Source organism: Blautia sp. AF19-10LB, assembly GCF_003461245.1.
GTDB classification, from domain to species: domain Bacteria; phylum Bacillota; class Clostridia; order Lachnospirales; family Lachnospiraceae; genus Blautia_A; species Blautia_A intestinihominis.
In genome coordinates this window covers 57,672-115,342 of sequence record NZ_QTWS01000003.1, presented here as the reverse complement: position 1 = coordinate 115,342, position 57,671 = coordinate 57,672, and the positions used below count along the sequence as shown (strand labels likewise).

Annotated in this window: 51 protein-coding genes and 2 riboswitches (2 of these 53 cut by a window edge); of the genes, 43 read left to right on the top strand and 8 right to left on the bottom strand. The window is 45.2% G+C overall.

The genetic code is table 11. The features are described from left to right. Nucleotides 1-775, top strand: the 3' portion of a protein-coding gene (gene secA / locus DWX28_RS03365; RefSeq protein WP_118251843.1) for a preprotein translocase subunit SecA. It extends 1,802 nt beyond the left edge of the window; only the last 775 of its 2,577 coding nucleotides appear in the window; its start codon lies off the left edge, out of view; it ends in the stop codon at nucleotides 773-775. A 99-nt stretch (nucleotides 776-874) separates the two neighbouring features. Here the strand turns inward: secA and DWX28_RS03360 are convergent, their stop codons facing one another. Beyond that, nucleotides 875-2,107 (bottom strand): dicarboxylate/amino acid:cation symporter, encoded by a 1,233-nt coding sequence (locus DWX28_RS03360; protein WP_022214054.1) that lies wholly within the window; start codon nucleotides 2,105-2,107, stop codon nucleotides 875-877. 179 nt (nucleotides 2,108-2,286) lie between these two features. After that, a complete protein-coding gene (locus DWX28_RS03355) occupies nucleotides 2,287-2,826 on the bottom strand; it encodes a nitroreductase family protein (protein WP_022214053.1) in 540 nt (179 codons plus the stop codon). Nucleotides 2,827-3,059: 233 nt separating this feature from the next. Between DWX28_RS03355 and DWX28_RS03350 the strand changes: the two genes are divergently transcribed. The 7 genes from DWX28_RS03350 to rhaD all read left to right on the top strand — a co-directional run bounded on the left by DWX28_RS03350 (nucleotide 3,060) and on the right by rhaD (nucleotide 10,628). Beyond that, a complete protein-coding gene (locus tag DWX28_RS03350; RefSeq protein WP_022214052.1) occupies nucleotides 3,060-4,076 on the top strand; it encodes a LacI family DNA-binding transcriptional regulator in 1,017 nt (338 codons plus the stop codon). A gap of 272 nt (nucleotides 4,077-4,348) precedes the next feature. After that, on the top strand, nucleotides 4,349-5,623 hold the full coding sequence (locus DWX28_RS03345) for an ABC transporter substrate-binding protein (protein WP_022214051.1): 1,275 nt from the start codon (nucleotides 4,349-4,351) through the stop codon (nucleotides 5,621-5,623). Nucleotides 5,624-5,643: 20 nt separating this feature from the next. Beyond that, the gene (locus DWX28_RS03340; protein ID WP_199611789.1) at nucleotides 5,644-6,552 is read left to right on the top strand and encodes a carbohydrate ABC transporter permease; all 909 of its coding nucleotides are present in this window, start codon (nucleotides 5,644-5,646) and stop codon (nucleotides 6,550-6,552) included. A gap of 12 nt (nucleotides 6,553-6,564) precedes the next feature. Then, nucleotides 6,565-7,401 (top strand): carbohydrate ABC transporter permease, encoded by an 837-nt coding sequence (locus tag DWX28_RS03335; RefSeq protein WP_022214049.1) that lies wholly within the window; start codon nucleotides 6,565-6,567, stop codon nucleotides 7,399-7,401. A 56-nt stretch (nucleotides 7,402-7,457) separates the two neighbouring features. Next, nucleotides 7,458-8,354 (top strand): aldo/keto reductase, encoded by an 897-nt coding sequence (locus tag DWX28_RS03330; RefSeq protein WP_022214048.1) that lies wholly within the window; start codon nucleotides 7,458-7,460, stop codon nucleotides 8,352-8,354. A 41-nt stretch (nucleotides 8,355-8,395) separates the two neighbouring features. Further along, on the top strand, nucleotides 8,396-9,478 hold the full coding sequence (locus DWX28_RS03325) for a Gfo/Idh/MocA family protein (protein WP_022214047.1): 1,083 nt from the start codon (nucleotides 8,396-8,398) through the stop codon (nucleotides 9,476-9,478). A gap of 316 nt (nucleotides 9,479-9,794) precedes the next feature. Next, entirely contained in the window at nucleotides 9,795-10,628 is an 834-nt protein-coding gene (gene rhaD, locus DWX28_RS03320; RefSeq protein WP_022214046.1) for a rhamnulose-1-phosphate aldolase, read from the top strand. On the opposite strand, the gene DWX28_RS03315 is transcribed toward rhaD, so the two are convergent. Beyond that, nucleotides 10,629-11,456, bottom strand: coding sequence for a helix-turn-helix domain-containing protein (locus DWX28_RS03315; RefSeq protein WP_022214045.1), 828 nt, complete (start codon nucleotides 11,454-11,456; stop codon nucleotides 10,629-10,631). Nucleotides 11,457-11,557: 101 nt separating this feature from the next. Between DWX28_RS03315 and DWX28_RS03310 the strand changes: the two genes are divergently transcribed. The 3 genes from DWX28_RS03310 (at nucleotide 11,558) to DWX28_RS03300 (ending at nucleotide 14,294) form a co-directional block, all read left to right on the top strand. Further along, nucleotides 11,558-12,361 carry a transglutaminase domain-containing protein gene (locus DWX28_RS03310; RefSeq protein ID WP_118251842.1) on the top strand — a complete coding sequence of 268 codons (804 nt, stop codon included), beginning with the start codon at nucleotides 11,558-11,560 and terminating at the stop codon, nucleotides 12,359-12,361. A gap of 178 nt (nucleotides 12,362-12,539) precedes the next feature. Further along, nucleotides 12,540-13,388 carry a diaminopimelate epimerase gene (gene dapF / locus DWX28_RS03305; RefSeq protein WP_022214043.1) on the top strand — a complete coding sequence of 283 codons (849 nt, stop codon included), beginning with the start codon at nucleotides 12,540-12,542 and terminating at the stop codon, nucleotides 13,386-13,388. Between the two features lie 105 nt (nucleotides 13,389-13,493). Then, nucleotides 13,494-14,294, top strand: coding sequence for an MBL fold metallo-hydrolase (locus DWX28_RS03300; RefSeq protein ID WP_118251878.1), 801 nt, complete (start codon nucleotides 13,494-13,496; stop codon nucleotides 14,292-14,294). A 138-nt stretch (nucleotides 14,295-14,432) separates the two neighbouring features. Here DWX28_RS03300 and DWX28_RS03295 read toward each other — a convergent pair whose 3' ends face one another. Next, a complete protein-coding gene (locus DWX28_RS03295) occupies nucleotides 14,433-14,708 on the bottom strand; it encodes a type II toxin-antitoxin system RelB/DinJ family antitoxin (protein ID WP_022214041.1) in 276 nt (91 codons plus the stop codon). 195 nt (nucleotides 14,709-14,903) lie between these two features. On the opposite strand from DWX28_RS03295, the gene prfB reads away from it, so the two are divergent. From prfB to DWX28_RS03265, 6 genes are all read left to right on the top strand, one after another. Further along, nucleotides 14,904-16,029 (top strand): peptide chain release factor 2 gene (gene prfB, locus DWX28_RS03290; RefSeq protein ID WP_118251841.1). Its coding sequence is split into 2 segments (ribosomal slippage): nucleotides 14,904-14,978 and nucleotides 14,980-16,029, totalling 1,125 coding nucleotides; the frame shifts between segments, so codons are not numbered across the junction. A gap of 168 nt (nucleotides 16,030-16,197) precedes the next feature. Continuing rightward, nucleotides 16,198-16,650, top strand: coding sequence for an ACT domain-containing protein (locus DWX28_RS03285; protein ID WP_022214039.1), 453 nt, complete (start codon nucleotides 16,198-16,200; stop codon nucleotides 16,648-16,650). Nucleotides 16,651-16,682: 32 nt separating this feature from the next. Further along, nucleotides 16,683-17,897 (top strand): homoserine dehydrogenase, encoded by a 1,215-nt coding sequence (locus tag DWX28_RS03280; RefSeq protein WP_118251840.1) that lies wholly within the window; start codon nucleotides 16,683-16,685, stop codon nucleotides 17,895-17,897. 22 nt (nucleotides 17,898-17,919) lie between these two features. Then, on the top strand, nucleotides 17,920-19,128 hold the full coding sequence (locus DWX28_RS03275; protein WP_022214037.1) for an aspartate kinase: 1,209 nt from the start codon (nucleotides 17,920-17,922) through the stop codon (nucleotides 19,126-19,128). Nucleotides 19,129-19,205: 77 nt separating this feature from the next. Further along, a complete protein-coding gene (locus tag DWX28_RS03270) occupies nucleotides 19,206-19,994 on the top strand; it encodes a DUF975 family protein (RefSeq protein ID WP_022214036.1) in 789 nt (262 codons plus the stop codon). 45 nt (nucleotides 19,995-20,039) lie between these two features. Next, complete coding sequence (locus DWX28_RS03265) at nucleotides 20,040-22,193, top strand: Tex family protein (RefSeq protein ID WP_022214035.1); 2,154 nt, start codon at nucleotides 20,040-20,042, stop codon at nucleotides 22,191-22,193. Nucleotides 22,194-22,374: 181 nt separating this feature from the next. Here DWX28_RS03265 and DWX28_RS03260 read toward each other — a convergent pair whose 3' ends face one another. The 3 genes from DWX28_RS03260 to DWX28_RS03250 form a co-directional block, all read right to left on the bottom strand. Beyond that, complete coding sequence (locus tag DWX28_RS03260) at nucleotides 22,375-23,169, bottom strand: ABC transporter ATP-binding protein (RefSeq protein WP_118251839.1); 795 nt, start codon at nucleotides 23,167-23,169, stop codon at nucleotides 22,375-22,377. After that, a complete protein-coding gene (locus DWX28_RS03255; protein ID WP_118251838.1) occupies nucleotides 23,169-24,089 on the bottom strand; it encodes an ABC transporter permease in 921 nt (306 codons plus the stop codon). Before DWX28_RS03255 ends, DWX28_RS03260 begins: the two co-directional genes overlap by 1 nt. Before the next feature lie 93 nt (nucleotides 24,090-24,182). Continuing rightward, a complete protein-coding gene (locus tag DWX28_RS03250; RefSeq protein ID WP_022214032.1) occupies nucleotides 24,183-25,247 on the bottom strand; it encodes an ABC transporter substrate-binding protein in 1,065 nt (354 codons plus the stop codon). A 361-nt stretch (nucleotides 25,248-25,608) separates the two neighbouring features. Here DWX28_RS03250 and DWX28_RS03245 point away from each other — a divergent pair, with 361 nt between their 5' ends. The 14 genes from DWX28_RS03245 (at nucleotide 25,609) to DWX28_RS03180 (ending at nucleotide 40,773) form a co-directional block, all read left to right on the top strand. Continuing rightward, nucleotides 25,609-26,766, top strand: a complete 1,158-nt coding sequence (locus DWX28_RS03245) for a BMP family ABC transporter substrate-binding protein (protein ID WP_417192302.1) — start codon at nucleotides 25,609-25,611, stop codon at nucleotides 26,764-26,766. A 78-nt stretch (nucleotides 26,767-26,844) separates the two neighbouring features. Then, complete coding sequence (locus DWX28_RS03240; protein ID WP_022214030.1) at nucleotides 26,845-28,383, top strand: ABC transporter ATP-binding protein; 1,539 nt, start codon at nucleotides 26,845-26,847, stop codon at nucleotides 28,381-28,383. Beyond that, nucleotides 28,376-29,455: an ABC transporter permease gene (locus DWX28_RS03235; RefSeq protein ID WP_118251837.1), complete on the top strand. Its 1,080-nt coding sequence runs from the start codon at nucleotides 28,376-28,378 to the stop codon at nucleotides 29,453-29,455. Before DWX28_RS03240 ends, DWX28_RS03235 begins: the two co-directional genes overlap by 8 nt. 12 nt (nucleotides 29,456-29,467) lie before the next feature. Then, complete coding sequence (locus DWX28_RS03230) at nucleotides 29,468-30,448, top strand: ABC transporter permease (protein ID WP_022214028.1); 981 nt, start codon at nucleotides 29,468-29,470, stop codon at nucleotides 30,446-30,448. 127 nt (nucleotides 30,449-30,575) lie between these two features. Beyond that, a riboswitch (FMN riboswitch) is annotated at nucleotides 30,576-30,732 on the top strand. A 150-nt stretch (nucleotides 30,733-30,882) separates the two neighbouring features. Beyond that, nucleotides 30,883-31,518 (top strand): ECF transporter S component, encoded by a 636-nt coding sequence (locus DWX28_RS03225; protein WP_118251836.1) that lies wholly within the window; start codon nucleotides 30,883-30,885, stop codon nucleotides 31,516-31,518. 73 nt (nucleotides 31,519-31,591) lie between these two features. Further along, nucleotides 31,592-32,197 (top strand): NUDIX hydrolase, encoded by a 606-nt coding sequence (locus DWX28_RS03220; RefSeq protein ID WP_118251835.1) that lies wholly within the window; start codon nucleotides 31,592-31,594, stop codon nucleotides 32,195-32,197. A gap of 231 nt (nucleotides 32,198-32,428) precedes the next feature. Further along, nucleotides 32,429-34,597 carry a PTS transporter subunit IIABC gene (locus DWX28_RS03215; RefSeq protein WP_118251834.1) on the top strand — a complete coding sequence of 723 codons (2,169 nt, stop codon included), beginning with the start codon at nucleotides 32,429-32,431 and terminating at the stop codon, nucleotides 34,595-34,597. A 27-nt stretch (nucleotides 34,598-34,624) separates the two neighbouring features. Beyond that, on the top strand, nucleotides 34,625-35,461 hold the full coding sequence (locus DWX28_RS03210; protein WP_022214024.1) for a PRD domain-containing protein: 837 nt from the start codon (nucleotides 34,625-34,627) through the stop codon (nucleotides 35,459-35,461). A gap of 45 nt (nucleotides 35,462-35,506) precedes the next feature. After that, nucleotides 35,507-35,764 carry an HPr family phosphocarrier protein gene (locus DWX28_RS03205; protein WP_022214023.1) on the top strand — a complete coding sequence of 86 codons (258 nt, stop codon included), beginning with the start codon at nucleotides 35,507-35,509 and terminating at the stop codon, nucleotides 35,762-35,764. Between the two features lie 60 nt (nucleotides 35,765-35,824). After that, nucleotides 35,825-37,456: a phosphoenolpyruvate--protein phosphotransferase gene (gene ptsP, locus DWX28_RS03200; protein WP_118251833.1), complete on the top strand. Its 1,632-nt coding sequence runs from the start codon at nucleotides 35,825-35,827 to the stop codon at nucleotides 37,454-37,456. Nucleotides 37,457-37,681: 225 nt separating this feature from the next. Further along, a complete protein-coding gene (locus DWX28_RS03195) occupies nucleotides 37,682-38,125 on the top strand; it encodes a Fur family transcriptional regulator (RefSeq protein WP_118251832.1) in 444 nt (147 codons plus the stop codon). Between the two features lie 35 nt (nucleotides 38,126-38,160). Then, nucleotides 38,161-39,156, top strand: a complete 996-nt coding sequence (locus DWX28_RS03190; RefSeq protein WP_118251831.1) for a metal ABC transporter substrate-binding protein — start codon at nucleotides 38,161-38,163, stop codon at nucleotides 39,154-39,156. Nucleotides 39,157-39,227: 71 nt separating this feature from the next. Beyond that, nucleotides 39,228-39,935 carry a metal ABC transporter ATP-binding protein gene (locus DWX28_RS03185; RefSeq protein ID WP_118251830.1) on the top strand — a complete coding sequence of 236 codons (708 nt, stop codon included), beginning with the start codon at nucleotides 39,228-39,230 and terminating at the stop codon, nucleotides 39,933-39,935. 1 nt (nucleotide 39,936) lies between these two features. Next, entirely contained in the window at nucleotides 39,937-40,773 is an 837-nt protein-coding gene (locus DWX28_RS03180; RefSeq protein ID WP_118251829.1) for a metal ABC transporter permease, read from the top strand. Between the two features lie 103 nt (nucleotides 40,774-40,876). On the opposite strand, the gene DWX28_RS03175 is transcribed toward DWX28_RS03180, so the two are convergent. Then, on the bottom strand, nucleotides 40,877-41,398 hold the full coding sequence (locus DWX28_RS03175) for a hypothetical protein (protein WP_022214017.1): 522 nt from the start codon (nucleotides 41,396-41,398) through the stop codon (nucleotides 40,877-40,879). Between the two features lie 261 nt (nucleotides 41,399-41,659). Here DWX28_RS03175 and DWX28_RS03170 point away from each other — a divergent pair, with 261 nt between their 5' ends. From DWX28_RS03170 to DWX28_RS03115, 12 genes are all read left to right on the top strand, one after another. Next, entirely contained in the window at nucleotides 41,660-44,818 is a 3,159-nt protein-coding gene (locus DWX28_RS03170) for a response regulator (protein WP_118251828.1), read from the top strand. 67 nt (nucleotides 44,819-44,885) lie between these two features. Continuing rightward, the gene (locus DWX28_RS03165; RefSeq protein WP_118251827.1) at nucleotides 44,886-45,434 is read left to right on the top strand and encodes a DUF362 domain-containing protein; all 549 of its coding nucleotides are present in this window, start codon (nucleotides 44,886-44,888) and stop codon (nucleotides 45,432-45,434) included. A gap of 245 nt (nucleotides 45,435-45,679) precedes the next feature. Next, nucleotides 45,680-47,740, top strand: a complete 2,061-nt coding sequence (locus DWX28_RS03160) for an ATP-binding protein (protein WP_118251877.1) — start codon at nucleotides 45,680-45,682, stop codon at nucleotides 47,738-47,740. Between the two features lie 122 nt (nucleotides 47,741-47,862). Then, a complete protein-coding gene (locus DWX28_RS03155) occupies nucleotides 47,863-48,966 on the top strand; it encodes an ROK family transcriptional regulator (RefSeq protein WP_118251826.1) in 1,104 nt (367 codons plus the stop codon). A 256-nt stretch (nucleotides 48,967-49,222) separates the two neighbouring features. Next, complete coding sequence (locus tag DWX28_RS03150) at nucleotides 49,223-50,251, top strand: zinc-dependent alcohol dehydrogenase (RefSeq protein WP_118251825.1); 1,029 nt, start codon at nucleotides 49,223-49,225, stop codon at nucleotides 50,249-50,251. Nucleotides 50,252-50,273: 22 nt separating this feature from the next. Further along, a complete protein-coding gene (locus DWX28_RS03145) occupies nucleotides 50,274-51,644 on the top strand; it encodes an MFS transporter (protein WP_022213803.1) in 1,371 nt (456 codons plus the stop codon). A gap of 42 nt (nucleotides 51,645-51,686) precedes the next feature. Next, nucleotides 51,687-51,760: riboswitch (Fluoride riboswitch) on the top strand. A 78-nt stretch (nucleotides 51,761-51,838) separates the two neighbouring features. Continuing rightward, nucleotides 51,839-53,035 (top strand): cation:proton antiporter, encoded by a 1,197-nt coding sequence (locus DWX28_RS03140; RefSeq protein ID WP_118251824.1) that lies wholly within the window; start codon nucleotides 51,839-51,841, stop codon nucleotides 53,033-53,035. A 132-nt stretch (nucleotides 53,036-53,167) separates the two neighbouring features. Beyond that, nucleotides 53,168-53,488, top strand: a complete 321-nt coding sequence (locus tag DWX28_RS03135) for a response regulator (protein WP_118251823.1) — start codon at nucleotides 53,168-53,170, stop codon at nucleotides 53,486-53,488. Between the two features lie 83 nt (nucleotides 53,489-53,571). Beyond that, entirely contained in the window at nucleotides 53,572-54,594 is a 1,023-nt protein-coding gene (locus DWX28_RS03130) for a BMP family lipoprotein (RefSeq protein ID WP_022213806.1), read from the top strand. Between the two features lie 246 nt (nucleotides 54,595-54,840). Further along, the gene (locus DWX28_RS03125; protein WP_118251876.1) at nucleotides 54,841-56,367 is read left to right on the top strand and encodes an ABC transporter ATP-binding protein; all 1,527 of its coding nucleotides are present in this window, start codon (nucleotides 54,841-54,843) and stop codon (nucleotides 56,365-56,367) included. Further along, complete coding sequence (locus DWX28_RS03120) at nucleotides 56,360-57,427, top strand: ABC transporter permease (RefSeq protein WP_022213808.1); 1,068 nt, start codon at nucleotides 56,360-56,362, stop codon at nucleotides 57,425-57,427. The genes DWX28_RS03125 and DWX28_RS03120 overlap by 8 nt, the downstream gene beginning before the upstream one ends. Nucleotide 57,428: 1 nt before the next feature. Beyond that, a protein-coding gene (locus tag DWX28_RS03115; protein WP_022213809.1) for an ABC transporter permease crosses the window boundary here: on the top strand, nucleotides 57,429-57,671 show its beginning. Its footprint extends 693 nt past the window's final position; only the first 243 of its 936 coding nucleotides appear in the window; the start codon lies at nucleotides 57,429-57,431; its stop codon lies off the right edge, out of view.

Genomic DNA, 57,671 nt, shown 5'->3' with positions numbered 1-57,671 from the left:
ACAGGAGAAGATCGAGTTCAACAACTTCGGTATCCGTAAAAACCTTCTCGATTACGACCAGGTAAATAACGAGCAGCGTGAGATCATTTATGCAGAGCGCCGTCAGGTACTGGATGGAGAGAACATGCGCGATGCCATCTACAAGATGATCACAGATATCGTAGACAGTACTGTAGATATGTGCTTCTCCGATGATGTAGATTCCGAAGAGTGGGATCTGGATGAGTTCAACACAGCACTGCTCCCGATCATCCCGATCAAGGCTTTAACTAAGGAAGATGTCAAAGGCAAGAAGAAAGACGAGATCAAGCACGAGATCAAAGAAAAAGCTGTCAAACTCTACGAAGCCAAAGAAGCAGAGTTCCCGGAAGCAGAGCAGCTTCGTGAACTGGAACGTGTCGTTCTCCTGAAATGCATCGACAGCAAGTGGATGGATCACATCGACGACATGGAGATTCTCCGTCAGGGAATCGGCCTTGTAGGATATGGCCAGAGAGATCCGGTTGTTGAGTACAAGATGAGCGCTTACGAGATGTTCAACAACATGATCAGTGCGATCCAGGAAGATACTGTCCGTATGCTGTATCATGTAAATGTAGAGCAGAAGGCAGAGCGTGAGCAGGTTGCCAAAGTTACAGGAACCAACAAGGATGATTCCTCCGCAAAAGCTCCTGTTCAGCGTAAAGAAGACAAGATTTATCCGAACGATCCATGCCCGTGCGGAAGCGGCAAGAAATACAAACAGTGCTGCGGACGTAAATTAATGAAAGCATAATAGAGCAGATAATAAAGAAGCTGCATCCCCGTTGGAGTGATTCCGATGAGGATGCAGCTTTTTGCATAGGTGATATTTGATTTTTTAATATCAGAGAGTTTATTTCCCAGCTTTTGCTCTGCGGGCATCTTTCTTTGATTCCAGGTTGGAAACGACCATAGTGCAGGCAGCATCACCGGTGATGTTGACAGTGGTACGTCCCATATCAAAGATACGGTCAACACCGGCAACAAGTGCGATACCGTCGACCGGAAGACCTACAGAAGTAAGCACCATCGCAAGCATGACCATACCGGCACCAGGCACACCAGCAGTTCCGATAGAAGCGAGAGTTGCTGTGAGCACGATAGTCAGCATCTGAGAAAGTGTCAAATGGATTCCGTAGCAGGATGCGATAAAGATCGCACAGACGCCCTGATAGATCGCAGTACCGTCCATATTGATGGTAGCACCGAGTGGAAGTACGAAGGATGCGATCTCACGTTTGGCACCAAGTTTCTCAGTACATTCCAGGTTGATCGGCAGGGTTCCTACGGAAGAAGCACTGGAGAATGCAAACATGATCGCCGGAAGCATGCCCTTGAAGAATTTCAGCGGGCTCATTCCACCGAGTGTTCCGACAGTCAGTGAATAAACAACTACAGCATGTACAACATAGCAGATATAAGCTGCGAGAAGTACCATAGCCAGGGAACCGATGATTGCCGGACCGTTGGCTGCGATAACCGGACACAGCAGGCAGAAGACACCGATCGGGGACAGCTTCAGGATCATTTCCATACATTTCATAAAGATCTCATTCAGATCATTGAATGCGTTTACAACGCGGACGTTTTTCTCACCGACGAGGATGATCGCGAAACCAAGGATGATCGCCATTACGATAACCTGCAGCATGTTTGTTTCTACCATCGGTGAAACGAAGTTGGATGGAAAAATATTTACCAGTGTATCCATGAAGGAAGTTGCCTCAGCAGCCTCATAGGTCAGGTCTGTGGTAGCAACTACAGGAAACAGTCCTTTGAACAGGTTTCCACCGGTTAGACCGATCGTAACAGCAAAAGCAGTTGTGCACAGATAAAAAACAACTGTTTTGAGACCGATAGATCCAACTTTCTTGATATCACTCATGGAAATGATACCGCACATGATGGAAAACAGTACGATCGGAACGACGATAAACTTGATCAGGTTCAGGAAAATCGTTCCAAACGGTTTGATGTAAGATTCGGCGAAGCTGGCATGACTCTGCATCAGAAGACCAGCAATGATCGCCAGGACCAGTGCAATAAAAATCTGCATGGCCAGGGACATTTTTTTCTTTTCTTTCATTAATAGTTCCTCTCTTTCTTTCCCTTTTGTACAGGTTTCGGGTATAAAAAAAGGCATCGCAAATAAACGCAATGCCTTCATCGCCATCACCTGACAATTCATTGTATCATATGTACAAAAAAGATACAATACAGAGTCAAAAATTGGCTAAATTTGTATTTGTTGTCTATGACAACGAATTAGAAGAACTTCGCGATCGCATCCAGTTCCTTGCGCGGCGGACGTGCCGGAGATTCGGCTGCCTTGCCGACTGCAATAACAGACACAACAGTTTCTGTCTCTGGAATATCAAGGAGTTCGCGGAGTTTATCAGATTCACGGAGTCCCATGATCAGAGTAGAAAGTCCCAGATCTGCCGCTTTGAGGATCAGGTTTTCATTCTGCAGACCAAGATCATAGCATCCCCATCCGTTTCCAAGTTCATTGTCGGCGGTACCATCTTTCTGGAAACCGGCGCGGTCATGTACGAAGGTTGTTACGATCAGCGCAGCATTCTCGGATTTACCCGCATTTCCCGCACCCGGAAGGCAGGTTGCACGGATCTTGTCGACTATTTCTCTGGAAAGAACACAGTAGTAACGTCCTGTCTGAGAGTTTTTCCAGGACGGAGCCTCCTGCGCGGCACGGATCAGAGCTTCCATCTGTTCTCTGGTCACTTTACTGTCAGCCGCATATTTGCGGACAGTTCTTCTGGTTTCTATTAATTTCTGAAATTCCATGGTGAGTCCTCCTTGATGTGATAACTTTATACAACGTCATTTTAACATAGCGATAAAGGGGATTCAATGAGAAGTTTATGTATGCACAATTCACAAAAACCAAAAGAATAACTTATATAATCTATACAAAGTTGTGTTTTTTTCCAAAAAGCAATTGACGTTCACTTAAGAGAGTGCTACTATGACACATGTAAGGAAAACCTTTTCCTAACAAACCAGCAAGGAGAATCAGAATGGCAGTTACGATAGAAGATATTGCCCGGGAAGCCGGTGTATCGATTGCGACTGTATCCAGGGTGATCAATAAGACGAAGCCGGTAAGTGCAGAACTCCGTGACAGAGTCTACGAAGTGATCGAGAAGAATCATTTCAAGCCCAACAGCCTTGCACAGGGATTGATCACAAAGAAGACCAATACGATCGGTATTATCGTACCGGACATTTCCAATGCAGTTTTTGGTAAACTCACCAAGGGAATCAACAGTGTTTTTGCACAGGAAGGCTATACTGTTGTCCTCTGTGAATCACAGGGTGAACTTGAGAAAGAACTGAAATTACTGGGAATTCTGGAGGAGAAGCAGATCGAAGGCCTGCTTTTTGCCGGAGTTGATGTAAACCACACTCTGGTAGAGCGCATGCGCAAGAGAAATTATCCGGTAGTCCTGGTGACACAGGAAGCTTCGGAGGATGAGGAAGCAGTGCACACTGTGATCCACAATAATGTGGAGGCGATGTACGATGCGGTGAAGTTCCTTCTGGACAATGGCCATGAGCGGATCGCCTATCTCGGCGGACCGAAGAATGACTTTTCATCTGGCAAGAAGCGTGTCATTGGCTATAAGAAAGCACTGGAAGAAGCAGGAATAGAAGTGAAGGATTCCTACATTGCCCAGGGAGATTTTTCTTTTGAAGCGGGATATCAGGGAATGAAGAAGCTCTATGAGGAGAACAGTAAGCTCCCGACGGCAGTAGTCACCGGAAGTGATGTGATCGCAGTAGGAGCAATCCAGTATCTTGACAACATGAGAGTGAAGATTCCAGATGATATTTCCATCATGGGATTTGATGATTCTGAATTTGCAACTTACATCAAGCCGGAGCTGTCAACCGTGCGGATCTCTTACTATGATGAGGGAGTCAAGGCGGCGGAGATGCTCAGGGAACTGATGGATGGCAGCACAGAAGCACCAATGAAGGAGTATGTGCCCCACAAGATTATCCGAAGGAGCACGACAAAGAATCTGAACTGAATACAGGAAAGAAGAGCTGTATAGGAGCAGCTCTTACTTTTGAACGAATAGGAAAGCGATTTCCCTAAAGATTATGCAGATTATACAAAAGAAAATCACAAATATTAGTGATTATAACAAACGGAAAAACGATGAAACATTATTTTTTTACAACTAAATGTAAACGTTTTCCTAAAAGTATAAATATCATTCCGACAGTTCAGAGACATTCTTAAATTAAGAGATCTATAAAAAACACAATATATATTTTCATTCATGAAGGAGGAAACAACATGAAAACAAAACAGTGGAAAAAAGCAGCAGCACTTATGTCAGCAGGAGCAATGACCGCATCTATCTTTGCGGCACCATTGGCAGTAAAGGCAGACGATAAGGTAACGATTTCATTTTCCTTTGACCAGGGCGTTGGCGAGGCAACCCAGAAGATGGTAGATGCCTACAACGAAAGCCAGGACAAAGTGGAAGTACAGACTGTCATTCTCCCGCAGGATGCAAACACAGTTCACGATGATTTTGTAAACAAGCTTGCTTCCGGAGATACCAGTGTAGATGTAATGGGACTTGATGTAACTTATATCAGCGAGTTTGGTTCTGCAGGATGGCTGGCAGATCTCTCTGATCTGGTAGATCCTTCTCTGACAGAGGGAATGCTCACAGGTCCGGTAGAAGGTGCAACGATTGATGGCAAACTTGTAGCAATGCCATGGTTCACAAACTCAAGTGTCCTTTTCTATCGTACGGATGTCCTTGAAGATCTGGGTGCAGAAGCTCCGGATACCTGGGAAGGCTGGATGGAGCTGGCAGACAAGGCAAAAGGTGTAGATGGCGTGGAATATGGAGCTGATTTCCAGGCAGCACAGTCCGAATCTCTTGTATGCAACTGGGTGGAATATGTATGGGGCAATGGCGGAGATATTCTGGACGAGAACGGAACTCCTGTTGCAAACTCCGACAATAATGTAGAAGCAACAGAGATCATGAAGAAACTTGTTGATGATTATGCACCGGAAGGAATCACAACTTATTCCGAAACAGAGAGTGAGCAGGTATTCAAAGAAGGCAAATGCCTCTTCATACGTGACTGGTCAGGATTCTGGTCAAGCGGACAGGATGAAGGTTCCAAGGTGACAGGAAAAATTGGCGCAACTACACTTCCGGTCGGACCAAGTGGTGAAGATTCTCACACCTGTCTCGGTGGACTTGATCTTGTGATCAACAACAACGTTGACGATGCACACAAAGAGGCAGCAGCTGATTTCATTTCCTACATGGCAAGTGCAGATACACAGAAAGAAATGACTCTGATCTCTTCTCAGCCGCCAGTTGTAAAATCTGTTTATGAAGATGCTGATATCCTGGAAGCAATCCCATTCTACTCTGATTTTGCAGACATCATCGCAACAGGAAAATCCAGACCGCAGACACCAAAATATGCAAAAGTTTCCGATGCGATCCAGAGAAATGTACACCAGGCACTCACCGGCGAGATGGAAGTCAAAGATGCACTTGATACACTCCAGAGCGAACTGGAAGAGCTTACAAAATAATAAAATTTTAAGGGAGAGGAATGAGCACAATGAAAAAGGGACGTGGTTCACTGGAAAAAACAGAATCCAGGGATGCATGGATTATGATGACACCGGCTCTTATTGTTCTGACGATCGTGGCGGTTTATCCGATACTTCGTACATTCTGGCTGAGTCTCCATGAGATGGTCCTGACTGATCCGACGAGCGGGTATCCGTTCGTCGGACTGGGAAATTATATAAAGATTTTTCAGGATTCCAGAGCATTGACGGCACTTGTATTTACACTGAAATTTACTGTTGTGACAGTATTTTTTGAGACGATTCTCGGCTTTATTTCTGCGATGATCATGAATCAGGGATTCAAGGCAAAAGGCTTCGTCCGGGCAGCAATCCTGATTCCGTGGGCGATTCCGACCTCTGTTTCTGCAATGATGTGGAAATTTATCTACAACGATCAGTATGGACTTTTTAATGATGTATTGTGCCGCCTTGGGGTGATCGATGGTTACAAAGCATGGCTCAGTACTTCAAGTGGTTCCTTTATGGCGCTGGTCATCACGGATATCTGGAAAACAGCGCCGTATATGGCACTTCTGATCCTTGCAGGGCTGCAGATGGTTCCGGATGATCTCTATGAAGCGGCAAAGATTGACGGTGCAAATGTAATTCAGCGTTTCATTTATGTCACGCTTCCAAACGTCAAAACGACTGTCCTCGTGGCAATGCTGTTCCGTACCCTGGATGCTTTCCGGGTATTTGACCTGATCTCCGTTATGACAGGAGGCGCGAACGGAACGGAGAGTGTGTCTGTGTACGCATACAATAACCTGATGAAATTCCTTGATTTTGGATATGGTTCTTCCCTGGCAGTGCTGATCTTTGTAGTTGTATTCCTGATCAGCGTGATCTATATGAAATTTATGGGAAACCGTCTGACAGAGATGTAGGAGGTGGACATTGTGCAGAAATCAAAGAGCATAGCAGGAAAAATCTTATTCGCAGTGTTTGTGATCGTTTTTGTCGGAATCATTGTCCTTCCTTTCTTCTGGCAGTTTATGACTTCGATCAAACCTCTGTCGGAGATCTCAGCAATTCCGGCGAAGTGGATCCCGAGCAAGGTCCACTGGGACTTTTACAAAAATGTATTTACGAAACATCCATTTGGAAGATATCTGCTGAACAGTTTTATCGTGGCACTTTCCACAACGGTACTCAGCATTCTAATCGGTGCTTCCGCAGCATATGCACTTGCGAGACTTCGCTTTAAAGGTAAAAAGATCATGCTCATGGCGATCTTAAGTATTTCCATGTTCCCGACGATCGCAACCTTAAGCCCGATCTATCTTCTTCTGAAAAACCTGAAGCTTCTCAATACATATGCAGGTCTGATCATTCCGTACATCACCTTTGCCCTGCCCCTGTCGATCTGGCTTCTGACGAACTTTTTTGCACAGCTTCCGAAGGGATTTGAGGAGGCTGCAGCGATCGATGGCTGTTCCAGAGGTAAGATTTTCTTCACGATCATGCTTCCTCTGATCAAACCGGCAACTTTTTCTGTGGCACTGATCGTCTTTATCAATGCATGGAATGAGTATCTGTATGCACTGACTTTTATGACAAATGACAATATGAGGACAGTACCGGTAGGTATTGCACTTTTCCCGAGCAATTACGAGCTTCCGTGGGGCGACATTGCGGCAGCGACTGTTGTAGTAACCGTTCCGCTTATCATTCTGGTACTTATTTTCCAGAAAAAGATCATCGCAGGTCTGACCACCGGCGGTGTAAAAGAATAATAGTAGCTGTGAGGGTACTGAACAGTTACAAATAATAAACATCAGGAGTGAGCATTATGAAAAAAATCAAATTATCAGAAAATCTGGAATTATCTCAGGTAGTTATGGGATGCATGAGAATCGCAGATTCCAATCTTACCGAAAATGAACTTTTGGATCTTGTAGAAAAATGTCTGGATATGGGAGTGACCTCCATTGACCATGCACCGGTATACGGCGGCTATACCTGTGAAAAAATCTTTGGAGATGCGGTACTTCGGAAACGTCCGGAACTGAGGGACAAGATGCAGCTTATCACAAAAGCTGGTATCGTATGCCCGGGACATTATGGAAACAAGACCATTTACTATAAAAGTACAAAAGAAGAGATTCTGAAAGAAATGGACGAATCTCTGGAAAAACTGGGAACAGATCATGTAGATCTTCTACTGATCCACAGACCTGACCCGCTGGCTGATCCGGCAGAAACTGCAGATGCATTGGAAACTGTTGTAAAGCAGGGAAAAGCCCTGAATGTTGGTGTTTCAAACTTTTTGCCGTCCCAGATGACGATGCTTCAGAGTTATCTGAACATTCCGCTTGTGACGAACCAGATGGAGCTTTCTGTCAAAAACACTGAGAACTTCTTTAATGGAGTAGTTGACGATGCATTTACAAGAAGAATCCCTCTGATGGCATGGTCTCCGCTTGGAGGTGGTGATGTATTTAAGAGTACCGATGAAAAATTTGTACGTCTGCGTACTGTACTTACGGCAATCGCAGAAGAGCATAAGACTACGATCGACGCAGTGATCTACGCATGGCTGTTTGTTCATCCGGTAAGAATTGCGGCGATCACAGGAACTATGAATGCAGACAGAATCCAGAAAGCCGTGGATGCGACAGAACTGGAACTTTCTTATGATGAGTGGTATCAGATTCTGGAAGCATCCAGAGGATACGCTGTACCGTGATGAAAATTAGTTGACATAAATGATCTTGGGAGGACAGAAACGTGAGTAAAATTCGTTTTGGACTGATCGGTTCCGGCTGGAGAGCAGAATTTTATATTCGCATTGCCAAAGCCCTGCCGGAAATGTTTGATCTGGCAGCAGTGATGATAAGAAGTAAAGAAAAAGGTGAGGCTTTTTCTGCAAAATTCAGTGTAAAAGTAGTCAATACACTGGATGAACTTGTGGAAAAAGAGCCGGAGTTTGTCGTAATGGCAATCAAAAGAGGAATCGTCACAGAAAATCTGATCACTTTATTTGAGAGAGGGATCCCGGTGCTGACGGAAACACCTCCGGGAGAAGACGTGGAAGCACTGCATCAGCTCTGGGATGCTTATCAGAAATATCAGCCAAAAGTGCAGGTGGCAGAACAGTATTTCCTGCAGCCGCTCTATGCATCCTGGTACAAGGCAATCTGTGATGGAAAGCTTGGTGAGGTAGAAAATATCAATATTTCTTCACTCCACGGTTATCACGGTGCGAGTATCATCCGGCAGTTCCTTAGAACAGGATTTGAGAACTGCAGGATTTACGGAAAACGTTACTGGTTTGATGTGACGGAAACATATGGAAGAGAGGGCATGGTTTTTGATGGAGAGGTTGTCAAATGCTCCAGAGATCGTCTGACGATGGAATTCGACAATGGCAAAGTGGCATATTTCGACTTTTCTGACCCGGCGCAGTATCACTCTTTTATCCGCACCAGACAGCTTACCGTGCAGGGAACACGAGGTGAGATCGATGATCTTACTATTCGCTATCTGAATGCGCAGAATATTCCGGTCACACAGGATCTTCGGAGGATTGATCTTGGCGTATATGGAAATCAGGAATGGTCACATTATGCGGTTATGCTGGGCGAGGAATTTTTGTTCCGTACACCGTTTATCAATGCGAGATTCAACGATGACGAGATCGCAGTTGCTTCCTGTATGGTAAAAATGCATGAGTATATCAACGGCGGTGAAGAATTTTATGGAATGGCAGATGCACTGCAGGATATGTATATCTGCCTCAAGATGGATGAAGCTCTGGAACATCCGGTGACTGTAGTAGAGACTCAGACACAGCCATGGGCGCAGAAATAAACCAAAAAACAGGATCCTGACGTTATAAAATGCTTGTAAACAAAAGCACTGAATCTATCAAGAAACATTTCTTTTGAAGTGATGTTTCTTGATGAATTTGGTGCTTTGTTTTTTTGTGGTTTTGTGTAGTATTGCAGAAAGAACTGTGAAAACCACATGTGATTTGTGACTATTTTTTGAAAAAACCTCTTTACAAACCACATAAAACAATATATAATGCAGACATAAACAAAAAGAAACCACATAAAGTTAAAATAAAACAGACACAAAACCACAAAATTACAAAAACAACAAAAACAGACAGGAGAGTATTAAAATGAAAATTCTTGAATCTAAATTCGTAAAAGGCTTTATCAAAATGGCAGATGACGGTTATCAGCAGGGATGGCATGAGAGAAACGGTGGAAACTTAAGCTATCGTCTGAAACCGGAAGAAGTAGAGATGATCAAACCGCGACTGAATGCACCGGGAGAATGGGAAGAGATCGGAGTGGAAGTTCCGGGTCTGGCAGGAGAGTTTTTCCTTGTGACAGGAAGTGGTAAATATTTCCGAAACATCATCGTGGACCCGGAAGTATGTCTTGCGATCATCGAGCTGGATGAGACAGGAACGAAGTACAGGATCCGCTGGGGACTTGTCGAGGGCGGCAGACCGACCAGTGAGCTTCCGACTCATCTGATGAACCATGAAGTGAAGAAGAAACTGACAAACGGAAGACATCGTGTTATCTACCATGCACATACCACAAATACGATCGCGCTGACTTTCGTACTTCCACTGGAAGACAAGGTATTCACAAGAGAACTGTGGGAATCCGCAACAGAGTGTCCGGTTGTGTTCCCTGATGGTGTCGGAGTGATCGGCTGGATGGTTCCGGGCGGAAGAGAAATTGCTATCAAAACAGCAGAACTGATGAAAAAATACGATGTTGTCATCTGGGCACATCACGGAATGTTCTGTTCCGGAGAAGATTTTGACCTGACATTCGGTCTGCTCCACACAGTAGAGAAATCTGCAGAGATCCTGGTCAAGATCCTCTCCATGTCACCAAACAAGCTCCAGACTATCACACCGGATAACTTCCGTGCTCTGGCAAAAGACTTCCACGTAAGCCTGCCAGAAGAATTCCTCTATGAAAAAGAAAAATGATCATCGCTGTGTTGGCACTGTTCCGAACTGCTTTTTGTAAGCACGGACAAACGTAGTGTAATCCCGAAAGCCGCTCATCTGGGCGGCTTTCATTATGGGCATTCCCTGGGAGATCAGAGAGCGGGCGTGAAGCAGGCGTTTGCTGACGATGTAGTTGTGGATCGTGTAGCCTGTTTCTTCTTTGAATTTCCGCATCATATGATATTTGCTGAAGAAAAACTTCCCGGCGAGACTGTCGATCGAGAGGTCTTCTGCCAGATTTCGATTAATATATTTCAGAAGCTGCTCCACCTGGGAGTCCGAAGAGTAGGATTTCCGGTCTGGAGCAGTACTGCTTTTGAGGAAAATCCGGTTGATGTAGACCATAAACTGTGTAAAAAGTGCCTCACTTAAGAAATTATCCCCAAACTGGTCACCACGCAGGGACTGCTCGATCTCGGGCAGCAGGTCTTTGAGGCGTTCCTGGAGGGCAGAATCCAGACGGACAAGGTTGAAGCTGCGGTCGTTGGCTTTCTGGAAACAGGTGTTGAGCTCTGGACGTGACAGATCTTCACGAAGCCAGAAAATATAGCGTTCATATGGCACCGCCGGGTCGATCTCCGGCTTGTGGATCGCACCCTGGCTGACCAGAAGAATGTCCTGAGGTTTGAGGTGGTAAGCTTTTCCCTCTATATGATAAGTAACTTTGCCAGAGACAAAGACGATGATCTTGTGAAAATCATGATAATGCCACTCAAACTCCCGGTCTGTACGGTCATTGATATGAAACAGCCGGAAATCCTCCTTGAGATAGCCGGTTTTTGCAAGGGAATACTGCGAATAGTCCATGGGAAGCCCTCCTGATTTGTTTGCTTTCTATTATAAAGAAGTATTCACTGGAAAAGAAGTGGTGTATAATAAAAAATATCATTTTACACAGGGAGAGAACAATGAAGGAGAAAGCATGGAAAAATGTAATAGCTGTATTGATAATAGCACTGGCACTTATGGCAGGAGGTATAAATGTATCTGCCGCATCCGGGATTACGATTCGACAAGGCAAAGTATATCAGAATAATAAAGTGTATACCGGATGGTTCAGCCAGAATAATGGAAAGTATTATTCTGTAAAAGGAATAAGAGCAAAGGGATGGAAGAAAATTTCGAATAAATATTATTATTTTGACCGAAACAGCAGGCTTATCACGAATCACATTGTCGGCTCAAAAACGACTGGATACTTTTATGTGGACAAAACGGGTGTAAGGGTTACAACGAAAGAAATCCGTCAGGCAGTTGCTTTTGTCATGAGATACTCAAAGGCAACAGATCTGCCTTCTAAACGTCTTAGAACCTGTTTCTGTACACTGCTTAATTATCCTTATTATAATATGACAGATCACGCACCACGGGCAAATCAGATTGCTTCCTGTGCAGGTTACATGTTTACTTACAGAAGAGGTGACTGCTATTATTATGCCTCTACAATGGCATATATTGCAAGAGTTCTGGGCTATGATGCGCGTGTGGCGTGTGGTGCAGTTACTGCAAGAGAACCATATGCCGCGTTGTCTCCACATGGATGGTGCGAGGTAAAATATGGAAATGCATGGAAAATGCTTGACTGTAGTATGCAGCGGGTACACACAAACAAGAATTTATGCCTGGTCACGAGAAAACAGTATCCATTTCGCCTGAGATGTGATAGGGTGTATACAATGAAATCCAGTTATGGAACAATTAAATGGGCATGATCAGGAGGCTGTGAACGGGTCAAACAATAGCATGACCGCATTTTTTGCAAGGTATAGAGCAGTTTATTCTATATACATTGTAAAAAATAGCTTATATACTGGAACTATCGAATGGTTAAATGAATTGCGGGTAACGATAAATCCATAATATAAGCAAATCAAGCGGGAGGGCATAGCAATGACAGACTGCATTACAATGATAAAATATCAGGGACTTGGAAATGATTATCTGGTACTGGATCCGAACAAGAACCGTGTACAGCTTCAGGGCAAAAAGATTGCTCTGATGTGTCAGAGAGGTTTTGGACTCGGTGCAGACGGCGTTCTGTACGGACCGGTGGACATCAATGGAAAAATGGGCGTGCATATCTACAACTCTGACGGAAGCGAAGCGGCGATCAGCGGAAATGGTGTCTGTATTTTTGCAAAATACCTTCTTGACCATGAATATGTCAAAGAGAAAAAATTTGAGATCGAAACTTTGTCCGGTTCTATTGAAGTGGAGTGCCTGAACAGCCGTGCTACAGAATTTCGTGTAAACATGGGAAAGGCATCCTTCCTTTCCAGAGAGATTCCAGTGACTGGCGAGGTGCGTGAGGTTATCAATGAGGACTTTACCTTCAACAACAAAGATTACAAGGCAACCTGTCTGACGATCGGTAATCCACATTGTATCATCTTTATGGATGAGGTAAGTGAAAAAGCAGCCAGAGAACTTGGACCATATGTGGAAAACGCCGATGAATTTCCGGAGAGGATGAACCTCCAGATCTGCCGTAAGATTGACACCGGCAATCTCGACATCGAGATCTGGGAACGCGGCTCCGGCTACACCAAAGCTTCCGGTACAGGAAGCTGCGCCGCAGCAATGGCTGCATACAAACTCGGTTTCACCGAAAACCGCATCAATATCAACCAGCCAGGCGGCATGATCCAGATTGACATCCACAAAGACGGCACCATCTACATGACCGGAAGTGTGGGATACGTTGCGGATATGAGCGTGGCGGAGAGCTTTTTCTCATAAACAAATCACGAAAGGAAACGGCAAATGCTGTTTCCTTTCTTTTGCACTTATGATAAGATATATCCGAAAAATATTCACCGATACGAAAGAGAGGTTCACGCTTTTATGGATATTACAATGCTGGGAACAGGAAATGCAATGGTAACTGAGTGTTACAATACATGTTTTGTGCTGAGAGATGGGGATAAGCATCTGCTGGTTGACGGCGGTGGTGGAAATACACTGCTTGCACAGCTTAAACATGCCGGATTTGACTGGATGGATATGCGCGAGATCTTCGTGACACACAAACACGTAGATCACATCATGGGTGTTGTCTGGATGATCCGTATGATCTGCCAGCATATGAAACAGGGACAGTACGAAGGTGAGGCAACAATTTACGGACACGAAGAGGTCATCCGCATCCTCAAGGAAATGGCAGAGATGCTTTATCCTAAGAAACAGACCTGCTACATCGGAGACCGCCTGCATCTGGTAGTCGTAGAAGACGGAGAAGAAAGAACCATCATGGGACATAAGACGACATTCTTCGACATCCAGTCCACCAAAGCGAAACAGTTTGGCTTCTGCATGGATATGGGCAATGGCGAGAAATTCACCTGCTGTGGTGACGAACCATACAACGAATGCGAGAAAAAATACGCCGAAAACAGCAAATGGCTCCTTCACGAAGCATTCTGTCTCTTCGACCAGGCAGACAGATTCCACCCATACGAGAAACATCACTCCACAGCCAAAGACGCCAGCGAACTGGCAGAGCAGCTCGGCGTACAGAATCTGATCCTCTACCACACCGAGGACAAGAACATTGCCCGCCGCAAAGAACTCTACACAGAAGAAGGAAAGAAATACTTCCACGGAAATCTTTTCGTCCCGGAGGATCTGGAGAGAATAGAATTATAGTACATATAAATCCCCATCATGCATATAAACATTGGAAAGTTTCATGTATGATGGGGACTTGCTTTATTTATCTCTATAATGCGAACCACACTGAGCAATCAAAATTAGATTATTTATTCAAAATCCTGCCATGCTTCATCAGACCATGCTTTTATCATCCATATTTACCTCATGTATTGTACCACCGGTTGTTTCAAGTTGTTCTATTGACTTCTTAAGTCGTGCAATATTTGCAGGACTGTAGAATGGATCGCTGTCAGCGGTGATCTCGAATGGGATTCTGCGTTCACGAACTGCTTTTTTGGCGAAGACACAGAATGCTGTTGTCATACTCATGCCAATGTCAGAACAAAAGGCTTCAAACTGTTTCTTAAGTTCTGCATCCATACGGATATTTATATTTGTCTGAGCCATTGAAATTCCCTCCTTTATACAAATTTTGATACTTATATTGTGTGTAATATTATATACAATGTCAATAAAAATGATGAGTTAAAAATACAAAAATAAAAAATGGATTCGTGGCTTTTCACACTGCAAATCTTGCAGTTTCACCCAATCTATGGTATGGTATTACAGTATATGAATATATAGAAAGAAGGTGAAGCTGTGGTTGAATTAGATCAGTTCAAGAGTATTCTTGCAACATACACAGAACCATTAGTGGAAGTGAGGGATTCACTTTGACCTCGCTAACAAAGAGCAGAGGGTTGAAGAATTAGAGCGTGAAATGGAAGCACCGGACTTCTGGGATGATGCAGAGGTTTCACAGCAGAAGATGAAAGAACTCAAGAGCATGAAGGACGACATGGAGACATACCACAATCTGGAGACCCAGTTGGAAGATATGGAAACCATGATCGAGATGGGATATGAAGAAAATGATCCGGAGATCATTCCGGAGATTCAGGAGATGCTCGACGAATTCCAGAAGGATTTCGACAGCATCCGTGTTAAAACATTACTGTCAGGAGAATATGACAGCGAAAATGCGATCATCAAGCTCAATGCCGGAGCAGGTGGAACAGAAGCCTGTGACTGGTGTGGAATGCTTTATCGTATGTACAGCCGCTGGGTAGACCGCAAGGGATTCAGTATGGAAGTGCTTGATTACCTCGACGGCGATGAAGCCGGTGTCAAATCCGTTACCTTCCAGGTCAACGGAGAGAATGCTTACGGCTATCTCAAATCCGAGAAAGGTGTACACCGTCTTGTCCGTATTTCTCCGTTCAATGCAGCAGGCAAACGCCAGACTTCCTTCGTATCCTGCGATGTTATGCCGGATATCAAGAAAGACCTGGATGTAGAGATCAACGATGACGACATCCGTATCGATACCTACCGAAGCAGCGGTGCCGGTGGACAGCATATCAACAAGACATCATCCGCGATCCGTATTACACATTTCCCGACAGGAATCGTAGTACAGTGTCAGAATGAACGTTCTCAGCACATGAACAAGGACAAAGCCATGCAGATGCTGAAAGCCAAACTTTTCCTCCTCAAGCAGCAGGAAGCAGAAGCGAAACTTTCCGGTATCCGTGGTGAAGTAACCGATATCGGCTGGGGAAATCAGATCAGATCCTATGTTATGCAGCCATACACCATGGTCAAGGATCACAGAACAAGCGAAGAAACCGGAAATGTAGACGCAGTTCTTGACGGAGACATCGATCCGTTCATCAACGCCTACCTGAAATGGATCGCATTAGCCAAGAAACCGGCTGAATCATAAGGCAAAAAAGCCTTGCAGACTTTGCAGAGGTGTGATAACATATCCCTCATGGGAAAACAGTTGTCTTTTGAAAACGGACATCTCCTGAGAGGGATATGTGTTTCATCAAATGGATAAAGAGTTGCTGTGAACAGTAACGATAAAGTCAGCAGAGACAGGAAGGTCATAATGGGAAAAACAACAGAAAAAAAGAAGTATTTTGTAGTCAGGGAGCGAGCGGTTCCGGAAGTTTTGTTGAAAGTGGTACAGGCAAAGAAATTACTCGATTCAGAGAAAGTGAGCACTGTGCAGGAAGCAGCAGAGCAGACCGGTATCAGCAGAAGCTCCTTTTATAAATATAAGGATGATATTTTTCCTTTTCACGAAGAAGCCAGAGGAAAGACGATCACTTTCATCATTCAGATGGATGATGAACCGGGAATCTTGTCTGTTGTGCTTCAGACCATTGCACGTTTCCATGGAAATATCCTGACGATCCATCAGAGTATTCCGATCAATGGAGTGGCAACCCTCACACTCAGCGTGGATATCCTGCCGGGTGAGGGAGACGCAGAGGCTATGGTGGATGAGATCGAACAGAGAGATGGAATCCATTATCTGAAGATCCTCGGAAGAGAATAACTATAAGAAAGAACGCAGGAGGAAACCAAGCTATGGTAAATATTGCAGTATTAGGATACGGTACAGTAGGAAGCGGTGTGGTAGAGGTTATCAACACCAACCATAACAGCATCAATAAGAGAGCCGGCGCAGAGATCAACATCAAATATGTACTGGATCTGAGAGATTTCCCGGGAGATCCGGTAGAGAAAGTCCTTGTTCACGACTATGACGTGATCGCAAACGATCCGGAGGTAGACATCGTAGTAGAAGTTATGGGAGGAATCGAGCCGGCATACACCTTTGTAAAACGTGCCCTCGAATCCGGCAAAAGCGTCTGCACCTCCAACAAAGCCCTGGTAGCCAAACACGGCCCGGAACTTATGGAGATCGCACGCGAGAAAAACATCAACTTCCTGTTTGAAGCAAGCTGCGGTGGTGGAATCCCGATCATCCGTGCACTGAACTCTTCTCTGACAGCAGATGAGATCGATGAGATCACAGGTATCCTCAACGGAACCACCAACTACATGATGTACAAGATGAGCACAGAAGGCTGCGAATTTGATACAGTTCTCAAGGAAGCTCAGGCAAAGGGATACGCCGAGGCAGACCCGACAGCCGATGTAGAGGGATATGATGCATGCCGTAAGATCGCGATCCTTTCTTCTCTGGCATACGGTAAATTCCTGAATTACGAGGATATTTATACCGAAGGAATCACCAAGATCACACCAGAGAATATGCAGTACGCAGAAGAACTTGACATGACGATCAAACTTCTCGGTACCAGCCGCAAGATCGGAGACGATTCTTTCTACGCAATGGTAGCACCGTTCCTGGTAGGTAAGAGCAGCCCGCTTTACAGCGTAAATGACGTATTCAATGCAGTATTTGTCCATGGCAATGTCCTTGGTGATGCAATGTTCTATGGAAGCGGCGCAGGCAAACTTCCGACAGCAAGCGCAGTAGTTGCTGACGTAGTAGACGAAGCAAAGCACCTCCACAAGAACATTATGACAAACTGGTCCAGCAAACCGCTTGAACTGATTCCGATGGATGAAGTTGAGGGAAGATTTTTTGTAAGAGTCGAAGGCACAACCGTAGACCAGGTAGAAGCTGTTTTTGACGACGTTGAGATCGTAAATCTCAAGAACCTCCCGGGTGAATTTGGATTTATCACCACCAAGATGAAACAGGGAGAATATAAAGAAAAAGTTCAGAAATTAAATGGCAGTGTGGTCACTATGATCCGTGTCAAAGACTGACATTTTTTTCGGGGGAGAAACTATGTTAATAGTAAAAAAATTCGGCGGCACTTCAGTTGCAAACAAAGAGCGTATCTTTAATGTCGCCGGAAGATGCATAGAAGAATACAAAAAAGGCAATGATGTGGTGGTAGTTCTTTCTGCAATGGGTAAATACACAGATGAACTCATCACTATGGCAAAGGATATCAATGAGAAACCGCCGAAGCGTGAGATGGATATGCTTTTTACGATCGGAGAGCAGATGTCCGTGGCACTGATGTCCATGGCATTCGATAAACTGGGCGTTCCGTCTGTTTCTCTGAACGCATTCCAGGTCGCAATGCATACTACAAGCGTTCACGGAAATGCAAGACTCAAGAGGATTGATACCGAAAGAATCAAGAGAGAACTGGAAAACCACAAGATCGTTGTTGTGACAGGTTTCCAGGGAGTCAATAAATACGATGATTATACAACGCTTGGAAGAGGCGGCTCCGATACGACAGCAGTTGCTCTGGCAGCGGCACTTCATGCAGATGCCTGCGAGATCTACACTGACGTAGACGGCGTATATACAGCAGATCCGCGTAAAGTTCCGACAGCCCGCAAGCTCAAGGAGATCACTTATGATGAGATGCTGGATCTGGCAACACTTGGTGCCGGAGTGCTCCACAATCGTTCTGTGGAAATGGCAAAGAAATACGGCGTACCGCTCGTGGTACGTTCCAGTTTGAATACAAGCGAAGGAACTGTTGTAAAGGAGGAAGTAACAGTGGAAAGAATGCTGATCAGCGGAGTTGCGCTTGATACAGATGCAGTAAGAATCGCCGTGATCGGTCTGAAGGATACCCCGGGCGTGGCGTTCAGATTATTTGATGTACTGGCAAAGAAAAACATCAACGTAGATGTGATCCTTCAGTCTATCGGACGTGCGGGAACCAAGGATATTTCCTTCACCGTAGATGACAAGGATCTGGATGATGCAATGGCAGTCCTTGATGAAAACAAAGCAAGACTTGGATACCAGGAACTTCATTCTGAGAGAAATATTGCCAAACTTTCTATTGTCGGAGCCGGAATGATGAGTAATCCTGGTGTTGCGGCAAAGATGTTTGAGAGTCTTTATAATGAGGGCGTTAACATTAACATGATCTCCACATCAGAGATCCGCGTGACAGTTCTTATCAACGAAAAAGACGGTGTAAGAGCGATGAACGCAGTACATGACGCATTTAACCTGGCAGATTAAATAAAATGGAAGGAATTTCATCTCTGTGGTTTCAGGGGTGGAATTCCTTCGTTGTTTACAGAAAACAGGAGTCAAAAATGAAAAGAAACCGAAAATACTGGAAAACAAGTGCCAAGGCAGCTCTCAGAGGAAACTGGATCATCGCGATCGCGGGAATGCTGGCTTATATGGCGGTGAACTTTCTGGGAAATGTCCTTTCGCTGGAGCTTTTTCCGGGAAATTCTATGCTGGAGATCGCAGCCGGGCAGATTTTTGTATTTGTTGTGTCGCTGATCGCGATGGTATTCGGTACAGGATACAGCTATATGATGTTGAATATGAGCAGAGGCAGGGAGTTCAGCCTTGGAAATCTTCTGTATATGTTTCATAATCAGCCGGACAGAGTGCTGATCGCGGCATTTGTAATGGCACTTCTGAACACAGTTTCACAGCTTCCGATCTATTTTGCGGTATATCTGACCGATCCAGGAAGCACGATCGAAGCGCAGATGAACTGGATGCAGATGATCATGGGAATCATGATCCTGAGTGTAGTACTGAATGTACTTATCACAGTACCGCTTGCGCTCAGTTTTTATCTTCTGGCAGATAATCCGGAGATGGGAGGAGTAGAGTCCCTGAAACAGAGCATGCGTTTGATGAAGGGACATATCTGGCAGTATCTTATGCTGCAGCTAAGCTTTGCACCGCTGCTGATCGTGTCGCTTCTATTCATGGGGATTCCGCTTCTGTGGGTACTTCCGTATATGGAAGCGTCTGAAACGGCTTTTTACAGAGATATTCTGGGAGAGTTTGATGAGCCGGAGAAGAAGGAAGAGTCTTTTTACAAAAATACGGCATCAGACGATTATAATGCAGAAGCATAGTTATTAAGCAGATTTATTTACGGGCACAAAAGGAGATTTTTATTTATGGATATTATTCAGGTGATAACCGACGAACTTAAAGTACAGAAATGGCAGGTAGAGGCTGCTGTAAAGCTGATCGATGAGGGATGTACGATCCCGTTTATTTCCCGTTATCGTAAAGAAGCGACAGGCTCTCTGAACGATGAGCAGCTCCGTACCCTGCACGAAAGACTTCTTTACCTGAGAAATTTGGAAGATAAGAAAAATCAGGTACTTACAAGCATTGAAGAGCAGGGCAAACTGACACCGGAACTGAAGAAGCAGATTCTGGATGCCAAGACCCTCGTAGTAGTAGAGGACCTTTATCGTCCATACCGTCCGAAGAGACGTACAAGAGCGATCATTGCGAAGGAAAAAGGACTTGAGCCGCTGGCGAATATCATCATGCTTCAGATGACAAAGAAACCGCTGGAAGAGGAAGCTAAAGCTTTTCTTTCTGAGGAAAAAGGCGTAGAGACCGTAGAGGACGCGCTGAACGGAGCGAAGGATATTCTGGCAGAGACGATTTCTGATGAGGCAGATTATCGAATCTATATCCGTGACCTTACCATGAAAAAAGGTTCTGTTGCATCTGCAGCGAAGAAACCGGAAGAGTCTTCTGTATATGAGATGTACTATGAATTTGAGGAGCCGATCAAGAAGCTTGCCGGACATCGTGTGCTCGCCCTGAACCGTGGTGAGAAGGAAAAAATCCTCACAGTCAAGGTAAATGCACCGGAGGAAGAAATTCTTGGCTGGCTGCAGAAGCAGGTCCTGGCAAAGGATAATCCGATCACAACACCGGTTCTCCGTGAAGTAGTGGAGGACAGCTACAAGCGTCTGATCGCCCCGGCGATTGAGAGGGAGATCCGCAGCAGCCTGACAGAAAACGCTGAGGACGGTGCGATCCATGTCTTTGGAAAAAACCTTGAGCAGCTTCTGATGCAGCCTCCGATCGTAGGCAAAGTTGTCCTCGGCTGGGACCCGGCATTCCGTACAGGATGCAAGCTGGCAGTCGTAGATCCTACCGGAAAAGTGCTGGATACGACTGTGATCTATCCGACAGCACCGACTAATGAGAAGAAGATCCAGGCGGCAAAAGATACACTTAAGAAACTGATCAGGAAATACAATGTTTCTCTTATTTCTCTTGGAAATGGAACAGCGTCCAGGGAGTCTGAGCAGATCATTGTGGAACTGCTTAAGGAAATCCCGGAGAAAGTTCAGTATGTGATCACGAATGAGGCTGGTGCTTCTGTATATTCCGCGAGCAAGCTGGCAACAGAGGAGTTCCCGAATTTTGATGTGGGACAGAGAAGTGCGGCTTCCATCGCAAGACGTCTTCAGGATCCGCTTGCAGAGCTCGTTAAGATCACACCGCAGTCGATCGGTGTCGGACAGTATCAGCATGATATGAACCAGAAGAAGCTTGGTGAGGCACTGAGTGGAGTTGTTGAGGACTGTGTAAATAAGGTTGGTGTGGATCTGAATACGGCGTCTGCATCGCTTCTGGAGTATATTTCCGGTATCAGCAAGGCGATCGCGAAAAATATCGTTGCGTATCGTGAGGAGAACGGCAGGTTTGAGAGCCGTCGTGAGCTTCTCAAGGTTGCGAAGCTCGGACCGAAGGCGTTTGAGCAGTGTGCAGGATTCGCGCGTATCACAGGCGGCAAGAATCCACTGGATGCAACGAGTGTGCATCCGGAGAGTTATGAGGCAGCGCAGAAGCTTCTGGAAAAACTTGGCTATGCACCGGAGGATATCACGGTTGGCAAGCTGAGCGGAATCTCAAAGCAGATCAAAAATTACAAGAAGCTCGCAGAGGAGCTTGGCGTAGGAGAGCCGACACTTCGTGACATCGTTAAAGAGCTGGAAAAACCGGCAAGAGACCCACGAGATGAGATGCCGAAACCGGTTCTGAGGACGGATGTACTTGATATGAAGGATCTGAAAGAGGGTATGATCCTTAAGGGTACAGTGCGAAATGTGATTGATTTTGGAGCTTTCGTAGATATCGGAGTGCATCAGGATGGACTGGTGCATATTTCTGAGATGAGTGAGAAATATATCAAACATCCGCTTGAGGCAGTGTCTGTTGGAGATGTTGTGGATGTGCGCGTGATCGGCGTAGACCTCAAGAAAAAAAGAATCAGTCTTTCTATGAAGGGAACGAAGTAGGAGACGGTATATGCGTGGTCGTGTGGGGAAGCTGTTCCCCATCTCAAACACCCAGCCCCTCCGCTCCTCAAGACTCCCCATAATACCGGAATGGGGAGCAAGGGGGACGCGGTACGCGAACGGTCGTAGGCCGTTGTGTACCGCTGGGATGTTTGGAGTATGGAGGCAGTGGAAGGAACTTTTAACTCAGCAGAGCGGAGTCATTACTGAATTCCTGGCCGCTGGCTTTTTCGAATTGGTCGAGGAGGTCGCGTACGGTCAGTTTCTTTTTTTCTTCACCCTGGATATCCAGGATGATCTTGCCTTCCATCATCATGATCAGACGATTTCCATGGATGATCGCGTCCTGCATATTATGAGTGATCATCATTGTAGTCAAGTGATCCCGGTTTACGATCATTTCTGTGATCTCAAGTACCTTCGCCGCTGTCTTTGGGTCGAGTGCTGCGGTATGTTCGTCCAGCAGAAGCAGCTTCGGCTTCTGAAGCGTAGCCATAAGCAGTGTCAGCGCCTGTCTCTGTCCACCGGAAAGAAGTCCGACCTTGGAAGTAAGACGGTCCTCAAGTCCCAGACCAAGGATCTTAAGTAATTCTTTATATTCTGCACGTTCTGCCTTTGTGATACCGGGTTTCAGCAGACGAAGTTTTCCACGACGTTTCGCCAGTGCAAGATTTTCTTCGATACCCATTGTAGCAGCAGTACCAGTCATAGGGTCCTGGAAAACACGTCCCAGGTAGGCTGCTCTCTTATGTTCTGATAATTTCGTAACATCAACACCATCAATGATGATATGTCCTTCATCGACCATCCATGTACCCGCAACTGCATTCAGCATGGTAGATTTACCGGCACCATTTCCACCGATAACTGTAACAAAATCTCCTTCATTCAGAGTGAGGTTCAGACCGTTCAGAGCCACTTTTTCATTGATAGTTCCAGGATTAAAAGTTTTGTAAATGTTTTTCAGCTCAAGCATCAGTTGTTACCTCCACGTTTCGTAGGTTTTGAAAAATATTTTACTTTCCAGTAAGGTACAGCAAGGAAGATCGCTACTACAAGTGCAGACAGCATCTTCAGAAGGTCTGTATCGATTCCGAGCCAGATAACAGTCTGGAGTACCAGATAGTAGAGGATAGAACCAAATGCAACGCTCAGAAGACGAAGAGCAAAGTTGCGGAAGATCTTTCCGAAGATCGCCTCGCCGATGATAACAGCAGCAAGACCGATAACGATCGCGCCACGTCCCATGTTGACATCAGCGAATCCCTGATACTGTGCAAGAAGTGCACTGGAAAGAGCAACCAGTCCGTTGGAGATCATAAGTCCGAGTACCTTGCATACATCTGTGTTGATACCCTGTGCACGGGACATATTCGGGTTACATCCGGTAGCACGGAGAGAACATCCGAGTTCAGTACCGAAGAACCAGTACAGGATCGCGATCAGAACAACGATAAAGATTGCAACAATCAGAATTGTATTCTGATAAAATGGAACATTTTTGACATTTCGAAGGGAAACAAGAAGGTTGTATTTGTTTCCGTTGACTGCCTGGTTTGCTTTGCCCATGATCTTGAGGTTGGCAGAGTAAAGACCAAGCTGTGTCAGGATTCCGGCAAGGATCGCCGGGATTCCCATGAAAGTGTGGAAGATTCCTGTTGCAAGACCGGCAAGCATTCCTGCGCCGGTTGCAGCAAGCATGGATACCCAGATGTTATGACCGCTCATAAGCATCATAACGCAGACAGCACCTCCGGTACACATGGTACCATCAACAGTAAGGTCGGCTACGTCCAGAATACGGAAAGTAAGATAGACACCGATTGCCATGATCCCCCATATCAGACCCTGGGCAGAAGCACCCGGAAGTGCATTGATTAAGCTCATAATGTTCATTTTTATAGTTCCTCCTGATGACACAGAAAGCGAGAAAGGTTATTCCTCTCCCGCTGTCAGTGTGAATTTGTGATTTTAGATTAATTGTCAGAATTATTCAGCTTCTTCAGCAGTATCTTCCTCTGCTGTGTCGTCTGCTGCTTCTGCATCAGCATCCTCGGATGTTTCTTCTTCGTCTGCTGCATCGTCAGCACCGATTGCCACATAGTCATCCGGAACTGTGATTCCAAGTTCGTCACAGATCTCCGGGTTGTATTCTTTGGTGAACTGTGGAGCATATTCGATTGGCATTGTGGAAATGTCTTCTCCGTCAACGAGAACTTTGAGTGCCATTTTACCTGTAGCAACACCAAGGTCATAGTAGCTGATGGAAAGAGTAGCAACACCGCATCCCTGGCAGATACCTTCTTCACCGGCGATTACCGGAACTTTCTCAGGAAGGCAGATGTTGTTGATGATCTCTGTGTTGGAAGCAACTGTGTTATCTGTTGGTACGTAGATCACATCGCTTTCTGTAGCAGCTGTAGTAGCTACGGAAGAAAGGTCGTTGGAATCTGAGAATGCGTAGTAAGTGCAGGTGTATCCTAATTTTTCAAGGGCATCCTTTACTGTATCTACCTGGTACTGGGAGTTTGCTTCTGCGGAGCAGTAAACAAGTCCGACGTTCTTTGCATCCGGGAACAGTTCGTTGAGCATTGCTGCCTGCTGATCCAGTGGAGCAAGGTCAGATGTACCGGAAATGTTGGTTCCAACAGTTCCGTCGAAATCGTCAAGGTCAAGTGCAACACCATATTCGGTAACTGCAGTACCAAGGATCGGGATATCTGCTGTACCAGCTGAAGCTGCCTGAAGTGCAGGAGTTGCGTTTGCAAGGATCAGGTCTACACCGTCAGAAACGAAGTCTGTGATGATAGTAGAACAGGTATTGGAATCACCCTGTGCGTTCTGCTCATCAAATGTAACTTTGTCGCCAAGTTCTTCTGTGATGGCATCCTTGAATCCCTGTGTTGCTGCGTCAAGTGCCTCATGCTGTACAAGCTGGCAAATACCGATGTTGTAAGTTTTATCATCTGCATTATCTGCTGCGAATACGCTGACACCGCCCATGCCAACTACCATTGTTGCAGAAAGAACACCTGCTAAAATCTGCTTTTTCATATTTCAAGTCCTCCTGTTTTGTTGATTCACACTTGAATCGAATTAACTTTTTAAAGTATAACGCTTTAACGCGAAAAAGTCAAGGAGAAATGCTGAGACTTCGGACAAAACCGCCAAAGATTTCCTATTTAAGATTATGCGAAATAAAATACAAAAAAAATTAGGGTGTCAAATAAATAATGCGTTTTTGTTCGAATTTATTGACAATTTGCAGATCGGAATGTATAGTAAAAGCACTTGCAAAGAGGCGTAACAGAAAGTGTTGTGCCTCTTTTGTTCGGTGAACTGTAGGTAGAGGAGAAAAGAGAAAATGGAGGAAAGAAGAATGAAAAAAGCATTGGCAATCGGACTTGCAGCAGCAATGGCAGTTTCTATGACAGCACCTGTATATGCAAGTGATGACAGCGAAAGTGGCGCAGGAATCGCAAAGGAAGACATCAAGATTGGTGCGATCTATATCGGAGATGAGAACGAAGGCTATACAGCAGCTCACATGGCTGGTATCGACGAAATGGTAGAGAACCTTGGACTGGATGATTCACAGGTCATCGAGAAAACTCTGATCGGTGAAGACGAAGGATGCTACGATGCAGCAGCAGACCTTGCAGACCAGGGATGTCAGATCATCTTTGCAAACAGCTTTGGACATGAAACTTATATCCTTGAAGCAGCAGGAGAATATCCGGACGTTCAGTTCTGTCATGCAACAGGAACTCAGGCAGCATCAAGCGGACTTTCCAACATGCACAACTACTTCACAAATATTTATGAAGCACGTTATGTATCCGGTGTAGTAGCAGGTCTGAAACTGAATCAGATGATCGAGGACGGCACTATTACAGAGGATAACTGCAAAATGGGTTATGTAGGTGCATTCCCGTACGCAGAGGTTATTTCCGGATACACTTCCTTCTACCTTGGAGCTAAGAGCGTATGCCCGTCCGTAACAATGGAAGTTAAATACACAAACAGCTGGGCAAGCTTCGACCTTGAGAAAGAATGTGCAGATGCCCTGATCTCTGACGGATGTGTTCTGATCAGCCAGCATGCAGATACAACAGGTGCTCCTACAGCATGTGAAGCAGCAGGCGTTCCTTGCGTTGGATACAACATTGATATGACATCCGTTGCTCCTAACACAGCACTTACATCCGCATCCATGGACTGGGGTGTATATTACACATATGCAGTACAGTGCATGCTTGATGGCACAGCAATCGATACTGACTGGTGCAAAGGCTTCTCCGATGGTGCAGACAAGATCACACCACTCAACGAGAACGTTGTAGCAGAAGGAACAGATGAGAAAGTAAAAGAAGTAGAAGACGCACTTGCAGACGGATCTCTTCATGTATTTGATACCTCTACATTCACAGTAGATGGCAAAGAACTTACTACCTATAAGAAAGACGGCAGCGACACAGAATACGTTTCTGACGGATACTTCCATGAATCCGAATATGGTTCTGCACCGGCATTCGATGTAGCGATCGACGGAATCACTTCTATTACAGAATAAGATTTGAAACAGGCAGGGCTGCTCGTCAGCAGCTCTGCTTTTTTCTTGTCTATAGACAGAAAAAAGGAGGGAATGACAGTGGGAGAAACTTATGCACTTGAACTTAAGGATATTTCCAAGCGTTTTGGATCCGTCCAGGCGAATGACCATGTAAATCTCACGCTGAGAAAATCAGAGATTCTTGCGATCCTGGGTGAAAACGGAAGCGGCAAGACAACTCTCATGAATATGATCTACGGAATTTATTATCCGGATGAAGGACATATTTTTGTAAATGGCAAGGAGGTAACAATCTGTTCGCCGAAGGATTCCTACGAACTTGGAATCGGTATGGTACATCAGCATTTCAAACTGGTAGATGTACTGACAGCAGCCGAAAATATCGTCCTGGGTCTGCCGGGCAAGGCAAGACTCAATATGAAAAAGATCACAGAGGATATCCAGAAACTGGTCAACAAGTACGGATTTGACCTAGATCTTTCAAAGAAAATCTACGAAATGTCCGTTTCCGAGAAACAGACCGTCGAAATCGTAAAGATGCTTTATCGTGGTGCCAGGATCCTGATACTGGATGAGCCGACAGCCGTGCTGACACCGCAGGAAGCCGACAGATTATTTGATATCCTTCGTAACATGAGAGATGACGGATGTGCGATCATCATTATCACGCATAAACTGCAGGAGGTTCTTGCACTGTCTGACCGCGTGGCGATCCTCCGTAAAGGCCAGTATATTGACACTGTGGAAACTGCCCAGGCAAATGTGCAGAGCCTTTCTGAAATGATGGTTGGCGCAAGAGTTGACCTGAATATCGAGCGTCCGAAGCCGGAGAATATAAAGCCGCGCCTGGTCATTGAAGGCGTAAACTGTAAGGACAAAGACGATGTCAAAACTCTGGATGATGTAGATCTGACAGTAAACACAGGTGAGATCCTTGGTATTGCCGGTATTTCCGGAAGCGGCCAGAAGGAACTTCTGGAGGCGATCGCCGGTCTGCAGGATGTAGAAAGTGGTTCCATCCGACTTCTGGATGACAATGGAAGCGGAATGGAACTTTCTGGAATGGATTCCATTTCTATCAATGAAGCAGGAATCAGTCTTGCTTTCGTTCCTGAGGACCGTATCGGTATGGGACTCGTCGGAGACATGGATATGACCGATAATATGATGCTTAGAAGCTACCGCAACGGCAAAAGTCCTTTCCTCGACCGTAAAGGTCCGAGAGCCCTTGCACAGAAGATCAAAGATCAGCTTGAAGTCATGACACCGAGTATTTCCGCTCCGGTCCGCCAGATGTCCGGTGGAAATGTCCAGAAAGTTCTGGTTGGACGTGAGATCGCACAGAACCCGAAAGTTCTCCTTGTCGCTTTCCCGACACGAGGCGTGGATATCAACACTTCTCATGTTATCTATCAGCTTCTGAACGAACAGAAGAAAAAAGGCGTTGCAGTTGTCTGCGTCATTGAGGATCTGGACGTTGTACTGGAACTCTGTGACCGTATCGCAGTTCTCTGTGGCGGCAGGATCAGCGGAGTGGTTGACGGAAGAACAGCGACCAAAGAAGGAATCGGTCTTCTCATGACGAAGCACGAAAAAGGAGGGGCTGTCAATGAATAAAGAACCTTTCTTACAGGTAAGTAAACGAAGAAACAAAGCCGGATGGCAGGAAAGACTTCTGATCCGTTTTATCGCACTGATCCTTGCACTGATCGTGTGTGGTGCAGTGATCGTGGCACTTGTCAAAATGAATCCGGTAGATGTATACAAGGCAATCTGGGATGGAGCCATGGGCTCCGAGCGCCGTATCTGGCAGACGATCCGTGATACGATGATCCTTCTGTGTATCGCGATCGGTCTTGCACCGGCATTCAAGATGAAATTCTGGAACATCGGTGCAGAAGGCCAGATCCTGATCGGTGGAGCATGCTCTGCAGCAGTAATGATCTATGCAGGGGACAAAATGTCACCGATTCTGCTTCTGATCGTAATGTTTATTGCAAGTGCCATTGGCGGCATGATCTGGGGAATGATCCCGGCAGTATTCAAGGCATACTGGAATACCAATGAGACACTGTTCACACTGATGCTGAACTACGTTGCGATGCAGGTCATTACCTACTGCATTGTTTTCTGGGAAAATCCAAAAGGATCCAATACAGTCGGTATCATCAATCAGGCAACACAGGCAGGATGGCTGCCAGAGCTCTTTGGACAGAAATATGGATGGAATGTGCTGATCGTCCTGATCCTGACAGTCGGTATGTTCATCTACCTGAAATACTGCAAACAGGGTTATGAGATCGCTGTAGTCGGTGAGAGTGAAAATACCGCCAGATATGCAGGTATCCATGTAAAGAAAGTCATCATCCGTACCATGGCAATTTCCGGTGCGATCTGCGGTATCGCAGGATTTGTAATTGTCAGCGGCGCGAGCCATACGATCTCTACTGCGACAGCAGGTGGCCGCGGATTTACAGCGATCATCGTTGCGTGGCTTTCAAAATTCAATACCTTTATTATGGTAGCTGTTTCTTTTGGTATCGTATTCATGGATCAGGGTGCTGTTCAGATCGCGACACAGTATGGACTGAACGAGAATGCATCTGATGTAATCCTTGGAATCATTCTGTTTTTCCTGATCGGAGCAGAATTTTTTATCAATTACAGAGTAAAGCGTGCAAAGAAATAGGAGGAAGATGCAATGAGTGTACTGACCATTTTTATTCAAAAAGCAATTGTCCAGGGCATCTGTATTCTGTATGGTGCGCTTGGAGAGATCATGACGGAAAAATCCGGTAACCTGAACCTTGGTATCCCGGGAATCATGTACATGGGAGGTATCGCCGGACTGATGGGAGCCTTCCTTTATGAAAAAGACAATCCGAACCCGAATGCTTTTGTCGGAGTTCTGATATCGTTTGTATGTGCATTTGCATGTGCAATGATCGGTGGACTGATCTACAGTATCCTGACGATCACACTTCGTGTAAACCAGAACGTAACAGGTCTTGCCCTTACCATCTTTGGTACTGGATTTGGTAACTTCTTTGGTGGTTCCATCTCCAAACTTGCCGGTGGTGTCGGACAGATTTCTGTTAAGGTAACAGGAAGTGCCTATACGGCAAAAATCCCTGGCTTATCCAAGATCCCTGTAATCGGACCGATCTTATTTAACTACGGATTTATGACTTATCTCTGTGTGATCGCAGCGATCGCACTGTCATTCTTCTTATTTAAAACGAGAATGGGACTGAACCTCCGTGCGATCGGTGAGAACCCGGGAACTGCAGATGCAGCCGGTATCAACGTTATCAAATACAAATATCTGTCAACCTGTATCGGTGCAGGCCTGGCAGGACTTGGCGGTCTGTATTTCGTAATGGAATACTCCGGCGGAACCTGGACAGATAACGGCTTTGGTGACCGTGGATGGCTTGCAGTCGCACTGGTTATTTTTGCGCTGTGGAAACCGCTCAATGCGATCTGGGGAGCATTCCTCTTTGGGGCACTTTACATCCTGTACCTGTATATTCCGGGACTCGGAAGAAGCATGCAGGAAGTATTCAAGGCTCTTCCATATGTCGTAACCATCATCGTTCTGGTATTCACAAGCTTCCGAAAGAAGAAAGAGCATCAGCCGCCGGCTGCACTGGGACTTCCGTATTTCCGCGAAGAACGATAAGAATATAGTATTAAATTCATAGAGACACTGATATATTTTTGAAAATGTTTTTCAAAATTGTCAGTGTCTTTATTATTTTCTATTGCATTGTAAGAAAGTTAGTTGTATAATATCTCTCAGATAAAAGAAAATTCTTCGGGGCAGGGTGACTGATTTACAGAAGATCGGAATTCCCTACCGGCGGTATAGTCCGCGACCCGCGTAATGCGGCTGATCTGGTGACTGGCTTACAGAGAGCCAGAATTCCGGAACCGACAGTAAAGTCTGGATGAGAGAAGAACACGAATAATTCATACGTGCTCAGTACCCCGGGAAGATGATTCCGGGGATTTTTTATGCTGCAAAATCGATTTCTTTTTACAAATAAGAGTCGTTTGCCACAGCATAGCGTAGAATTTTCTTTTAAAAAAAGATAATTCAAAGGAGAGAGAAGTATGAGTGAACAGGTTTTAAGAAATGGAAATGTAATGCAGAGGAGCCGTACCCGGACGATCACACAGATTGCAATGCTGGGAGCTCTTGCCGGAATCTTAATGAATTTTGAATTTCCAATTCCGTTCCTGGCGCCGTCTTTCTATCAGCTGGATTTCTCAGAAATCCCGGTACTGGTAGGAGCTTTTGCGATGGGACCGGTAGCAGGTATTTTTATCGAGCTTGTCAAGATTCTGGTGCATCTGGTGACAATGGGAACTGTAACAGCAGGTGTTGGTGATTTTGCAAACTTCCTTTTTGGATGTACATTTGTAGTACCGGCAGGACTGATCTACAGACTCCACAATGTAAAGAGCCGTAAGCATGCAGTTATGGGAATGGCAGCAGGTACAGTACTGACAACAGCAGCAGCCTGCCTGATGAATGCATTTGTTCTTCTTCCGGCATATGGTAAAGCATTTGGTATGCCAATCGAAGCTTTCATCGAAATGGGAGCAGCAGTAAATCATTCCGTAAACAGTCTTCTTGGTTTCGTTGCACTGATCATTGTTCCATTTAACTTATTCAAATATATCCTGATGTCAGTGATCGTGTTCTTTATTTACAAACGAATCCGCGTAGTTCTCAAGGGTGACTGATTCATTCACACCGGAGAACACACAGTATAATATTGCACGGTAGATTCGTGCAGGAAAGAAGGTTCTCTATAATATGGGAAAAATTCATGATGTACAAAAACTTACAGACAACCGTTTCGTCAATCTCTACCATGTAGATGCGACCAGCGTACATAATACACCGGTATCTTATTACGTGGCATCCAGAGCAAAGGACATTCCATCCCTCAAGATGAAGACCGGACGCAATGATCCGGACGGAGTGATCATTTACAGTGTTTACGGCGAGAAGAAGGATAAGGTTGTTCTGATCCGCCAGTACCGCTATGCGCTGGGCGGTTACATCTATGAATTCCCGGCAGGGCTTGTAGAGCCGAACGAGGAGTTTCACGAGGGTGCTGTCCGCGAGATGTATGAGGAGACAGGTCTGAAGCTCGAACCGCTCAAGGTAGATTCGGCATATGAGAAGCCATACTTTACCACGATTGGCATGACAGACGAATCCTGTGCAACCGTTTATGGCTATGCCAGCGGCGAGATCAGCAAGGCAGCCCAGGAGGACACTGAGGAGATCGAGGTCGTTCTCGCTGACCGCGACGAGGTCAGAAGGATCCTTAAGGAAGAAAATGTTGCCATCATGTGTGCTTACATGCTGATGCATTTTCTGAAGGACGAGGAGCCTTTCGCCTTCCTCAGATAAAATTAAAAAATAATAAAAAGAGTAGCTTGACAAAGCGTTTATGACCATGTTATATTTTGTTTGGTTGTAGTGTGTAACTCGATTTAGGAGGCATTAACTATACATAACAAGGAGTGTTTATGTGTATTAGTGCCTTTTTTTTGTATAAAAACACCTACATAATACACATACTCACTTCTTAACAATAAATTTAGGGATGTGCCAAAGGCACAGGAAAAAGGAGTATGTGAAATGAAGGACAAGATTTTCAGTGTTCTGCAGCGAGTGGGACGAAGCTTTATGCTCCCGATCGCAATCCTTCCGGTAGCCGGTCTTCTTCTCGGAATCGGAAGCTCATTTACCAATGCAACCACGATCGAAACGTATCACCTGACAAGTATTCTCGGTGAGGGAACGATTCTGAACGCCCTCCTGATGATCATGAACAAGGTAGGAAGTGCAGTATTTGATAACCTCCCCTTGATCTTTGCTGTAGGTGTTGCGATCGGTATGGCAAAAAAAGAAAAAGAAGTATCCGCTTTATCAGCAGTTATCGCGTATTTCGTAATGAATACAGCGATCAACGCAATGCTGACTATCACAGGACAGATTCTTGACAATGGTGAGATCGCTGAGTCTGTACTGGAGGGAACCATCACTTCTGTATGTGGCATCCAGTCCTTACAGATGGGTGTGTTTGGCGGTATTATCGTAGGACTTGGTGTGGCAGCACTCCACAATAAGTTTTACAGGATTCAGCTTCCGAATGCACTGTCATTCTTCGGAGGCACAAGATTTGTACCGATCATTTCCACAATTGTATATATGTTTGTGGGAATTCTTCTTTACTTTGTATGGCCGGTTGTCCAGAACGGAATTTACGCACTGGGCGGACTGGTAACAGGTTCCGGATATGTAGGAACTCTGATCTTTGGACTTATTAAGAGAGCGCTGATCCCATTTGGTCTGCACCATGTATTCTACATGCCTTTCTGGCAGACAGCCGTAGGCGGTACGATGGAAGTTGCCGGACAGATGGTTCAGGGTGGACAGAATATTTTCTTTGCACAGCTTGCTGATTCTGCAAATATTGCACATTTCAGCGCAGATGCAACCAGGTATTTCTCTGGTGAGTTTATCTTTATGATCTTTGGTCTCCCGGGAGCAGCTCTGGCTATGTATCAGTGTGCAAAACCTGAGAAGAAAAAAGCTGCCGGCGGTCTTCTTCTTTCCGCGGCACTTGCATGTATGGCAACAGGTATCACCGAGCCTCTGGAATTCTCCTTCCTGTTTGTTGCTCCGGCACTGTTTGCAGTACAGGTAGTTCTTGCCGGAACTGCATATATGATCGCACATATACTGAACATTGCGGTAGGACTTACATTCTCAGGCGGACTGCTCGACTTCTTCCTGTTTGGTATCCTTCAGGGAAATGCCAAGACAAGCTGGATGAGAGTAATCCCGGTTGGTATTATTTATTTCTTCTTATATTATTTTATTTTCAAATTCATGATCAAGAAGTTCAACTTCAAGACTCCTGGTCGTGAAGATGATGACACAGAAACAAAACTTTACACAAAGGCCGATGTAAATGCCCGCAGAGAAGCAGGACAGGCAGGAGCAGCAGCTTCTGAAGACGCTGTCAGCGAAGCAATCACAAGAGGTCTTGGCGGTAAGAAAAATATCAGTGATGTCGACTGCTGTGCAACCAGACTTCGTTGTACAGTCAAAGATGCTTCCAGAGTAAACGACGGAATCCTCAAGGCAACAGGAGCATCAGGCGTGGTACACAAAGGACAGGGCGTTCAGGTCATCTATGGGCCAAACGTAACAGTAATTAAGTCAAACCTTGAAGACTATCTGGAAACTGCACCGGATACTTATGCGGAAGCAGAAACTACAGAGAGCGTTCAGGAAACAGCAGACAAGACGCAGGAAGCAAAAGAACAGAAGGTCGTAGAGAGAATCGTGATCTCCAGCCCGATCACAGGACTGGCAGCAGATCTTGCTACTGCACCGGATGAGGCTTTTGCTCAGAAAATGATGGGCGATGGTGCCGTTGTAACACCGGAAGATCCGTTTGTACGTGCTCCGGAAGACGGCGAAGTTGCATTTGTTTTTGACACAAAACATGCCATTGGATTCGTGACAGACTCAGGAATCAGTCTGCTGATCCATGTGGGAATCGATACTGTAAAACTGAACGGCGAGGGATTTGAAGCACTGGTAGAAAGCGGTCAGACAGTCAAGAAGGGTGATCCGATGCTCAAGCTGGATCTGGAATACCTGAAAGCGAATGCACCTTCTATCACATCACCGGTTCTTTGTACAGAACTGGAGGATAATCAGAGAATCCATCTGCTGCAGGAGGGTCAGATCAAAGCCGGAGAACCGCTCTTTGAGATCGAGGTTCTTCAGTAAGAACGACCCTGGATGGGGAAGAGACGGATGAAGTACAGGATAGCAAAATTATTAAATCACAATTCTTTTATCGGACTTGAAGGAAATTCAAATCAGGAATGCCTGATCATGGGCAAGGGAGTTGCTTTTGGCAAGAAAGTGGGACAGACGATCGAAGTGCCACAGGATACCAGAGTCTACTCACTCAAAGAACTGACAGAGCGCGGGGATGCCAGAGAGATCATTAATTCAGTTTCTCCGGTATGTCTGGAACTTGCGAATGAAGTGCTCAGAGAAGCAGAGAAGGAATTCGGCAAGGTTGACCGTTCGATCCTTTTTCCGATGGCAGATCATCTTGATTTTGCGATCCGGCGTATCCAGAAGGGAGAGCAGATCAGCAATCCTCTCACGGAAGACATCCGTATCCTGTTTTACAAGGAATACAAGGTGGCTGGCTGTATAGCACCTCTTCTGAAGCAAAAACTTCAGATAGAGCTTGATGAACATGAGACGGGTTATATCGCCCTTCATGTTCACTCAGCCATTGTAGATGAAAAGGTTTCACAGGCCATGGAGATCGCCCGGACTGTCCGGGAATGTATTTCTCTTGTTGAGAAAGAAACAGGCAATTCCATCGATGTGATGTCACTGGCATATAACCGTCTGATGAACCATGTACGTTACATGGTGGCAAGAACGATTCACGGTGAGAAACTCAAGATGAATCTGAACGAATATATGTCCGTGAAGTTCCCGGAGGCATTTGATGCAGCCGAGAGGATCTGTCATGAGATGGAGAAGCGTCTGGGACTGCCGATGCCGGATATCGAGATCGGCTACCTGGCAATGCATCTGGAGCGCATGCTGGACAGTGAGACCGAATAAAAATGTTTATTAATAAAAATATATAAAGAAGAGGAGAAAAACAACATGAAAACATTCGAGTACACAATCAAAGACGAACTGGGAATCCACGCAAGACCGGCAGGACTTCTTGTAAAAGAAGCAAAGAAGTATGAGTCCGAGTGCACAATCACAAAAGACGGCAAAACAAAGAAACTTACACAGCTTATGATGCTGATGTCCCTCGGTGTAAAACAGGGCGAAACTGTAACTGTAACAGCTGAAGGTGCTGACGAAGACGCTGCAATTGCAGGCCTCAAAGAATTCTTCGAAGCAAATCTGTAATCAGTCCGATCCAAAACCTGGAATGGGTGTAACATAACAGTAATGCAGGAGGAAGTAAGGATGCAGTGTTTTCAGGGAAAATCTGTTTATAAAGGAATAGCTATGGGACCGATCGTGGTTCTCAAGAAAGATGATTATCAGGTCAAAAGAACCAGGATCGAAGACCCGGAAGCAGAAGTGAAGCGTGTGGATGCTGCACTGGAGAAATCCAAAGAGCAGCTCCAGAAATTATATGACAAGGCAGTCAAAGAAGTTGGTGAGGCCAGCGCAGCCATTTTTGAAGTACATCAGATGATGCTTGAAGATGATGATTATCTGGAAGCGATCCAGAATACCATCTGCACAGAGCAGGTCAATGCAGAGTATGCCGTAGCAACAACCGGTGACAATTTTGCAGAGATGTTCGCATCTATGGATGACGATTACATGAAAGCGCGTTCCGCAGATATCAAGGATATCTCCGAGCGTCTTGTACGTAACTTAAGCGGACAGGAGGACACAGATTTAAGCTCTATCGATCCGTCTGTGATCGTAGCTGATGACTTAAGCCCAAGTGAAACTGTTCAGATGGACAAGGATAAGATTCTTGCATTTGTGACTGTTCATGGTTCTACCAACTCTCATACAGCGATCCTTGCCCGTATGATGAACATTCCGGCTCTGATCGGTGTTCCGATGGATCTTGATGAACTTAAGACCGGTATGACAGTAGTCGTAGATGGCTTCGAAGGAACCGTTACCTTTGATCCGGACGAGGAGATCAAAGCACAGACTGAGAAGAGAATGGAAGAAGAAGCAGAGAAACTCAGACTTCTTCAGGAATTAAAAGGCAAAGAAAATGTAACCTTAGATGGACACAAGATCAACATCTATGCGAACATCGGAAGTGTTGGTGACATCGGTTATGTCCTCGAGAATGATGCCGGCGGAATCGGTCTTTTCCGAAGCGAATTCCTTTATCTTGGAAGAAACGACTTCCCGACAGAGGAAGAGCAGTTCCAGGCTTACAAGCAGGCAGTACAGATGATGGCTGGCAAGAAAGTTATCATCCGTACCCTTGATATCGGTGCTGACAAACAGGTAGATTATTTCAACCTCGGAAACGAAGATAACCCGGCTCTGGGATATCGTGCGATCCGTATCTGCCTGACACAGCCGGATATCTTTAAGACACAGCTCCGTGCACTTCTCCGTGCCGCTGTTTATGGAAATCTTTCCATCATGTATCCGATGATCACTTCCACAGAGGAAGTAAAGAAGATCTATGAGATCGTAGCAGAAGTAGAAGCAGAGCTCAAAGAGCAGGAGATCCAGTACAAACTTCCTGAACAGGGAATCATGATCGAGACTCCTGCAGCAGCGATCATCAGCGACAAGCTTGCTGAGATGGTTGACTTCTTCAGTATCGGAACCAACGACCTGACCCAGTACACCCTTGCTCTTGACCGTCAGAATGCGAAACTGGATGACTTCTATAATCCTCATCACGAAGCAATCCTCCGCATGATCCAGATGGTCGTAGACAACGCACACAAATGCGGCAAATGGGCAGGAATCTGCGGCGAACTTGGTGCAGATGCAACCCTTACCGAGCAGTTTGTACGCATGGGCGTAGACGAGCTTTCCGTAGCTCCGTCCATGATCCTCAAACTTCGTAAGATCGTCCGCGAGATGAAAAAAGTGGAAGATTGATCAATAGTGTGGAAAACAGACTCTCGTCTGACACGGCGAGGTGGATAACACCTCGCGTGCCGGGCGGGAGTTTTTTGTTTGCGAAATAAGAAAAAATAAAAATGAAAACCGTTTTCATATTGACACATCATCAGAATGTGCTATAATATGAAAACGGTTTTCAATTTGTATAAAAATATCAGATATAGATTTGTTTGCCGGGCATTCCGGCGGAAGGAAGATATTATGGGAAGTAAAGCACCTTATCAGACAAAGCAGATGGCACAGCTTTTATCATATCTTAGGACCGTGGAGGGAACACATGTGACGGTCGCAGATGTCTGTCTGCATTTTAAAGAACAGGGAATTACGATCGGAACAACGACAGTTTACCGCAATCTGGAGAAGATGGTGGAGCAGGGGCTGGTCGCCAAATACAATGTGGACGGGACGAGCAGTGCCTGTTTTGAATATCTCGGAGCAGAGGAACACTGCCACAAGACATCCTGTTTCCACTGCAAATGTGAGAAATGTGGAAAACTGATCCATCTTCACTGTGAGGATGTGGTTAAACTGGAACAGCATCTGATGGAGAGCCACGGATTCCAGATGGATCCGTGCAGGACAGTTTTTTACGGAATCTGCGAGGACTGCCGGAAATCCGAAGCAGTTCATATCAAAGGAAAATAAGCAGATAATAATTATAGAAGAAAAGGAGCAGACCAATGAAAAAATGGATTATGAGCTCGTTGGCGATCCTGCTGGGAGTTTTAAGTATCAGCATTCCTCTGGCGGGAGTGCGTACAGCGGAAGCAGGAACAACAGAGGACTCAGGCAAAATATTAAAGATCGTGACCACCATTTTTCCGGAATACGACTGGACACGGGCAGTTCTTGGAGACCGGGAGGCGGATGTCGACCTGACCATGCTTCTTGATAATGGAACAGACCTTCACAGTTTCCAGCCGGCAGTGAAGGATATCATGAAAGTATCAAGCTGCGACCTTCTGATCTACGTGGGCGGCGAGTCCGACCAGTGGATCGAGGATGCTCTGGAATCGGCTCAGAATAAGGATATGAAGACAATCAATCTGATGGAAGTTCTCGGCGATACCATCAAGGAAGAAGAAACCGTTGAGGGCATGCAGGAAAGTGACCATGGACATGAAGACGAGGATGAGAAGGAATACGATGAGCATGTCTGGACATCCCTCCGAAATGCGTCAGTGATCTGTGGCATCATCGCGGAGACACTTGAAGAGATGGACCCTGAAAATAAAGATGTCTATGCATCCAACGCAGCGGCTTATCAGGAAAAACTTTCTAATCTGGATACAGAATACCAGAATACAGTGGACAGCGCGAAACAGAACACACTTCTCTTTGCAGACCGCTTTGCATTCCGCTATCTGGTGGATGATTACGGACTGAATTATTATGCGGCATTTTCCGGCTGCTCTGCAGAGTCTGAGGCAAGTTTCAAGACAGTGACATTCCTTGCCGAAAAGCTGGATGAACTGGGACTTAAAACCGTGCTGACCATCGAGAAATCAGACGACCGGATCGCGCAGACCGTGATCGAAAACACCGAAACGAAAGACCAGAAGATACTGGAACTGAACTCCATGCAGTCGATCACATCCGATGAGATCGCTGACGGTGTGACGTATCTTTCCGTGATAGAAGATAACCTGGATGTTCTGAAGGAAGCACTGAACTGATAATAATTGCAGGCGGTGGACAGAAGCCATCTGCCTGATACGACAAACTGTCCATGACAGGAGGGACAACAATGGCACAGCTTACATGCAAAAATCTTACACTTGGATACGATAACCGGGCGATCCAGGAAGATCTGAATTTCTCCATCGACGCAGGTGATTACCTCTGCATCGTAGGAGAAAACGGTTCCGGTAAATCTACATTAATGAAAACACTTCTCCATCTGCAGCCGCCGATCAGCGGCACGATCGGACTGGGAGACGGACTTAAGAAAAACGAGATCGGATATCTCCCACAGCAGACCCTGGTGCAGAGGGATTTCCCGGCATCAGTGCGGGAGATCGTTCTGTCCGGATGCCAGAGCCGCTGCGGACTGCGACCATTTTATAACAAAGAAGAAAAGCGTGTTGCGCAGAAAGCAATGGAAAAAATGATGATCCAGGATCTTGCCGATCATTGCTACAGAGAGCTTTCCGGCGGGCAGCAGCAGAGAGTCCTTCTCGCAAGAGCACTCTGTGCAGCACAGAAGATTCTTCTTCTCGATGAGCCGGTCTCCGGTCTGGATCCACGAGTGACCGCAGAGATGTATCAGCTTATCAAGGATCTGAATAAGAAAGATGGAATTACGATCATTATGATCTCGCACGACATTGCGGCGGCAGTAAAATATGCAACACATATCCTGCATATCGGAGAGCACTGCTTCTTCGGTACCAAGAAACAATATCTCGAAAGCAGTCTGGGCAAAGCATTCACCGGACAGGAAGGGGAGGAATAAGATGTTTGAGACACTTCATATGTATTTTCAGTATCCGTTCGTGCGTTACGCACTGATCGTAGGTGTACTGATCGCACTGTGCTCCTCCCTTCTGGGCGTGACACTGGTATTGAAGAGATTTTCTTTCATCGGTGACGGACTTTCCCATGTGGCATTTGGTGCCATGGCAATTGCGTCCGTACTGAACATCACCAACAATATGCTGTTCATCCTTCCGGTGACTGTGATCTGTGCGATCCTGCTTCTTCGTGCAGGACAGAACACAAGGATCAAGGGAGATGCGGCGATCGCGATGATCTCCGTCGGCGCGCTGGCGATCGGTTATCTTCTGATGAATCTTTTTTCTACAAGCCCGAATATTTCAGGGGATGTGTGCAGTACGCTGTTTGGCTCCACTTCCATCCTGACCCTGACAAAAGGCGAGGTATGGCTGTGCGCGATCCTCTCTATCGTAGTTGTGGCGATTTTTATCTTATTTTATAACAAGATCTTTGCAGTGACATTCGACGAAAACTTCGCAAAAGCGACCGGAACCAGGGCGAATGCCTATAATCTTCTGATCGCGGTTGTGATCGCAGTGATCATTGTTCTGGCAATGAATCTGGTTGGATCACTTTTGATCTCAGCACTGGTGATCTTCCCGGCACTTTCTGCGATGAGATTATTCAAATCTTTCCGCTCTGTGACGATCAGTGCGGCGGTGATGTCTGTGATCAGTGCAACTGCCGGAATCCTGATTTCAATTTTGGCAGGAACGCCGGTCGGATCTACGATCGTGGCAGTGGATATTGCAGTATTTCTGGTCTCTTATGGGATCGGAAGGATCACAGGAAGATAAATTGTTTATAGTAACAAAATATCTCAGTCAGAGCCGGAGCTCCAACTGAGATATGGATGAACAGATATGGAATCATTGATAGCGGAATGCTTGCAGAGATCAATCAGATTTCTACGAGGATTCCGTGTTCTTTATCATAACGGCAGTATTTGCCATGCTCAGAGATAAACGGCTGATAGGTATCTGTACGTGTGTCCTTGACATAAACAACACCAGTCGCGATCATCTGCACGAGAGAAAATCTCTTGCTGAGGCTTGAAATCCACGCATAAGTCTTGTTATCACCGGAATCAGCAGCGAGAAGGCTGTAACCGCCTTCACATGGTTTCAGAGAGAAGTAGATCTTCTCTGGTTTGGTACTCTCGGTGAAGACCTGGCTGGTTATGTAAGAGGAGAAATTTTTCTTTACAAATGCCTGGAAAGAATGCAGTGTATAAACCTCTCCACTGACTTCATCCGTAATTCTGTCCCCGCGCTCCAAACGGTTCTTGATCAGTGTCAGGACCTCGATTGTCCAGTTGATAAAAGAAATACTGCTGTAGCTCATGCTTTCCTGAAGCTGATCGATCAGTTTCTTTGACAAAACATTTGATTTCGTCGCCTCGTTAAAAAGTTCTTCGTTCATAAAATACACCCTCCGTCATAGTTTTTACGTTCCAATTGATATTTTTTATTATAAATTGATATTGTGCAAAAAGCAATGAAAAACCATTAAAATAGAATGAAAATTATGTAAAACTCACATATCATGAATTGTACAAAATGCAACACACCACGGGATCTGGGGAAACTCAGGTCCCATTTTTGTTGCCAAAAAGCAGGGAATCGGATAGAATAATAACAAATACTAAAAAATGTTTTGGATGTTTAACAGGACGGATATTTAATGAAAGAAACAGAGAAAAAACAGACGCATTTTTTGCGTATTGCAATGATGGTCCTTACGACGATACTGATCGTATTATTTTTTATGATCATGTCTATGGTGGGCAAGATCCAGGGAACGGCCCGTGTCATTAACTATGCGGGACTGGTGCGCGGCGGCACGCAGCGTATGGTCAAGCTGGAGATTTCCGGGGAGCCGCAGGATAAGATGTATGAGACGATCTCGTCCTATATTGAAGGACTGCGCTATGGAAGTGACAAGTTAAATTTTGTGCGTCTTGCGGATAAGAATTTTCAGAACAATATGGACGAGCTTGCACAGTGTTTTGAAGAAGAACTCAGAAGTGAACTTCTCCTTGTCAGGGAAAAAGGTTACGAGAACACCGATATTATTTCGAAGAGCGAGCATTTTTTCCAGATTTGTGACGAGGCGGTCAGCTACGCGGAAGTTTATTCCCAGAAAAAAGCCACAGCCCTGGATAAACTGGAAAAAGTAGTTTTGGCGGATATCCTGGGCCTGGTTCTGATCATCGGAACAGAACTTGTCAAGGCAGTCCGTTTTGCCGCACAGAACAGGATCCTTCAGAAAAAAGTCTACCTCGATGAAGCAACCGGGCTTCCGAACAAGAATAAATGTGAGGAGATCCTTAATGCTCCAGATCAGATCCCGGCAGATGAACTGGTTGCGATGTGCGTATTTGACCTGAATAATCTGCGAACGATCAACAATAATCTTGGTCATGACAAAGGTGACGAATACATCCGTTCTTTTGCAATACAGCTTCGCGAGGCTGTCCCGGAGGAATTTTTTGCAGGGCGTGACGGCGGTGATGAGTTTATAGCTGTCCTTAAGGGACTTGACCACAATGGTGTTCGGGAATGTCTTCAGAATATCAGGGATCATGCGGCAGAATACTCCCGCAAAAATCCGGAAATGCCGATCAGTTATGCGGCAGGTTACGCATTGTCGAGTGATTTCGACGGCTGTACTATGAGAGACCTGTTCCGTTTTGCGGACAAAAACATGTACATTGACAAGAATAGGGCAAAGATGGAAGAAGCGGCAGCGAAGCAGAAGATGAATATTCAGATCCTTGAGAACATCTCTGCACAGGGCTATGAATTTTCGAGCTGCATGTACTGTGATGCTTTGCTGGATCAGTATTATGTGCTGAGATCCGGTTCGAAATTTTTCCTTGCAGATGACGGAAGTTACTCCGGTGCCGTTGAGCAGATCATACAGGAACTTTCTACAGAGGAGAACAGGAAAGATCTCCGTCTTCAGCTTCAGATCGAATACCTGAGCGAGCATCTGACAAAAGATTCCGGGAAATTTGAGCTTCCATATCAGTATCAGTACGGCGAAAATGTGTACCGTGGCAGAATGACGCTTCTGTATCTCAACGGGACAGAGGATGGACGACTGCATCATTTTATCCTGGGATTTGAGACTTTCCAGAACCGAAATGAGAACGAGGCGAACGAAAAACACCGGCTGGCACGTTATTACGAGCAGCTTCGGCAGTCGATCGTGGAGAATGGAAACTACGCGGAGGCACTTTTGCAGACAGCACATTCTGTCTATACAGTAGACCTGACGAATGACAGGCTGGAGAGTGCTTTTTATCATACGAAATCAAAAAAAATTACTTTTGAGGTTCAGACACCATGTTCTTACGATGATTATTGCAGCGAGCGCAGAGCCTATATAACAGAAGACACCATGGAAAATTACCGTATCGTGGATTCTTCTTCCAAGCTTCTTCAGCGATTTGAGACGGGTTCCAGGCAGGTAACAGTGGAATACCGCGAAAAGAGTGATGATAACGCTCTTGTCTGGCTCCAGAAAACCGTTCTGATGTCCAGAGACACCGTATATGACTCAAAGACCAACAAAGAAAGTACAGTAGTTCATGGCATCATTCTGTTCAAAAACACTTCAGAATTCCATGAAAAAGAAGTAAAAGAAAACGAACGTCTCAAGATCGCGATCGAGGAGGCTGATTCCGAAAATCGTGCCAAGACAGAATTTATGAACCGCATGAGCCACGATATCCGCACGCCGATCAACGGAATCATGGGAATGCTCGACATTATCCACAAAAACCGTCAGGATGAGACAAAGGTCGATGACAGTCTCGACAAGATCCAGCTTTCAACAAGACATCTTCTGGAACTGGTAAATGATGTTCTGGATATGAGCAAACTGGAAGCAGGCAGACTTGATATCAAAGAAGAACCGTTTGACCTTGCTGAACTGATGAATGAGGTGGCAGCACTGATGGATTCACAGGTCATGCAGACGGGACTTGTCCACAGAAAGTACAGAGGAACTATCAGGCATACTGCATTGTATGGAAGTTCTCTGCAGCTTCGCCGGATCATGCTGAATCTTATGAGTAATTCCGTCAAGTATAACAAGCCAAACGGAACGATCGACACATATGCGACAGAAATTTCGGACGATGGAGAGACAGCTCTTTATGAGTTCCGTATCGTAGACTCCGGCATAGGAATGAGCCGGGAATTTATAGAGAATGAGCTGTTCAAGCCTTTTACCCAGGAAGAAAACGATGCCCGGACGCAGTACCGTGGAACCGGTCTCGGAATGTCTATCGTAAAAGCACTGATCGACCGGCTTGGCGGTACGATCAAGGTTGAGAGCACTCTTGGCGAGGGAACGGATATCACATATCAGCTTCTATTCAAAATTGATAAGAATGCTTCAGAACAAAGCGAGTCACAGAACTGTGCGGGGGCAAAAAATCTCGAAGGTATGAAGATCCTGCTGGTCGAGGACAACGAGATCAATATGGAGATCGCAGAATTTTATCTCACAGAACTTGGTGCGAAGATTGACAAGGCATGGAATGGAAAAGAAGCTCTTGAGAAGTTTGAAGCTTCGGAACCACATGGCTACGATGTCATTCTCATGGATATCATGATGCCGGTCATGGACGGGATCGAGGCAGTCAAGGCAATCCGCGGGCTGGACCGCGAAGATGCAGGAACGATTCCAATTTTCGCTATGACAGCACAGGCTTCCTCGGAAAATGTCCGCAAATGTCTGAATGCAGGAATGGACGGACATATCCCGAAACCAATAGAAGCCTCAAAACTGGGAAGCACAATTCTGAAGGTGAAAGTACACCGAAATTAACTTTTTTGCAGAAAGATATTGACCTCAACCTGATTTCAGGGTCTATAATAAAATTATTTATGATTCCATGCTTGTCCTGACACATTTCAAAGGGCATACCATGGGTGGTTTCGGCGGATCCAACAAGAACATTGGTATCGGCTGTGCAGACGGACGTATCGGCAAAGGAATGATCCACACCGTAGAAGGTTCCTCGAATATGTGGAGCATTGCAGAGGAAGAACTGATGGAGCGCATCACAGAATCTTCCAAAGCAACGGTAGATCATTTCGGTAAACAGATCGCATACATCAACTGTCTGAGAAACATGTCTGTTTCCTGTGACTGCGAAGGTGTCGGAGCAGAACCGGTCGTTACACCGAATATCGGAATTCTTGCATCCACAGATATCCTTGCAATCGACCAGGCGTCTGTCGACCTGGTATTTGCACTTGGAGAGGATGACCGCAAAGCACTGGTAGAGAGAATCACAACCCGCCATGGACTTCGCCAGCTTACCTACATGAAAGAAATGGGCATGGGAAATGACCGCTATCACCTGATCGACATCGACAATGATGATGCTGAGATCACACTGGCAGATGCCGTCAAAGACGTTGTTCCGTTCGAAGGATGATCTTTCAAAAAAGATAACTCAAATAGCAGATGATACAAAAACTGACCCGTCGGATTTCCTGGCGAGTCAGTTTTTTTGCATATATATCGAAGAGCCTTTCACTGATTAGTATTTGCTGGCGTGTTTGCCAGAAAGAACTGGATTTATACGCCGGATTCCATTATAATAAAAAGCAGCGAAGAATGAATCTGTGTGAGAATGTTTTTACTTACTCAGAAATTTACGAAAATGATGAGAAGAAAGATATGCAAACAAAAAAAGATGCCAAAATAATGAGAGTCCGGGCACTCCTTGTTTTCTGTATTACTTTTTTAATTACCATTGGCTGTATCTATCTGGTGAATCTGAATCAGGAAAAGAGAGAGAAACTTAAGGCATCCTATACTGCCGAGACGACTGTCGGCAAGGTAGAAGCACAGTTAAATAAATACCTGTCAGAGTCAGAACTCATGAAAAAGCTCATAGAAGAGAAGCATGAGATCACGGACGAAGAGTTCTCAGAATTGTCTCAACTGATGCAGGATGAGAACTACGTGATATCAGCGCGTGAGCTTGCAAAGGATGGCGCAGTTTCACAGGTATACCCTCTTGAGGGAAATGAACAGGCAATCGGTCTGGACATGCTCAGAGATTCCGAGCGAAAAGCAGCAGCCAACCTTGCGAAAGACAGTGGAGAATACACGATCGCAGGACCATTTGATCTGGTACAGGGAGGAGTCGGAGCACTTCTTTTTGATCCGATTTACACAGCGGATGAATCGGGAAAAGAGCAGTTCTGGGGATTTTCTATTCTGGTCATCGACTGGAATAAATTTATCCAGGAAACAGAACTGAACAAACTTGAGAATGCAGGATACCATTACCAGATCTGGAAGAAAGACATAGATACCGGGAAGAAAGTTGTCATTGCGGAAAGTGACAATGAAACACTGAAAAATTCAATGGAAGTTGCCTGCTCTGTACCAAACGATACCTGGTATTTTGATATTGTACCGGAGAACGGATGGATCAGCAATATCCAGAAGGCACTGACAATACTGATCGCAGTAGCAATTGCGATATTGCTGGCAGAGGGATATATGCAGTTTCAGATGCGGCGTTATCGTGAATATATTCATGAGAAAGAACTGGAGAAAGCTGCCGAAGAAGCCAGAATCGCGAATGAAGCAAAGACACGTTTCCTCTTTAATATGAGCCACGATATCCGTACACCGATGAATGCGATCATCGGTTTCTCAGACCTTCTGGAGAAACATGCGGATGATCGTGAGAAGGTTGTGGAGTATGTTGGCAAGATCAAGTCATCGAGTTCATTTTTACTTTCATTGCTCAATTATGTGCTTGAGATGGCACGGATCGAAAGTGGTGAAGCGGAGCTGAAACCGGAAGTAGGATGTTTTAAGGATCTTGTGAATTCTCTCCAGGCGGTTTTTGAGCCGGAACTCCATAAGAAAAATCTTAAGTACACCTGTATACTGAATTCAGACCATCCGTATGTGATCTGTGACAGGACCAAAGTAAGAGAGATCCTGCTTAATATCGTAAGCAATTCGATCAAGTACACACCGGATGGCGGCAGTATTGTAGTTGATATTTCAGAATTCCACTATTCCAAAGAGGGACACACTTCATTCAGGATCGTAGTTGCCGATACCGGAATTGGAATGAGTGAGGAGTATCTGCCTCATATTTTTGAGGAATTTACGAGAGAAAGAACGACTACAGAGAGTCATGTGACCGGTACAGGTCTTGGACTTCCGATTGTCAAAGCACTGGTTGACCTGATGGGCGGAACTATCAATGTTTCGAGTAAAGCCGGAAAGGGGACCAAGACAACCATCGTCCTGTCCTTCCCGACAGCGACAGAAGAGCAGATCCAGTCCAGGAAGGAAGAACAGTCCGGTCAGATATTCCGGAATTTCAAAGGCAAACGTATCCTGCTGGCAGAGGATAATGAACTGAACGCAGAGATTGCGATGGAACTTCTCGGAGAAAGCGGTCTTGAGACAGAACACGTAACAGACGGTGTTAAATGTGTGGAAACCCTGAAGGCGAAACCGGAGGATTACTATGACCTGATCCTCATGGATATTCAGATGCCGCACATGGATGGTTACGAGGCAACCAAAGTGATCCGGGCACTTAACGATCCAAGAAGCCACATCCCGATCATCGCCATGACCGCCAATGCCTTCGAAGAAGACCGCCAGAGAGCTTTCGAAGCAGGTATGGACGGACATATTGCGAAGCCGATCAGTATAAATGTACTTTTCTCGACGCTGGACGAGGTGCTGGGAAAATCATAATTTCAAACACAATACATAAGGTACCATCTGACATTTGTCGGGTGGTATTTTTGTGCTTTACAAATGTCAAAAGAAAAGTTATGATTCTTTTATAAAATAATTGATAAAAGAGGTCGGCAAAAATGGCTGGAACAGATAAAAAAACTATCACAAGATCCAGAATCCTGAATTATGTGATCAACAATCAAATAACATCCAAGGCAGAAGTATCCAAAAATCTGAACTTGAGTATGCCCACAGTTCTTTCAAATATAAATGATCTGATCGCAAAAGGAATCATTATAGAAACCGGAGAATATGAATCTACTGGTGGACGCAAGGCAAAAAGCATAGGAATCAATCCGTCCTACAGATATTCTGTAGGAATTGTGATCACAGCAAATCATGTGGGGATAGTACTTGTAAACCTGAAATATGAAATCGTGAAATTCAGGCGTGTCCGTATGAAGTTTTCACCGGATGCATCTTACTGTCAGGATCTTTCTGTACTGACATCAGAATTTCTGAAGGACACAGAGTATCAGGACCGGATTCTTGGAATTGGTATTTCAATTCCGGGAATCATCAGTCAGAAAGCCCATCTGCTTATAAAATCACATGCATTGCAGCTGGAAAATTACAGCCTGAGTTTTTTGGAACAGGCATTTGATCTTCCGGTTTATTTCGAAAATGATGCAAATGCGGCAATGATGGCAGAGGATATGAACAAATATAAAAATGCAATCTACCTGTCACTGAACAATACGCTGGGCGGAGCATTCTGTATTGGTGGAAAGCTGTTTCAGGGAGAAAATCAGAAGGCAGGAGAATTCGGACATATGATTCTGGTTCCGGGAGGACGTAAATGCTATTGTGGCAAGAAAGGGTGTGCGGATGCCTACTGTGCAGCAAGTGCACTTACAGATGAAATCAATTCTCTGGAAACGTTTATGGAACAGTTAAAATCCGGTGACGAAGCAGCGGAAGAAAAATGGAGCGAATATCTGGATATGCTGGCGGTCCTGATCTCAAATCTGCGTATGGCATACGATATGGATATCATCCTTGGTGGAGAAGTTGGTGGATATCTGGCAGAACATATGCTTCCACTGGGGGAAAAAGTGATGGAATACAATGGCTTCGATCATGATATCCGGTATCTCAGAAACTGCTCCTACAAGAGAGAAGCATCCGCAGTAGGTGCTGCGAAACATTTTTTACAGGATTTTATCAAAAATATAGAATAGAAGCTGAGAACTTTTATTTTCGGAAATCTCTGAACAAGGTCTGTCAAAAGGCAGATTTTGCTCAGAGATTTTTTGTTGTGGGATGATGCACAGTGTATCTATGAAACCTGCACAAAAACTGATTTCTAATATTGTGCAATAGAGAGAAGTGATAAGAACACTCTTGACAAAAGAGAGTTTCTGAATAATAATGTAATTACTTTAATAAAACATTTAATAAAAGATAATACATAACGAAAACAAGGAGGAAACTATTATGTTACAGCAGGTAATGACAAAACCAGGAGAAATTATTTTCAGAGAGGTTCCGGTTCCGGAAGTAAAGGACGATCAGGTTCTTGTAAAGATCATGAATATCGGAATCTGCGGATCAGATATCCATGTATATCACGGCAAACATCCTTTTACGAAATATCCGGTTACACAGGGACATGAAGTTTCCGGAGAAATCGTAGAACTTGGAGCTAATGTAACAGGATTTCATAAAGGACAGAAGATCACCATTGAACCACAGGTATATTGTGGACACTGCTATCCATGCCGCCATGGAAAATATAATCTCTGCGAGGAACTGAAGGTTATGGGATTCCAGACAACCGGAACGGCATCCGAATACTTCGCAGTAGATGCATCCAAGGTAACACCACTTCCAGAGGAAATGTCCTATGAGGAAGGTGCAATGATCGAGCCGCTGGCAGTTGCAGTTCACGGAGTAAAACAGATGGGCGATGTGAAAGGCATGAATATTGCAGTCCTTGGAGCAGGTCCGATCGGAAACCTGGTGGCACAGGCTGCCAAAGGAATGGGAGCCGCCAAAGTCATGATCACAGATGTCAGTGATCTTCGTCTCAAAAAAGCACAGGAATGTGGAATTGATGTCTGCGTCAATACAAAGAACAAAGACTTTGGAGAAGTGATGGTAGAAGCTTTTGGACCGGACAAAGCAGATGTGATCTATGACTGTGCCGGAAATAATATCACAATGGGACAGGCAATCAAATATGCAAGAAAGGGCAGCGTGATCGTACTGGTTGCAGTTTTTGCAGGAATGGCAGAAATCGATCTGGCTGTAGCAAATGACCATGAGCTGGATATCAAGAGCACTATGATGTATCGCCACGATGATTATGTAGATGGTATTAAACTTGTAAATGAAGGCAAAGTGCATTTAAGACCTCTGATCTCCAAAACATTTGCATTCAAGGATTATCTGGAAGCATATCACTACATTGATGACAACCGTGAAACAACAATGAAAGTCATTATCAACGTACAGGAAAAATAAAGCGAAGGAAGCAGGAGAAGCCATGGGAAAAGAATTTAAAGATGGAAAAGTGCCGTTGATCAGCAAGATTGCGTATGGATTTGGAGATGTAGGCTGCAATTTCAGCTGGATGTTTGTGAGTAATTTTCTGATGATCTTTTATACGGATGTTTTTGGAATCAGTATGACAGCGGTTTCTGCGCTGATGCTTTTTTCAAGATTCTGGGATGCGATCAACGATCCGATCGTCGGAGGACTGACTGATAAGACCAAGACAAGATGGGGCAGATACCGACCGTGGCTGCTGGTTGCAGCACCGGTCACAGCAATCCTTCTGATGCTGACTTTCTGGGCACATCCGGACTGGTCAGACAAGGCAAAGATTATATATATGGTCATTACTTACTGTCTGCTGGTTCTGGGATACACCTGCGTAAATATTCCATATGGAACCCTCTGTGGAGCAATGACACAGGATATCGATGAGCGTGCCAAGATCAACACATCCCGTTCTGTAGCGGCGATGATCGCAATTGGAATCATCAATATCATCACGGTTCCACTGATCAGTAAACTCGGAAGCCACAGCACCAAAAATGGATATCTGTTTGTAGCGATTATTTATGGATGTATTTTTGCAGCATGTCATTTCTTCTGCTTTGCAAAAACAAAGGAAGCCGTGACAACGCCGGAGAAAGAAAAAATTTCCATTAAAGTTCAGCTAAAAGCAGTTATGCAGAACCGGCCATATATACTTGCACTGATCGGACAGGTACTTTTTGGATTTACTCTTTATGGAAGAAATGCAGATGTTCTCTATTATTTTACTTATGTGGAAGGAAATGCAGCTTATTATACAACATATTCCATGTGCATTATTATCCCGTCGATCATTGGAGCAGCATGTTTCCAGCCAGTATTCCGTAAACTTGACAACAAGGGAAGAACTGCATCTGTTTTTGCACTGCTTACCGGTATTTCCATGTTGAGCATGTATTTTTTCAATGTAAAAGAAAGTGCAGTCATTTTCTATGCACTGGCAGGAGTGACACAATTCTTCTTTTCTGGATTTAATACTGCAATTTATGCAATCATCCCGGACTGTGTGGAATATGGAGAATGGAAAACGGGTCTTCGGAACGATGGATTCCAGTATGCATTTGTCTCACTGGGAAATAAGATCGGAATGGCAATCGGAACTGCGATGCTTGCAATGCTTCTTGGTAAATATGGTTATGTTGCGAATCAGACGCAGAATTCTGCTGTCATCAGTATCATGAAACACTCATTTTCAACAATCCCCGGAATTCTCTGGATTGTGACCGCGATTGTACTGTTCTTCTATCGTTTAAATAAAAAACGCTATAATGAGATTGTAGAGGATCTTAAGAATGGAAAAAGAGGACAGTGCTAAAATAAAAATTCTTGACTTTCTTTTACGAAAATAGTATGATTTACCCGAATTGGGAATGAAGTTCTCCCATGGGAAACCTAAACTGCTTATTCAGAGCTGATGACTTCTACGATTATTCAGTCGCAGAAGTTGTCAGCTCTTTTTGCGTTGTACTGCTGATTGCGTCTGAGGGAAAGAAAAGGAGGAAATTTTTTATGTTAACATCATTGTCACTTATTTTTCTGGTTGGCCTTGCAATGGGGGCCATCTGCGGATATCTGAAACTGCCACGGATCATTGGCATGCTGGTTACGGGAATCGTTCTCGGACCGTATGTGCTTGACCTGCTGGATCCATCGATACTGTCAATCTCAGCAGATCTGCGAAAGATGGCACTTATCATCATTCTTCTCAAAGCCGGACTGTCGCTGAATCTGGAAGACCTTAAGAAAGTAGGCCGCCCCGCCGTTATGATGTCTTTTGTGCCGGCATCGTTTGAGATCCTTGGTTATATTCTGTGCGCGCCTGCGATCCTGGGAATCTCAAGAGTGGATGCGGCAGTCATGGGAGCCGTCCTCGGAGCAGTATCGCCGGCGGTGGTGGTCCCACGCATGGTAAAACTGATAGAAACAAAATATGGTACAGGCAAAGCAATCCCGCAGATGATTCTGGCGGGTGCATCCTGTGATGATATTTTTGTGATCGTGCTGTTCACAACATTCCTTGGAATGGCGCAGGGAGATAAGGCAGATGTAAAATCCTTCCTCAATATCCCGGTATCAATCGTACTTGGAGTTGCACTGGGAGCGGTTGTCGGATATCTTCTCTATCTGTTTTTTGAGACAGCATACGCCAAAAAACATTATGTCAGAAACAGCATGAAGGTCATCATTGTACTGGGCGTTTCCTTCCTGCTGATCGCGATCGAAGGCTGGCTGGAAGGAAAGATTGCCATATCCGGACTTCTTGCAGTTGTCAGCATGGCCTGCGTCCTCAAGATGAAAAGCACTGCTTTTGTCTCAAAACGTTTATCCGAGAAATTTGGCAAACTCTGGCTTGCAGCAGAAGTCATTTTGTTTGTTCTTGTCGGTGCGGCGGTGGATATCCGATACACCCTGGAGGCCGGAGCTGCGGCAATCTTTATGATCCTGGTCGCACTTATTTTTCGTGCCTGCGGAGTCTTTCTATGCATGGTAAAAACAAACCTCAATGCGAAAGAAAGACTTTTCTGCGTACTCGCCTATCTGCCAAAAGCAACCGTCCAGGCCGCCATTGGCTCCGTCCCCCTGGCAGCAGGCCTTGGCTGCGGCAAGATCATCCTCTCCGTAGCAGTCATGGCCATCATCATCACCGCCCCGTTTGGCGCATTCGGCATGGATATGTCGTATAAGAAACTTCTGGAGAAGGAGTAAAAATGCAAATAAGTACAAATTAAAATGCAAAATCCCCTGAGAAATAGAATTGCAGCATAAAATGTGATAACATAACACATATCGGTTATTCAAAAAATATTTCTGAAAGTTTTGAGCAAAAGAGGAATGTAAATGAAGATCATATGTAAAAAAGGTCATAATGCACAGAAGATGCTGCAGGCAAAACCGGTGGGATATTATGATGTGATCCTTATGGATATCCAGATGCCGCATATGAACGGATACCAGGTAGCTGAAGCAATCCGAAAACTGCTGGATGACCGTGCCAGAACACCAATCATAGCCATGACCGCAAATGCTTTCGAAGAGGACCACAAAGCTGCGCTGGCAGCAGGAATGGATGCCTATGTGGCGAAACCGATCGAGATAGACACTCTGTTTTCCACGATCACGCAGGTACTGGAAAATAAAATAACCATAAACAAATCATGAAAGATAAATAAATTTCGTCTTTTCATTTCATAAAAAAGATGTTATCATAGTATTATTAGACAAAAAACAAAGGAGGGCAATTTATGCGAAAGAAAGTAATGGCTGCAGTATTAACAGCTGCTATGGTAGCTTCCGTAAGTGCTATGCCTCAGATGGTTGCAGCAGCAGACGACGAGTTTAAGATTGGTCTGATCACAGACGTAGGTGGAGTTAACGATGGTTCCTTCAACCAGTCAGCATGGGAGGGACTTGAAAAAGCCGGAGAGGAACTCGGAGTAGAGGTTAACTATCTGGAGTCTGCTACAGATGCAGATTATCAGCCAAATATGGAAACTTTCGTAGACGAGGATTATGACCTGATCATCAGCGTTGGTTATATGCTGGCAGATGCTACCAGAGAAGCAGCAGAAGCTAACCCGGATACCAAATTCGCTATCATTGATGATTCAAGCATCGATCTTCCAAATGTTACCAGCCTGATGTTCAAAGCTGAGCAGGCTTCTTATCTGGTAGGATATGTTGCAGGTTTAACTACCAAGACCAACAATATCGGATTTGTAGTAGGTATGACTAACGAGACCATGAACCAGTTTGGATATGGTTACTGTGCAGGTGCTATTGATGCGAACCCGGATATCACTGTTCAGCAGTTCAATGCAAACTCTTTTGCAGATTCCGCTACAGGTAAGACTATGGCAAACACAGCGATCACCAACGGCGCTGATATCGTATTCCAGGCAGCTGGTGCTACAGGACTTGGTGTTATCGAGGCCTGCCAGGAAGCTGGTGTATATGCGATCGGTGTTGACTCTGACCAGTCCAGCATCGCTCCGAAGACCGTTCTTACCTCTGCTATGAAACGTGTTGACAATGCTGTATATGATGCAGTACAGGAACTGATCGATGATAAGCTTGAGGGCGGCGTTCAGACTTTCGACCTGGCAGCAGGTGGTGTTGATATCGCTCCGTCTCAGGATCTGATCTCAGATGATGTAATTAAGGCAGTTGACGAAGTAAAAGAAAAGATTATCAGCGGTGATGTTGTTATTCCGGATAACAAAGATGATTTCGAGGCAAAATACGGCGATGTATATGTTCTTGACTAAGAAGTGACCGTTTTACCCGGTAATCTAATATTTGCGTCTGTACGGGGCCTGCGTATGCAGAGCCCCGTCGATGCATATAGAGACAAAGATTTCCAGATTTTCTATCTTCAATGGAGAAGAAAATATCTTGCATTTTCGTTACTGTGAACGGAATGCACAGCAATTTTATTTTCCTGTCCACTGGAGACAGTGAAAAGAGCAAAACAACAAACAAAGGAGGCGGCATACGTGGGAAGAACAAGCCATATGGATGAGAGCAAAGTCGTAATCCAGATGAAAGACATCGTAAAAAAGTTTGGCGATTTTACAGCGAATGACCACATCAATCTGACCGTACACAAAGGAGAGGTCCACGCGATCCTGGGAGAGAACGGAGCCGGAAAGAGTACAATGATGAACGTACTCTGTGGACTTTACAAACCGACCAGCGGACAGATTTTTATTAATGAAAAGGAAGTACATTTTAACAGTCCGAAGGATGCTATTGATATCGGAATCGGTATGGTACACCAGCACTTTATGCTGATCCAGCCATTTACTGTGACCGAAAATATCATTCTTGGTATGGAGCCGACCAAGGGCCTGTCCGTCGACAAGGCAACAGCAAGAAAGAAAGTCCTGGAACTGTCCGAGCGTTACGGAATGAAAGTAGACCCTGACGCAAAGATCGAGGATATTTCCGTAGGTATGCAGCAGCGTGTGGAAATCCTCAAGGTTCTGTATCGTGGTGCAGAGACACTGATTCTGGATGAGCCGACTGCTTCCCTGACACCACAGGAGATCGAGGGACTTATGGAGATCATCGATAACCTGACCGCAGATGGCAAGAGTATTATCCTGATCACCCATAAGCTCAAAGAAATCACTGCTTCCTCTGACAATTGTACGATCATCCGTCAGGGTAAATATATTCGTACCGTAAAGGTATCAGATGTAAACGAGAATGATCTGGCAGCCATGATGGTAGGTCGTGATGTCAACTTCAAAGTTGACAAGAAAGACATGGAACCAGGCGAAGTCGTTCTGGAGGTCGATGATCTGCATGCCAAGGATTACCGAGGTGTAGAGATCCTCAAGGGATTCCACCTGAATGTCCGCAGAGGTGAGATCGTAGGTCTTGCCGGCGTAGATGGAAACGGACAGACAGAGCTTGTAGAAGTCCTGACAGGTCTTCGTAAGGCAGAATCCGGCAAGGTTACTGTACTTGGTAAGGACGTATTCAATAAGAGTCCTAAGGAAACTTTTGCGAATGGAATTTCCAGTATTCCTGCTGACCGTCAGAAACATGGTCTGATCCTGGAATTTTCCAATGAAGACAACCTGATTCTGCAGCACTTTGAGGAAGAACCGTTTTCGAATCACGGCATTCTGAACCGAAAAGCGATCAAGAAACATGCAGAGAAACTGATCGAGAAGTTTGATGTCCGTCCGAGAGGATGTGCAGAAGCACCGGCGGGTACACTGTCCGGTGGAAACCAGCAGAAGGTTATCATTGCCCGTGAGGTGACAAACGACAAGGAACTGCTGATCGCAGTAAACCCGACCCGTGGTCTTGACGTAGGTGCGATAGAGTTCGTACATAAATATCTGGTAGAGCAGAGAAACAAGAATCGTGCGGTCTTACTGGTATCCTTCGAACTGGATGAGATCATGAGTCTGTCTGACAGAATCGAGGTTATCTTTGATGGCCAGATCACCGGAAGTGTTCCGGGTAAGGATGCAGATGAGAAAGAACTTGGATTTATGATGGCAGGAGGAAAAACAAATGAATAAGAAAAAAAGCATTCTTGAGAGCAATGTACTCTATACCATCGTTGCGATCATTGCAGGTTTCCTGGTAGGTGCGATATTTCTTCTGATCGCCGGAATCAGTCCTGCAGTAGCATATGGCAAGCTGTTTGACAGTATTTTCAGCAAACCGAAATATCTGGTGTGGACTCTGGTTTATGCGAGCCCGCTGATCTTTACCGGACTGAGTGTGGCTTTCTCCTTCCGAACAGGTGTATTTAACATCGGAGCAGAAGGCCAGTTCGTAATCGGTAGTCTGGTAGCCTGTGTACTTGGTATTGTCCTCAAGCTTCCGCCGGTCCTTCATGCACTTGTATGCCTGGTGGCGGCAGCAGCAGCCGGCTGTATATGGTCTCTGATCGTAGGTGTCCTCAAAGTAAAACGAGGTATTCACGAAGTATTGTCCTTTATCATGTTTAACTGGATCGCATTTTATCTGTCCAACTATGTGGTAAACCTTCCGGGAATCCACAGAGAGAGCAGTGAAGCGACACTGGATATCGCCGAAAACGCGAGACTTCTTCTTCCGGAGGGTATCCGTAAGGCTCTGGACTGTAATGCAGCACACTGGGGCATTCTGTTCGCAGTGATCGCAGCAGTAGTTATCTGGGTCATCATCGAGAAGACAACACTTGGATACAAATTAAAAGCCGTAGGATTTAACAGAAACTGTGCACAGTATGGCGGTATCAATGCAGATGGTTCTGTGCTGACTGCACTTGGAATCTCAGGTCTCTTATCCGGTCTCGGCGGCGCGGTTCAGGTACTTGGTATGGCAGGTCGTCTGAGCCAGTTTGCAGGACAGGAAGGATTTGGATTTGAAGGTATCACCGTTGCCCTGATCGGAGGATCCAACCCGATTGGATGTATCTTTTCCGGTATCTTCTATGGTGCAATGAAATATGGCGGTTCCAAGCTCAGTATCGTAAAGGCACCGTCTGAAGTTGTTGATATTATCATGGGATGTGTTGTTCTCCTGATCGCCATCTCACACGTATTCAAAGTATTCGTACTGAATGCTGCAAAGAAGAAGGAGGCTAAATAAGATGAACGGATTAATTAAAGACCTTGGTCTTCTGATCAATGCGACTCTGATCGCAACACCGCCGCTTCTTCTGGCGGCACTTGGCTCCTGTTTTTCTGAGAGATGTGGAGTTGTAAACATTGGTATCGAAGGTATGATGACAATTGGTGCATTCACCGGAGCGGTAATGGGCCTGACTACCGGAAACGGCTGGATCGCATTCTTATGTGCAGGACTGGCGGGCGCATTGTTCGGCCTGATCCAT

Excerpts from the sequence above, each read along its gene's own strand:
- DWX28_RS03220 (WP_118251835.1), top strand. The coding sequence starts at position 31,592 with ATGGGAAAAATTCATGATGTACAAAAACTTACAGACAACCGTTTCGTC.
- DWX28_RS03130 (WP_022213806.1), top strand. The coding sequence starts at position 53,572 with ATGCGAAAGAAAGTAATGGCTGCAGTATTAACAGCTGCTATGGTAGCT.
- DWX28_RS03260 (WP_118251839.1), bottom strand. The coding sequence starts at position 23,169 with ATGCTTGAGCTGAAAAACATTTACAAAACTTTTAATCCTGGAACTATC.
- DWX28_RS03210 (WP_022214024.1), top strand. The coding sequence starts at position 34,625 with ATGAAGTACAGGATAGCAAAATTATTAAATCACAATTCTTTTATCGGA.
- DWX28_RS03310 (WP_118251842.1), top strand. The coding sequence starts at position 11,558 with ATGAAGGAGAAAGCATGGAAAAATGTAATAGCTGTATTGATAATAGCA.
- DWX28_RS03265 (WP_022214035.1), top strand. The coding sequence starts at position 20,040 with ATGGATATTATTCAGGTGATAACCGACGAACTTAAAGTACAGAAATGG.
- DWX28_RS03155 (WP_118251826.1), top strand. The coding sequence starts at position 47,863 with ATGGCTGGAACAGATAAAAAAACTATCACAAGATCCAGAATCCTGAAT.
- DWX28_RS03255 (WP_118251838.1), bottom strand. The coding sequence starts at position 24,089 with ATGAACATTATGAGCTTAATCAATGCACTTCCGGGTGCTTCTGCCCAG.
- DWX28_RS03190 (WP_118251831.1), top strand. The coding sequence starts at position 38,161 with ATGAAAAAATGGATTATGAGCTCGTTGGCGATCCTGCTGGGAGTTTTA.
- DWX28_RS03235 (WP_118251837.1), top strand. The coding sequence starts at position 28,376 with ATGAATAAAGAACCTTTCTTACAGGTAAGTAAACGAAGAAACAAAGCC.
- DWX28_RS03280 (WP_118251840.1), top strand. The coding sequence starts at position 16,683 with ATGGTAAATATTGCAGTATTAGGATACGGTACAGTAGGAAGCGGTGTG.
- DWX28_RS03340 (WP_199611789.1), top strand. The coding sequence starts at position 5,644 with ATGAGCACAATGAAAAAGGGACGTGGTTCACTGGAAAAAACAGAATCC.
- dapF (WP_022214043.1), top strand. The coding sequence starts at position 12,540 with ATGACAGACTGCATTACAATGATAAAATATCAGGGACTTGGAAATGAT.
- DWX28_RS03315 (WP_022214045.1), bottom strand. The coding sequence starts at position 11,456 with ATGGACTATTCGCAGTATTCCCTTGCAAAAACCGGCTATCTCAAGGAG.
- DWX28_RS03245 (WP_417192302.1), top strand. The coding sequence starts at position 25,609 with ATGGCAGTTTCTATGACAGCACCTGTATATGCAAGTGATGACAGCGAA.
- DWX28_RS03330 (WP_022214048.1), top strand. The coding sequence starts at position 7,458 with ATGAAAAAAATCAAATTATCAGAAAATCTGGAATTATCTCAGGTAGTT.
- DWX28_RS03165 (WP_118251827.1), top strand. The coding sequence starts at position 44,886 with ATGCTTGTCCTGACACATTTCAAAGGGCATACCATGGGTGGTTTCGGC.
- DWX28_RS03350 (WP_022214052.1), top strand. The coding sequence starts at position 3,060 with ATGGCAGTTACGATAGAAGATATTGCCCGGGAAGCCGGTGTATCGATT.
- DWX28_RS03360 (WP_022214054.1), bottom strand. The coding sequence starts at position 2,107 with ATGAAAGAAAAGAAAAAAATGTCCCTGGCCATGCAGATTTTTATTGCA.
- DWX28_RS03160 (WP_118251877.1), top strand. The coding sequence starts at position 45,680 with ATGCAAACAAAAAAAGATGCCAAAATAATGAGAGTCCGGGCACTCCTT.
- DWX28_RS03145 (WP_022213803.1), top strand. The coding sequence starts at position 50,274 with ATGGGAAAAGAATTTAAAGATGGAAAAGTGCCGTTGATCAGCAAGATT.
- DWX28_RS03250 (WP_022214032.1), bottom strand. The coding sequence starts at position 25,247 with ATGAAAAAGCAGATTTTAGCAGGTGTTCTTTCTGCAACAATGGTAGTT.
- DWX28_RS03285 (WP_022214039.1), top strand. The coding sequence starts at position 16,198 with ATGGGAAAAACAACAGAAAAAAAGAAGTATTTTGTAGTCAGGGAGCGA.
- DWX28_RS03140 (WP_118251824.1), top strand. The coding sequence starts at position 51,839 with ATGTTAACATCATTGTCACTTATTTTTCTGGTTGGCCTTGCAATGGGG.
- DWX28_RS03270 (WP_022214036.1), top strand. The coding sequence starts at position 19,206 with ATGAAAAGAAACCGAAAATACTGGAAAACAAGTGCCAAGGCAGCTCTC.
- DWX28_RS03195 (WP_118251832.1), top strand. The coding sequence starts at position 37,682 with ATGGGAAGTAAAGCACCTTATCAGACAAAGCAGATGGCACAGCTTTTA.
- DWX28_RS03205 (WP_022214023.1), top strand. The coding sequence starts at position 35,507 with ATGAAAACATTCGAGTACACAATCAAAGACGAACTGGGAATCCACGCA.
- DWX28_RS03225 (WP_118251836.1), top strand. The coding sequence starts at position 30,883 with ATGAGTGAACAGGTTTTAAGAAATGGAAATGTAATGCAGAGGAGCCGT.
- DWX28_RS03355 (WP_022214053.1), bottom strand. The coding sequence starts at position 2,826 with ATGGAATTTCAGAAATTAATAGAAACCAGAAGAACTGTCCGCAAATAT.
- DWX28_RS03215 (WP_118251834.1), top strand. The coding sequence starts at position 32,429 with ATGAAGGACAAGATTTTCAGTGTTCTGCAGCGAGTGGGACGAAGCTTT.
- DWX28_RS03135 (WP_118251823.1), top strand. The coding sequence starts at position 53,168 with ATGAAGATCATATGTAAAAAAGGTCATAATGCACAGAAGATGCTGCAG.
- DWX28_RS03345 (WP_022214051.1), top strand. The coding sequence starts at position 4,349 with ATGAAAACAAAACAGTGGAAAAAAGCAGCAGCACTTATGTCAGCAGGA.
- DWX28_RS03275 (WP_022214037.1), top strand. The coding sequence starts at position 17,920 with ATGTTAATAGTAAAAAAATTCGGCGGCACTTCAGTTGCAAACAAAGAG.
- DWX28_RS03300 (WP_118251878.1), top strand. The coding sequence starts at position 13,494 with ATGGATATTACAATGCTGGGAACAGGAAATGCAATGGTAACTGAGTGT.
- DWX28_RS03120 (WP_022213808.1), top strand. The coding sequence starts at position 56,360 with ATGAATAAGAAAAAAAGCATTCTTGAGAGCAATGTACTCTATACCATC.
- DWX28_RS03125 (WP_118251876.1), top strand. The coding sequence starts at position 54,841 with ATGGATGAGAGCAAAGTCGTAATCCAGATGAAAGACATCGTAAAAAAG.
- rhaD (WP_022214046.1), top strand. The coding sequence starts at position 9,795 with ATGAAAATTCTTGAATCTAAATTCGTAAAAGGCTTTATCAAAATGGCA.
- ptsP (WP_118251833.1), top strand. The coding sequence starts at position 35,825 with ATGCAGTGTTTTCAGGGAAAATCTGTTTATAAAGGAATAGCTATGGGA.
- DWX28_RS03170 (WP_118251828.1), top strand. The coding sequence starts at position 41,660 with ATGAAAGAAACAGAGAAAAAACAGACGCATTTTTTGCGTATTGCAATG.
- DWX28_RS03175 (WP_022214017.1), bottom strand. The coding sequence starts at position 41,398 with ATGAACGAAGAACTTTTTAACGAGGCGACGAAATCAAATGTTTTGTCA.
- DWX28_RS03185 (WP_118251830.1), top strand. The coding sequence starts at position 39,228 with ATGGCACAGCTTACATGCAAAAATCTTACACTTGGATACGATAACCGG.
- DWX28_RS03180 (WP_118251829.1), top strand. The coding sequence starts at position 39,937 with ATGTTTGAGACACTTCATATGTATTTTCAGTATCCGTTCGTGCGTTAC.
- DWX28_RS03150 (WP_118251825.1), top strand. The coding sequence starts at position 49,223 with ATGTTACAGCAGGTAATGACAAAACCAGGAGAAATTATTTTCAGAGAG.
- DWX28_RS03295 (WP_022214041.1), bottom strand. The coding sequence starts at position 14,708 with ATGGCTCAGACAAATATAAATATCCGTATGGATGCAGAACTTAAGAAA.
- DWX28_RS03230 (WP_022214028.1), top strand. The coding sequence starts at position 29,468 with ATGAGTGTACTGACCATTTTTATTCAAAAAGCAATTGTCCAGGGCATC.